The organism is Rhodopseudomonas palustris (assembly GCF_003591005.1).
GTDB classification, from domain to species: Bacteria; Pseudomonadota; Alphaproteobacteria; order Rhizobiales; family Xanthobacteraceae; genus Rhodopseudomonas; species Rhodopseudomonas palustris_K.
This window is the reverse complement of the sequence record NZ_QYYD01000012.1, coordinates 114,846-171,199: the sequence shown is the minus strand read 5'-3', so window position 1 is coordinate 171,199 and position 56,354 is coordinate 114,846. Positions and strand designations below refer to the sequence as shown.

The 56,354-nt window shown below is 65.8% G+C and carries 53 protein-coding genes and 1 tRNA gene (2 of these 54 cut by a window edge); 31 read left to right on the top strand and 23 right to left on the bottom strand.

The window, feature by feature from the left end; all coding sequences use genetic code 11:
* The 7 genes from D4Q52_RS13670 to D4Q52_RS13640 all read left to right on the top strand — a co-directional run.
* Positions 1 to 2,359, top strand: the 3' portion of a protein-coding gene (locus D4Q52_RS13670) for a 2-oxoglutarate dehydrogenase E1 component (RefSeq protein ID WP_119857111.1). Its footprint begins 599 nt before the window's first position; the window shows 2,359 of its 2,958 coding nt (coding positions 600–2,958); the start codon falls outside the window, past its left edge; its stop codon occupies positions 2,357 to 2,359.
* Between the two features lie 102 nt (positions 2,360 to 2,461).
* A complete protein-coding gene (gene odhB / locus D4Q52_RS13665) occupies positions 2,462 to 3,733 on the top strand; it encodes a 2-oxoglutarate dehydrogenase complex dihydrolipoyllysine-residue succinyltransferase (RefSeq protein ID WP_119857110.1) in 1,272 nt (423 codons plus the stop codon).
* A gap of 60 nt (positions 3,734 to 3,793) precedes the next feature.
* Entirely contained in the window at positions 3,794 to 4,195 is a 402-nt protein-coding gene (locus tag D4Q52_RS13660) for an MAPEG family protein (protein WP_119857109.1), read from the top strand.
* A 7-nt stretch (positions 4,196 to 4,202) separates the two neighbouring features.
* Positions 4,203 to 4,949 (top strand): SDR family oxidoreductase, encoded by a 747-nt coding sequence (locus tag D4Q52_RS13655; protein WP_119857108.1) that lies wholly within the window; start codon positions 4,203 to 4,205, stop codon positions 4,947 to 4,949.
* 30 nt (positions 4,950 to 4,979) lie between these two features.
* Complete coding sequence (gene lpdA / locus D4Q52_RS13650) at positions 4,980 to 6,383, top strand: dihydrolipoyl dehydrogenase (protein ID WP_119857107.1); 1,404 nt, start codon at positions 4,980 to 4,982, stop codon at positions 6,381 to 6,383.
* A 51-nt stretch (positions 6,384 to 6,434) separates the two neighbouring features.
* A complete protein-coding gene (locus D4Q52_RS13645) occupies positions 6,435 to 6,974 on the top strand; it encodes a hypothetical protein (RefSeq protein WP_119857106.1) in 540 nt (179 codons plus the stop codon).
* A 162-nt stretch (positions 6,975 to 7,136) separates the two neighbouring features.
* Positions 7,137 to 8,594 carry an SLC13 family permease gene (locus tag D4Q52_RS13640; RefSeq protein WP_182915310.1) on the top strand — a complete coding sequence of 486 codons (1,458 nt, stop codon included), beginning with the start codon at positions 7,137 to 7,139 and terminating at the stop codon, positions 8,592 to 8,594.
* Positions 8,595 to 8,603: 9 nt separating this feature from the next.
* Here the strand turns inward: D4Q52_RS13640 and D4Q52_RS13635 are convergent, their stop codons facing one another.
* Together D4Q52_RS13635 and D4Q52_RS13630 are read right to left on the bottom strand one after the other, a co-directional pair.
* Positions 8,604 to 9,194: a DUF4337 domain-containing protein gene (locus tag D4Q52_RS13635; RefSeq protein ID WP_119857105.1), complete on the bottom strand. Its 591-nt coding sequence runs from the start codon at positions 9,192 to 9,194 to the stop codon at positions 8,604 to 8,606.
* 145 nt (positions 9,195 to 9,339) lie between these two features.
* A complete protein-coding gene (locus D4Q52_RS13630; RefSeq protein ID WP_119857104.1) occupies positions 9,340 to 10,311 on the bottom strand; it encodes a tyrosine recombinase XerC in 972 nt (323 codons plus the stop codon).
* A gap of 188 nt (positions 10,312 to 10,499) precedes the next feature.
* Between D4Q52_RS13630 and D4Q52_RS13625 the strand changes: the two genes are divergently transcribed.
* The gene (locus tag D4Q52_RS13625; RefSeq protein ID WP_119857103.1) at positions 10,500 to 12,707 is read left to right on the top strand and encodes a primosomal protein N'; all 2,208 of its coding nucleotides are present in this window, start codon (positions 10,500 to 10,502) and stop codon (positions 12,705 to 12,707) included.
* A gap of 243 nt (positions 12,708 to 12,950) precedes the next feature.
* Here D4Q52_RS13625 and D4Q52_RS13620 read toward each other — a convergent pair whose 3' ends face one another.
* Positions 12,951 to 13,451, bottom strand: a complete 501-nt coding sequence (locus D4Q52_RS13620; protein WP_119857102.1) for a septal ring lytic transglycosylase RlpA family protein — start codon at positions 13,449 to 13,451, stop codon at positions 12,951 to 12,953.
* A gap of 577 nt (positions 13,452 to 14,028) precedes the next feature.
* On the opposite strand from D4Q52_RS13620, the gene D4Q52_RS13615 reads away from it, so the two are divergent.
* The 5 genes from D4Q52_RS13615 to D4Q52_RS13595 all read left to right on the top strand — a co-directional run bounded on the left by D4Q52_RS13615 (position 14,029) and on the right by D4Q52_RS13595 (position 19,150).
* Positions 14,029 to 14,589: a F0F1 ATP synthase subunit delta gene (locus D4Q52_RS13615; RefSeq protein ID WP_119857101.1), complete on the top strand. Its 561-nt coding sequence runs from the start codon at positions 14,029 to 14,031 to the stop codon at positions 14,587 to 14,589.
* Positions 14,589 to 16,121 (top strand): F0F1 ATP synthase subunit alpha, encoded by a 1,533-nt coding sequence (gene atpA / locus D4Q52_RS13610; protein ID WP_119857100.1) that lies wholly within the window; start codon positions 14,589 to 14,591, stop codon positions 16,119 to 16,121. Before D4Q52_RS13615 ends, atpA begins: the two co-directional genes overlap by 1 nt.
* Before the next feature lie 140 nt (positions 16,122 to 16,261).
* A complete protein-coding gene (locus tag D4Q52_RS13605; protein WP_119857099.1) occupies positions 16,262 to 17,137 on the top strand; it encodes a F0F1 ATP synthase subunit gamma in 876 nt (291 codons plus the stop codon).
* A gap of 63 nt (positions 17,138 to 17,200) precedes the next feature.
* On the top strand, positions 17,201 to 18,631 hold the full coding sequence (atpD, locus tag D4Q52_RS13600; protein ID WP_119857098.1) for a F0F1 ATP synthase subunit beta: 1,431 nt from the start codon (positions 17,201 to 17,203) through the stop codon (positions 18,629 to 18,631).
* A gap of 111 nt (positions 18,632 to 18,742) precedes the next feature.
* Positions 18,743 to 19,150, top strand: coding sequence for a F0F1 ATP synthase subunit epsilon (locus tag D4Q52_RS13595; RefSeq protein WP_119857097.1), 408 nt, complete (start codon positions 18,743 to 18,745; stop codon positions 19,148 to 19,150).
* A 271-nt stretch (positions 19,151 to 19,421) separates the two neighbouring features.
* Here the strand turns inward: D4Q52_RS13595 and D4Q52_RS13590 are convergent, their stop codons facing one another.
* Complete coding sequence (locus D4Q52_RS13590) at positions 19,422 to 19,937, bottom strand: RNA pyrophosphohydrolase (RefSeq protein WP_119857096.1); 516 nt, start codon at positions 19,935 to 19,937, stop codon at positions 19,422 to 19,424.
* On the bottom strand, positions 19,934 to 20,881 hold the full coding sequence (locus tag D4Q52_RS13585) for a UDP-glucuronic acid decarboxylase family protein (protein ID WP_119857095.1): 948 nt from the start codon (positions 20,879 to 20,881) through the stop codon (positions 19,934 to 19,936). The genes D4Q52_RS13590 and D4Q52_RS13585 overlap by 4 nt, the downstream gene beginning before the upstream one ends.
* A gap of 242 nt (positions 20,882 to 21,123) precedes the next feature.
* On the opposite strand from D4Q52_RS13585, the gene D4Q52_RS13580 reads away from it, so the two are divergent.
* Complete coding sequence (locus tag D4Q52_RS13580) at positions 21,124 to 22,233, top strand: glycosyltransferase (RefSeq protein ID WP_234831192.1); 1,110 nt, start codon at positions 21,124 to 21,126, stop codon at positions 22,231 to 22,233.
* 190 nt (positions 22,234 to 22,423) lie between these two features.
* Here the strand turns inward: D4Q52_RS13580 and D4Q52_RS13575 are convergent, their stop codons facing one another.
* From D4Q52_RS13575 to D4Q52_RS13540, 8 genes are all read right to left on the bottom strand, one after another.
* Positions 22,424 to 22,927: an RNA pyrophosphohydrolase gene (locus D4Q52_RS13575; protein ID WP_119857094.1), complete on the bottom strand. Its 504-nt coding sequence runs from the start codon at positions 22,925 to 22,927 to the stop codon at positions 22,424 to 22,426.
* 167 nt (positions 22,928 to 23,094) lie between these two features.
* Positions 23,095 to 24,348, bottom strand: a complete 1,254-nt coding sequence (locus D4Q52_RS13570) for a divergent polysaccharide deacetylase family protein (protein ID WP_119857093.1) — start codon at positions 24,346 to 24,348, stop codon at positions 23,095 to 23,097.
* Positions 24,349 to 24,499: 151 nt separating this feature from the next.
* Entirely contained in the window at positions 24,500 to 25,873 is a 1,374-nt protein-coding gene (locus D4Q52_RS13565) for a S41 family peptidase (protein WP_119857092.1), read from the bottom strand.
* Entirely contained in the window at positions 25,870 to 27,237 is a 1,368-nt protein-coding gene (locus tag D4Q52_RS13560) for a murein hydrolase activator EnvC family protein (RefSeq protein ID WP_119857091.1), read from the bottom strand. Before D4Q52_RS13560 ends, D4Q52_RS13565 begins: the two co-directional genes overlap by 4 nt.
* 19 nt (positions 27,238 to 27,256) lie before the next feature.
* Positions 27,257 to 27,739 (bottom strand): 23S rRNA (pseudouridine(1915)-N(3))-methyltransferase RlmH, encoded by a 483-nt coding sequence (rlmH, locus tag D4Q52_RS13555; RefSeq protein WP_119857090.1) that lies wholly within the window; start codon positions 27,737 to 27,739, stop codon positions 27,257 to 27,259.
* 113 nt (positions 27,740 to 27,852) lie between these two features.
* The gene (gene rsfS / locus D4Q52_RS26765; protein WP_425328486.1) at positions 27,853 to 28,230 is read right to left on the bottom strand and encodes a ribosome silencing factor; all 378 of its coding nucleotides are present in this window, start codon (positions 28,228 to 28,230) and stop codon (positions 27,853 to 27,855) included.
* 221 nt (positions 28,231 to 28,451) lie between these two features.
* Positions 28,452 to 29,081: a nicotinate-nucleotide adenylyltransferase gene (locus tag D4Q52_RS13545; RefSeq protein ID WP_119857089.1), complete on the bottom strand. Its 630-nt coding sequence runs from the start codon at positions 29,079 to 29,081 to the stop codon at positions 28,452 to 28,454.
* Positions 29,082 to 29,112: 31 nt separating this feature from the next.
* A complete protein-coding gene (locus D4Q52_RS13540) occupies positions 29,113 to 30,405 on the bottom strand; it encodes a glutamate-5-semialdehyde dehydrogenase (protein ID WP_119857088.1) in 1,293 nt (430 codons plus the stop codon).
* Positions 30,406 to 30,524: 119 nt separating this feature from the next.
* Between D4Q52_RS13540 and D4Q52_RS13535 the strand changes: the two genes are divergently transcribed.
* Together D4Q52_RS13535 and D4Q52_RS13530 are read left to right on the top strand one after the other, a co-directional pair.
* A complete protein-coding gene (locus tag D4Q52_RS13535) occupies positions 30,525 to 30,815 on the top strand; it encodes a type II toxin-antitoxin system ParD family antitoxin (protein ID WP_119857087.1) in 291 nt (96 codons plus the stop codon).
* On the top strand, positions 30,799 to 31,104 hold the full coding sequence (locus tag D4Q52_RS13530; protein WP_182915309.1) for a type II toxin-antitoxin system RelE/ParE family toxin: 306 nt from the start codon (positions 30,799 to 30,801) through the stop codon (positions 31,102 to 31,104). The genes D4Q52_RS13535 and D4Q52_RS13530 overlap by 17 nt, the downstream gene beginning before the upstream one ends.
* On the opposite strand, the gene proB is transcribed toward D4Q52_RS13530, so the two are convergent.
* A complete protein-coding gene (gene proB / locus D4Q52_RS13525; protein ID WP_119857085.1) occupies positions 31,101 to 32,231 on the bottom strand; it encodes a glutamate 5-kinase in 1,131 nt (376 codons plus the stop codon). The genes D4Q52_RS13530 and proB overlap by 4 nt on opposite strands.
* Before the next feature lie 167 nt (positions 32,232 to 32,398).
* Between proB and D4Q52_RS13520 the strand changes: the two genes are divergently transcribed.
* Genes D4Q52_RS13520 through D4Q52_RS13510 form a run of 3 tightly spaced genes read left to right on the top strand, consistent with a single transcriptional unit; the run spans position 32,399 to position 34,827 of the window.
* Positions 32,399 to 33,508 (top strand): acyl-CoA dehydrogenase family protein, encoded by a 1,110-nt coding sequence (locus tag D4Q52_RS13520; protein WP_119857084.1) that lies wholly within the window; start codon positions 32,399 to 32,401, stop codon positions 33,506 to 33,508.
* Complete coding sequence (locus D4Q52_RS13515) at positions 33,509 to 34,249, top strand: PIG-L deacetylase family protein (RefSeq protein WP_119857083.1); 741 nt, start codon at positions 33,509 to 33,511, stop codon at positions 34,247 to 34,249.
* Complete coding sequence (locus tag D4Q52_RS13510) at positions 34,246 to 34,827, top strand: class I SAM-dependent methyltransferase (RefSeq protein WP_119857082.1); 582 nt, start codon at positions 34,246 to 34,248, stop codon at positions 34,825 to 34,827. Before D4Q52_RS13515 ends, D4Q52_RS13510 begins: the two co-directional genes overlap by 4 nt.
* Here the strand turns inward: D4Q52_RS13510 and D4Q52_RS13505 are convergent.
* Positions 34,760 to 35,935 carry a glycosyltransferase gene (locus D4Q52_RS13505; protein WP_119857081.1) on the bottom strand — a complete coding sequence of 392 codons (1,176 nt, stop codon included), beginning with the start codon at positions 35,933 to 35,935 and terminating at the stop codon, positions 34,760 to 34,762. The genes D4Q52_RS13510 and D4Q52_RS13505 overlap by 68 nt on opposite strands.
* Positions 35,936 to 36,149: 214 nt before the next feature.
* Positions 36,150 to 37,214, bottom strand: coding sequence for a GTPase ObgE (gene obgE / locus D4Q52_RS13500; protein WP_119857080.1), 1,065 nt, complete (start codon positions 37,212 to 37,214; stop codon positions 36,150 to 36,152).
* Between the two features lie 157 nt (positions 37,215 to 37,371).
* Between obgE and D4Q52_RS13495 the strand changes: the two genes are divergently transcribed.
* The gene (locus D4Q52_RS13495; protein WP_119857079.1) at positions 37,372 to 38,289 is read left to right on the top strand and encodes a DMT family transporter; all 918 of its coding nucleotides are present in this window, start codon (positions 37,372 to 37,374) and stop codon (positions 38,287 to 38,289) included.
* A 103-nt stretch (positions 38,290 to 38,392) separates the two neighbouring features.
* Here D4Q52_RS13495 and D4Q52_RS13490 read toward each other — a convergent pair whose 3' ends face one another.
* The 3 genes from D4Q52_RS13490 to rplU all read right to left on the bottom strand — a co-directional run bounded on the left by D4Q52_RS13490 (position 38,393) and on the right by rplU (position 39,862).
* Positions 38,393 to 38,989: a GNAT family N-acetyltransferase gene (locus D4Q52_RS13490; protein WP_119857127.1), complete on the bottom strand. Its 597-nt coding sequence runs from the start codon at positions 38,987 to 38,989 to the stop codon at positions 38,393 to 38,395.
* A 129-nt stretch (positions 38,990 to 39,118) separates the two neighbouring features.
* Positions 39,119 to 39,388 carry a 50S ribosomal protein L27 gene (rpmA, locus tag D4Q52_RS13485; protein WP_011439148.1) on the bottom strand — a complete coding sequence of 90 codons (270 nt, stop codon included), beginning with the start codon at positions 39,386 to 39,388 and terminating at the stop codon, positions 39,119 to 39,121.
* 87 nt (positions 39,389 to 39,475) lie between these two features.
* Positions 39,476 to 39,862: a 50S ribosomal protein L21 gene (gene rplU, locus D4Q52_RS13480; protein WP_119857126.1), complete on the bottom strand. Its 387-nt coding sequence runs from the start codon at positions 39,860 to 39,862 to the stop codon at positions 39,476 to 39,478.
* Positions 39,863 to 40,192: 330 nt separating this feature from the next.
* Between rplU and D4Q52_RS13475 the strand changes: the two genes are divergently transcribed.
* On the top strand, positions 40,193 to 41,326 hold the full coding sequence (locus tag D4Q52_RS13475) for an ROK family protein (RefSeq protein ID WP_119857078.1): 1,134 nt from the start codon (positions 40,193 to 40,195) through the stop codon (positions 41,324 to 41,326).
* Positions 41,327 to 41,521: 195 nt separating this feature from the next.
* Positions 41,522 to 41,611, top strand: a tRNA-Ser gene (locus D4Q52_RS13470).
* A gap of 389 nt (positions 41,612 to 42,000) precedes the next feature.
* Here D4Q52_RS13470 and D4Q52_RS13465 read toward each other — a convergent pair.
* The 3 genes from D4Q52_RS13465 to D4Q52_RS13460 all read right to left on the bottom strand — a co-directional run bounded on the left by D4Q52_RS13465 (position 42,001) and on the right by D4Q52_RS13460 (position 43,136).
* Positions 42,001 to 42,429 (bottom strand): hypothetical protein, encoded by a 429-nt coding sequence (locus D4Q52_RS13465; protein WP_147407794.1) that lies wholly within the window; start codon positions 42,427 to 42,429, stop codon positions 42,001 to 42,003.
* A gap of 5 nt (positions 42,430 to 42,434) precedes the next feature.
* Positions 42,435 to 42,785, bottom strand: coding sequence for a hypothetical protein (locus D4Q52_RS26245; protein ID WP_147407793.1), 351 nt, complete (start codon positions 42,783 to 42,785; stop codon positions 42,435 to 42,437).
* A 96-nt stretch (positions 42,786 to 42,881) separates the two neighbouring features.
* A complete protein-coding gene (locus D4Q52_RS13460) occupies positions 42,882 to 43,136 on the bottom strand; it encodes a hypothetical protein (RefSeq protein WP_119857076.1) in 255 nt (84 codons plus the stop codon).
* 491 nt (positions 43,137 to 43,627) lie between these two features.
* Between D4Q52_RS13460 and D4Q52_RS26760 the strand changes: the two genes are divergently transcribed.
* The 9 genes from D4Q52_RS26760 to D4Q52_RS13410 all read left to right on the top strand — a co-directional run bounded on the left by D4Q52_RS26760 (position 43,628) and on the right by D4Q52_RS13410 (position 55,691).
* Positions 43,628 to 43,756, top strand: coding sequence for a site-specific DNA-methyltransferase (locus D4Q52_RS26760; RefSeq protein ID WP_234831191.1), 129 nt, complete (start codon positions 43,628 to 43,630; stop codon positions 43,754 to 43,756).
* A gap of 118 nt (positions 43,757 to 43,874) precedes the next feature.
* Entirely contained in the window at positions 43,875 to 44,513 is a 639-nt protein-coding gene (locus D4Q52_RS13450) for a hypothetical protein (protein ID WP_119857075.1), read from the top strand.
* A gap of 395 nt (positions 44,514 to 44,908) precedes the next feature.
* The gene (locus D4Q52_RS13440; RefSeq protein WP_119857073.1) at positions 44,909 to 45,409 is read left to right on the top strand and encodes a 2Fe-2S iron-sulfur cluster-binding protein; all 501 of its coding nucleotides are present in this window, start codon (positions 44,909 to 44,911) and stop codon (positions 45,407 to 45,409) included.
* Complete coding sequence (locus D4Q52_RS13435; protein ID WP_119857072.1) at positions 45,406 to 46,386, top strand: FAD binding domain-containing protein; 981 nt, start codon at positions 45,406 to 45,408, stop codon at positions 46,384 to 46,386. Before D4Q52_RS13440 ends, D4Q52_RS13435 begins: the two co-directional genes overlap by 4 nt.
* On the top strand, positions 46,383 to 48,587 hold the full coding sequence (locus D4Q52_RS13430; RefSeq protein WP_119857071.1) for a xanthine dehydrogenase family protein molybdopterin-binding subunit: 2,205 nt from the start codon (positions 46,383 to 46,385) through the stop codon (positions 48,585 to 48,587). Before D4Q52_RS13435 ends, D4Q52_RS13430 begins: the two co-directional genes overlap by 4 nt.
* A gap of 284 nt (positions 48,588 to 48,871) precedes the next feature.
* Positions 48,872 to 49,939 carry a phosphotransferase family protein gene (locus D4Q52_RS13425; protein WP_119857070.1) on the top strand — a complete coding sequence of 356 codons (1,068 nt, stop codon included), beginning with the start codon at positions 48,872 to 48,874 and terminating at the stop codon, positions 49,937 to 49,939.
* 79 nt (positions 49,940 to 50,018) lie between these two features.
* Positions 50,019 to 50,801, top strand: coding sequence for an SDR family NAD(P)-dependent oxidoreductase (locus D4Q52_RS13420; RefSeq protein ID WP_119857069.1), 783 nt, complete (start codon positions 50,019 to 50,021; stop codon positions 50,799 to 50,801).
* A 220-nt stretch (positions 50,802 to 51,021) separates the two neighbouring features.
* Entirely contained in the window at positions 51,022 to 52,242 is a 1,221-nt protein-coding gene (locus tag D4Q52_RS13415) for a metallophosphoesterase family protein (protein ID WP_119857068.1), read from the top strand.
* Positions 52,239 to 55,691 (top strand): YhaN family protein, encoded by a 3,453-nt coding sequence (locus D4Q52_RS13410; RefSeq protein ID WP_119857067.1) that lies wholly within the window; start codon positions 52,239 to 52,241, stop codon positions 55,689 to 55,691. Before D4Q52_RS13415 ends, D4Q52_RS13410 begins: the two co-directional genes overlap by 4 nt.
* Before the next feature lie 74 nt (positions 55,692 to 55,765).
* Here D4Q52_RS13410 and D4Q52_RS13405 read toward each other — a convergent pair whose 3' ends face one another.
* Positions 55,766 to 56,354, bottom strand: the final stretch of a protein-coding gene (locus D4Q52_RS13405) for an MFS transporter (protein WP_119857125.1). It continues 734 nt past the right edge of the window; the window shows 589 of its 1,323 coding nt (coding positions 735–1,323); its start codon lies off the right edge, out of view; it ends in the stop codon at positions 55,766 to 55,768.

Here is a 56,354-nt window from a genome sequence, read left to right as displayed (position 1 = left end):
CGAGTTTCTGCATATCTCGAACGGCGCCCAGAAGGCCTGGCTGCAGGAGCGGATCGAAGGTCCGGACAAGGAGATCAGCTTCACCCGCGAGGGCCGCCGCGCGATCCTGATGAAGCTGATCGAGGCCGAAGGCTTCGAGAAGTTCTGCGATCTGAAATTCACCGGCACCAAGCGGTTCGGTCTCGACGGCGGCGAAGCGCTGATCCCGGCGCTAGAGCAGATCATCAAGCGCGGCGGCAATCTCGGCGTGCGCGAGATCGTGCTCGGCATGCCGCATCGCGGCCGTCTCAACGTGCTGACCCAGGTGATGGGCAAGCCGCACCGCGCGCTGTTCCATGAGTTCAAGGGCGGCTCGGCCAATCCCGATGAGGTCGAAGGCTCGGGCGACGTCAAGTATCACCTCGGCGCCTCGTCGGACCGCGAGTTCGACCACAACAAGGTGCATCTGTCGCTGACCGCCAACCCGTCGCATCTCGAGATCGTTGATCCGGTGGTGCTCGGCAAGGTCCGCGCCAAGCAGGACCAGCACGGCGACCTGCCGGAGGAGCGGGTTTCGGTGCTGCCGCTGCTGATGCACGGTGACGCCGCCTTCGCGGGCCAGGGCGTGGTGGCCGAATGCTTTGCGCTGTCCGACCTGAAGGGCTACCGCACCGGCGGTTCGATCCACTTCATCGTCAACAACCAGATCGGCTTCACCACCTATCCGCGCTACTCGCGGTCGTCGCCCTATCCGTCGGATGTGGCGAAGATGATCGACGCGCCGATCTTCCACGTGAACGGCGACGATCCGGAAGCGGTGGTGTTCGCCGCCAAGATCGCGGTCGAGTACCGGCAGAAGTTCCACAAGCCGGTCGTGATCGACATGTTCTGCTATCGGCGGCACGGCCACAACGAGGGCGACGAGCCGTCGTTCACCCAGCCGTCGATGTATCGCAAGATCGCCGGCCATCCGACCACGCTCGAGCTGTACTCGAAGCGCCTGATCGCCGACGGCGTGATCACCGATGGCGAGGTCGAGAAGGCTAAGGCCGACTGGCGCGCCCGGCTCGACGCCGAGCTGGAAGCCGGCTCGTCCTATCGGCCCAACAAGGCCGACTGGCTCGACGGCAAGTGGGCCGGCTTCAAGTCCGCCGATCAGGAAGAGGATCCGCGCCGCGGCATCACCGGTGTCGATCTGAAGACGCTGAAGGAGATCGGCGCCAAGATCACCAAGGTTCCGGAAGGCTTCCGGCTGCACCGCACCGTGATGCGGTTTTTGGAGAACCGCGCCAAGGCGATCGATTCCGGCACCGGCATCGACTGGGCGACCGGCGAGGCGCTGGCGTTCTGCTCCTTGCTGCAGGATGGTCAGCGGGTTCGACTGTCCGGGCAGGACAGCGAACGCGGCACCTTCTCGCAGCGCCATTCGGTGCTGATCGATCAGGAAGACGAGACCCGCTACACGCCGTTCAATCACCTCGGCCCGGAGCAGGGCCACTACGAGGTGATCAACTCGCTGCTGTCCGAAGAGGCGGTGCTCGGCTTCGAATACGGCTACTCGCTGGCCGAGCCGAACACGCTGACGCTGTGGGAAGCCCAGTTCGGCGACTTCGCCAACGGCGCGCAGGTGCTGTTCGACCAGTTCATCTCGTCGGGCGAGCGCAAATGGCTGCGCATGTCCGGCCTGGTCTGCCTGTTGCCGCACGGCTACGAAGGCCAGGGTCCCGAGCACTCCTCGGCCCGGCTCGAACGCTTCCTGCAGATGTGCGCCGAAGACAACATGCAGGTGGTGTATCCGACCACCCCGGCCAACTACTTCCACGCGCTGCGCCGCCAGCTCAAGCGCGAGATCCGCAAGCCGCTGATCGTGATGACGCCGAAGTCGCTGCTCCGCCACAAGCGCGCGGTGTCGCGGCTCGACGAACTCGGCCCGGGCACCAGCTTCCACCGCGTGCTGCTCGACGATGCCCAGACCACGCCGGACGAGAAGACCAAACTCGTGCCGGACGCCAAGATCCGCCGTGTCGTGATCTGTTCGGGCAAGGTTTATTACGACCTGTACGAAGAGCGCGAGAAGCGGGGCATCGACGACATCTATCTGCTGCGGATCGAGCAGCTCTATCCGGTGCCGCTGAAGACGCTGGTGCATGAAATGTCGCGGTTCAAGGACGCCGAACTGGTGTGGTGTCAGGAAGAGCCGCGCAACATGGGCGGGTGGCACTTCATCGAGCCGTATCTGGAGTGGGTGCAGAACCAGGCCGGCGCCACCAACCGCCGTCCGCGCTATGTCGGCCGTGCGGCTTCGGCCGCCACCGCGACCGGCCTGATGTCGAAGCATGTCGCCCAGCTCAAGGCGTTTCTCGACGAGGCGCTGCGCTGAGCGGCGCGAAGGCCGCCTGTGAGGCGGCCTTCATAACTCCCGATTATGATTTCATGGGCTGGCGCCGGCACGAACCGCCGCGCCGCAAAAGGAAAACACACGATGACTGAAATTCGCGTTCCGACACTCGGCGAATCGGTGACCGAAGCGACGATCGGCCGCTGGTTCAAGAAGCCGGGCGACTCGGTAGCGGTCGACGAACCGTTGGTCGAACTCGAAACCGACAAGGTCACGATCGAAGTACCGGCGCCGTCGGCGGGTACGCTGGGCGAGATCGTCGCCAAGGACGGCGAAACCGTCGCGGTCGGTGCGCTGCTCGGCCAGATCACCGAAGGTGGCGGCGGCGCCAAGCCGGCCGCTGCGGCGCCCGCCAAGGCTGCGGCCCCGGCGGCTGCTTCAGCTCCGGCGGCTGCTCCGGCTCCCGCTCCCGCCAAGGAAACTGCCAAAGAAACTGCCAAGGCTCCGCCGTCCGATGCGCCGCAAGCGCCGTCGGTGCGCCGGCTGTCCGCCGAGAGCGGGGTCGATGCCTCGACCGTTCCGGGCTCCGGCAAGGACGGACGCGTCACCAAGGGCGACATGCTGGCAGCGATCGAAAAGGCGGCATCGGCGCCGACCCCGGTCAGCCAGCCGGCCGCCGCCGTGCAGGTCCGTGCGCCGTCGCCGGCCGACGACGCCGCGCGCGAAGAGCGCGTCAAGATGACCCGTCTGCGCCAGACGATCGCGCGCCGGCTCAAGGAAGTTCAGAACACCGCCGCGATGCTGACGACCTTCAACGAGGTCGACATGACCAACGTCATGGCGCTCCGCGCGCAGTACAAGGACGTGTTCGAGAAGAAGCACGGCGCCAAGCTCGGCTTCATGGGCTTCTTCACCAAGGCCTGCGTGCAGGCGCTGAAGGACATCCCGGCCGTCAACGCCGAGATCGACGGCACCGACCTGATCTACAAGAACTACTATCACATCGGCGTCGCCGTCGGCACCGACAAGGGCCTGGTCGTGCCGGTGGTGCGCGACTGCGATACCAAGTCGATCGCCGAAATCGAGAAGAGCATCGTCGACTACGGCAAGCGCGCCCGTGACGGCCAGCTCAAGATCGACGAGATGCAGGGCGGTACCTTCACCATCACCAATGGCGGCATCTACGGCTCGTTGATGTCGACCCCGATCCTGAACGCGCCGCAGTCCGGCATCCTCGGCATGCACAAGATCCAGGAGCGGCCGGTGGTGGTCGGCGGCAAGATCGAGATCCGCCCGATGATGTATCTGGCGCTGAGCTACGATCACCGCGTCATCGACGGCAAGGAAGCGGTGACCTTCCTGGTCCGCGTCAAGGAGAGCCTGGAAGATCCGGCGCGGCTGGTGCTGGATCTTTAACATCGCCGCGCATCCGGGCGGTGCGCTTTCGACGCGCCGCCGATGAGTTTGGGGGAAACGATGCAGCCGATGCCGACCGAGATCATGGTGCTGGGCTGGAGCGTGGTGCTGCTGATCGTGCAGATGTTCCTCGCCTCTATCCCGACCACGATGGAGCTCGGCGGCGACTACCAGGCCGGCCCGCGCGACGAGCCCCGGACCCCAAAAGGGCGGTTCGCCGGCCGCGCGTCGCGCGCCTTCCGCAATCTGCTCGAAACCTATCCGGCTTTTGTGGGTGTCGCTTTGGCGCTGGCGATCACCGGCAAGACCGGTGGCTACGCGGCGACCGCTTCGGTGGTCTGGCTGGTTGCCCGTGCCTTGTACGCGCCGCTGTACCTCGTCGAGATTCCGTTCGCCCGCAGCATCGTGTGGTTCGTAGCGCTGCTGGCGCTGATCGCCATGCTGATCCGTCTGCTGAGTTGAGGTGCGCATGACCGATCGCGTCGTCATCATCACCGGCGGCAGCCGCGGCATCGGCCGGGCCACCGCGCTCGGCTGCGCCAGACGCGGCTTCAAGGTCGTGGTCGGCTACGCCAGCAACACGGCCGCTGCTGACGAGGTGGTGGCCGAAATCGAGGCCAGCAACGGCAAGGCGATGGCGGTGAAATGCGACGTCGGCCACGAGGCCGACATTCTCGCGCTGTTCGCCGCCGCGGACAAATTCGGCCCACTCGGCGCGCTGGTCAACAATGCCGGTATCGTCGGTCCGACCGCACGCGTCGACGAGATGTCGGCCGAGCGCATCCAGCGCATCATGGCAGTGAACGTCACCGGCAGCATCCTGTGCGCCCGCGAGGCGGTGAAGCGGATGTCGACCCGCCACGGCGGGCAGGGCGGCGTCATCGTCAATCTGTCGTCTGTTGCCGCCAAGCTCGGCTCGCCGAATACTTATGTCGACTATGCCGCGTCGAAAGGCGCCGTCGATTCCTTCACGGTCGGGCTCGGCCATGAGGTCGCCAGCGAAGGCATTCGCGTTGCAGCGATCCGGCCAGGGCTGATCGACACCGAGATCCACGCGTCCGGCGGCGATCCGGACCGCGCGCATCGGCTCAGCGGCAACGTTCCGATGCAACGCGTCGGCCGTGCCGACGAAATCGCCAACGCCGTCGTCTGGCTGCTGTCGGACGAGGCCTCCTACGTCACCAGCGCCATCTTCGATGTCTCGGGCGGACGCTAGCCGTCCCGGCGCCAACTACAGGATTACGCAATGGCTTCCTACGATCTCGTCGTCATCGGCACCGGCCCCGGCGGTTACGTATGCGCAATCCGCGCCGCTCAGCTCGGCCTCAAGGTCGCGGTGGTCGAGAAGAACGCCACGCTCGGCGGCACCTGCCTCAACGTCGGCTGCATGCCGTCGAAAGCGCTGCTGCATGCGTCCGAGCTGTTCGAGGAGGCCGGACATTCCTTCGCCAAGATGGGCATCTCGGTGCCGGCGCCGAAACTCGATCTGCCGGCCATGATGGATTTCAAGCAGCAGGGCATCGACGGCAACGTCAAGGGCGTCGAGTACCTGATGAAGAAGAACAAGATCGACGTCTTGGCCGGCAAGGGCAAGATCCTCGGCAGCGGCAAGCTCGAAGTCACCGGCGCCGACGACAAGGCGCAAACGGTCGAGGCCAAGTCGATCGTGATCGCCACCGGCTCGGCGGTGGCCCAGCTCAAGGGCATCGAGATCGATGAGAAACGCATTGTGTCGTCGACCGGCGCGCTGGCGCTCGACAAGGTGCCGGGCAAGCTGATCGTGGTCGGGGCCGGCGTGATCGGCCTTGAACTCGGCTCGGTGTGGCGCCGGCTCGGCGCGCAGGTCACCGTGGTGGAATTCCTGGACCGCATCCTGCCCGGCATGGACGGCGAGGTCTGCAAGCAGTTTCAGCGCATCCTCGAGAAGCAGGGCTTTGCCTTCAAGCTCGCCGCCAAGGTCACCGGCGTCGACAGCTCCGGCAATCAGCTCAAGGTCAGCGTCGAAGCTTCGGCCGGCGGCAATCCGGAAACGCTGGAAGCCGACGTCGTGCTGGTCGCGATCGGCCGCGTGCCCTACACCGAAGGCCTCGGGCTGAAGGAAGCCGGCGTCGCGCTGGACGAGCGCGGCCGGGTGCAGATCGACGATCACTTCGCCACCACCGTCAAGGGCGTCTACGCCATCGGCGACGTGGTGAAGGGACCAATGCTGGCCCACAAGGCCGAGGACGAAGGCGTCGCGGTCGCCGAGATCATCGCCGGCAAGGCCGGCCACGTGAATTACGACGTCATTCCGGGCGTGGTCTACACCACTCCCGAAGTGTCATCCGTCGGCAAGACCGAGGAAGACCTCAAGCAGGCCGGCGTCGCTTACAGCGTCGGCAAATTCCCGTTCACCGCCAATGGCCGATCCAAGGTCAACCAGACCACCGACGGCTTTGTGAAGATCCTTGCCGACGCCAAGACCGACCGCGTGCTCGGCGTCCACATCGTCGGCCGCGAGGCCGGCGAGATGATCCACGAGGCGGCGGTGCTGATGGAGTTCGGCGGCTCGGCCGAGGATCTGGCGCGCACCTGCCACGCCCACCCGACGCGCTCCGAAGCCGTCAAGGAAGCCGCGCTTGCGGTCGGAAAACGCGCCATCCATATGTGAGTCTCGCCTGTCACCTGCCCGGCGCCAAGTCGGGCAGGGAGCGTGAGGGACATGAAACGCCGTCTGCTGCAGCCGCTCTGGTTCATCCTCGCCGTTTTGTTTCTGGTCGAGGCATGGCTGTGGGAGCATCTCGAGCCGTGGGTGGCGCGGATCGTCGCCGCAATCCCGCTGCGCGCCATCAAGGCGTGGACGGCCGAGCGTGTCGCGCATCTGTCGCCGCCACTGGCGCTGATCGTGTTCGCGGTGCCGTTGATCCCGCTCTACCCGTTCAAGCTGTTCGCGCTGTGGCTGATCGCCACCCAGCATTTCGTCGCCGGCATTCTGGCGTTCGCACTGGCGCAGTTCGTCGGCCTCGGCCTGATCGCCTTCATCTTCGACATTACCAAGCCGAAGCTGATGCAGATGCCGTGGTTCGTGCGGGTCTATGAGCTCGTACTTCGGGTCAAGGCCAAGGCGCACGAGGTGGTGGCGCCGGTGATGGCGCGCATCCGCGCGCAGCTGCGCGCCTTCGTCGGTGAGGGTAACGGGCCGTTCAAGCGCCTGCTGCGCAAGGCATTGCAGGTCCGCAAGCGGATCCGCGCCGCGCGCTGAGTTGACCTGAGACGATCGGGCGCAGCCCCTGGAGCGGTTTCGGTCGCTCGCCGGTTTTCGGACCTGCAACCCTGTCCGACCGATGCGGTTGTGCTTCGATGATGATGCTGGCCCCTGCATGTGGAGCGGACATGCTTTCTGCAGCGCCAGGTGGAGTACGCCATGAGCCATGATGGGGCGGTCGAGTCGCGGAACTACGTCGCGATGGCGGTCGGCGTCGCGCTGCTCGCGGTCACGATCGTGGTGCCGCCGCCGGCCGGATTGAAGCCGGAAGCTTGGCTGGTCGCAGGCGTCGCGTTGATGATGGCGACGTGGTGGATCACCGAGGCATTGCCGATCCCGGCGACGGCGCTGCTGCCGCTGGTGCTGTTTCCGCTGCTCGGGGTCGTCCCGATCCGCAATGCCGCGGCGCCCTATGCGGACCCGATCATCTTCCTGTTTCTCGGCGGCTTCATCATCGGTGCCGGTATGCAGCGCTGGAAGCTGCACGAGCGGATCGGCCTCGGCGTCGTGGCGCGCGTCGGCGGCCATGCGGGTGTCTCGCCGGCGCGGCTGTGCGGCGGCTTCCTGCTCGCCACAGCGTTTCTCAGCATGTGGATCAGCAATTCGGCGACCGCGATCATCATGTTGCCGGTCGCGATGTCGGTGTTGGCGCTACTCGACCGCAAGGGATCGATCGAGCCGGAAATCCGCCGCCGGCTCGGACTGTGCCTGATGTTGTCGGTCGCCTACGGCGCCAGCATCGGCGGCCTTGCCACACTGATCGGCACACCGCCGAATGCTCTACTGGCCGCCTATCTGGCGCGCGAGCATCAGATCGTCGTCGGGTTCGCCGGGTGGATGATCATCGGTCTGCCGGTCGCGGTCGTGCTTCTGCTGGTCGCCTGGCTGGTATTGGTCCGGATGTTTCCGATGCCGGCGACGCTCGCCGGAGAGGCCGCGGATCCGATCGATGGCGAGCTGAAACGTCTCGGACCGATGCAGACACCGGAATTCCGGGTCGCGCTGGTGTTCGGCCTCACTGCCGCAGCCTGGATCACCCGGCCGCTGTTTGCCGGCCTGGTGCCAGGCGTCGACGACACGATGATTGCGCTGATCGGAGCACTATTGCTGTTTCTGCTCCCCTCCGGCGACGGTCATGGCAGCCGCCTGCTCGACTGGAGCGGCTTGAAGAACCTGCCGTTCGACGTGCTGATCCTGTTCGGCGGCGGGCTCAGTCTCGCGGCCGCGATCAGTAGCTCCGGCCTTGCCGAGTGGATCGGCCAGACGCTGGGCGGCCTGTCGGCGTGGCCGGTGCTGCTGCTGATCGCCGTGGTCACGGTGGCGATGCTGTTTCTCACCGAACTGACCAGCAACACTGCCAGCGCAGCGACCTTCATTCCGATTGGCGGCGCTATCGCCATCGGCATCGGCCTCGATCCCGCCATGCTGGCGCTGCCGCTGGCGCTGGCGGCGTCATGCGCCTTCATGCTGCCGGTGGCGACGCCGCCGAACGCGATCGTGTTTTCATCGGGACAGATCACGATCGGCGACATGGCGCGGGTCGGCATCTGGATGAATGCCATCTCGGCCGTGGTGATCGTTGCGATCACCTACGCGCTGGCCGGCGTGCTGACCTGAGCGGCGCCGTCAGAACAGATGCACCGCGTGCGGCGCGAACAGGCCGATCGCCGTGAAGGCGAGGCCGCCGAGCGCCAGCAAGCCCGACAACCATGCGAGCGCCACCATGCCGGTGATGATCGTCGCCGAGGCCAGCACGATGCCGATCTGGAAGGCGGCCGACGCCAGTTCGTAGTGATGATAGCGCGCCTGCGCGAGGTCGCGGTCATGTTCGGCGTGTTTGGCGCGGGCGGCGAGCTGCTCCGAGCCTTCGCCGGTCTCCGGCTCGGAGCGGTAGCGCTGCGCGGTCTTCTGCCACTCCTCGATCTGCTTCTGCAGCGCGGCTTTGGCGGCTTCGTCGCCGACCGTGCTCATGCTGAGCCGCGCTTCCTCGGACACCGTCTGGACCACGGTGCGGCGAATGCTCTTGGCTTGGAAGAACGCCCACAGGTTGGAGGCCTCGACGTTCTTGGCGAGCGATTCGGTTTGTGCAGCTTTGCCGAGCGTTTCCGAGAAGGCGAGAAACAGCGCGATCACCGAGATCAGCAGCGCGATCTTCTTGTTCGAGCCGGATGCATGCTCGGCGTGTTCGGCATGCTCCATACTCTCATGCGCGCCCATACTCGTCTCCTGTCATCGATTCGTCATGCCCCGACGCGGGGCTGGTGATCATCAGGTCAGGAACTTGTCAGTGGGAAGGCAAACCGGGTCAAGCCCGTCGATCGGCTGCTAACAACTTCGCCTAAGTATTTTCTGCCAGTGTGCTCTACGCGCGCGGGTGGGCGCTGGCATAGACGTCGAGCAGCCGCTCGGTATCGATGCCGGTATAGACTTGCGTGGTCGACAGCGAGGCATGGCCGAGCAGTTCCTGGATGGCGCGCAAGTCGCCGCCGCGGGTCAGCAGATGCGTCGCAAAGGAATGGCGCAGCGCGTGGGGCGTGGCGCTGTCGGGCAGACCGAGGGCGCCGCGCAGCCGCTCCATCGCCAGCTGAATGATGCGCGGGCTGAGCGGCCCGCCGCGGGCGCCGAGAAACATCGGGCCGTCCGGTGGCAGCGGGTGCGGGCAGGCGGCCGCGTAGTCGGCGATCTGTGCCAGCACGCCCGGCAGCACCGGCACCATCCGGGTTTTGTTGCCCTTGCCGAGCACGATCAGCGTATCGCCCTTGCCGGGTGCCGGCACATCGCGGCGCTTCAGCCCGAGTGCTTCGGAGATACGCAGGCCGGAGCCGTACAGCAGCGCCATCACGGCGGCGTCGCGAACCAGTACCCAGGTCTCGCGATCTTCACCGGCGCGTTCGTCGGCGTCGGCCAGCCGCTTGGCGGCAGCGATCTGGATCGGCTTCGGCAGGCTTTTCTTGATCTTCGGCGCGCGGACCGCGGCGAGCGCGCCGACCCGGCCCTTGCCCTCGCGTTCGAGAAAGCGGCCGAACGAGCGCAGCCCCGCCAGCGCCCGCATCAGCGAGCGGCCGGCGATCGCATCGGCCCGCCGGGCCGCCATGAAGGCGCGGACGTCGGTCGCCTCCAGCCGCGCAAAGCGGCCGAGCGTAACCTCGCCGCCCCAATGACCGGCAAGAAACATCAGGAACTGCCGCAGGTCGCGCGCATAGGCCTCCAGCGTCTTGCCCGACAACCGCCGTTCGGCGCGCAGATGCGCCAGCCACTTCGCCATCTCGGCGGTGAGATCGGTGGCGGCGCAGTCGAGTTCGAGCGGGGGTGGGGCTGGTTGGGGCTTCGGCATCTGATTCTGTTGACCGGAACGGGATTCTCTCCGTCATTGCGAGCGCAGCGAAGCAATCCAAGAAGCCCAGTGCATGGCGCTGGATTGCTTCGTCGCTGCGCTCCTCGCAATGACGGGAGAGGGTGTCGCCAGCATAACTGATTTCCTTTCCCATTGATGAAAGCCGGCTTTGGCGGCACACCGGGGCGATGGACGACTCTCGAACCAGCCCGGCTTTGCCATCGGCGATGCGCGTCGTCGACGTGCAGGTGCCGGTCGCGGTCGATCAGGCCTATTCGTACCGGGTGCCGCGCGGGCTTGAACTGAAGCCAGGCGACGTCGTCGGCGTGCCGCTCGGGCCGCGCGAGGTGCTGGGCGTGGTCTGGGCCGAAAACCCGAATCCCGACCCGCGCCTGCACAACCGCCTCAAGGACGTTTCCGAAAAACTCGACATCCCGCCGCTGCGCGAAGAGCTACGGCGGATGGTCGACTGGGTCGCCAATTACACGCTGTCGCCGCGCGGCCAGGTGCTGCGGATGACGTTGCGGATGGGCGAACTTGGTCCTGAACGCCAGCGCATGGGCGTACGGCTGGTCGGGCCGCCGCCGCAGCGCATGACGCCGGCGCGGCGGCGGCTGATCGAGATTCTGTCCGACGGCCTGCTGCATGGCAAATCCGACGTCGCCAAGGAGGCCGGCGTCAGCCCGGGCGTGATCGACGGGCTGGTCGACGAAGGCACGCTGAGCGTCGAGGCGATGCCGCGCGAGTCGGCGGCGCCGATGCCTGATCCTGATTTTGCGCCGGCCGACTTTTCGCCCGATCAGGCGCAGGCGGCCGAGGCGATGCGCGAATTGGTCAAAGCCGGCGGCGGTTTTCGCGCCGCGCTGCTCGATGGCGTCACCGGCTCCGGCAAGACCGAGGTGTATTTCGAAGCCGTGGCCGAGGTCATCCGGCAGGGCCGGCAGACGCTGATCCTAATGCCCGAGATCGCGCTGACCGGGCAGTTTCTCGACCGCTTCGCGCGGCGCTTCGGCGTCCGGCCGCCAGAGTGGCATTCCGAGCTGACGCCGCGCACCCGCGCTCGCAACTGGGCGGCGATCGCGGCCGGCGAAGCGCGGGTCGTGGTCGGCGCGCGCTCGGCGCTGTTTCTGCCCTACGCCGATCTCGGCCTGATCATCGTCGATGAGGAGCACGATCAGGCCTACAAGCAGGAAGACGGCGCGCATTATCACGCCCGCGACATGGCGGTGGTGCGGGCGTCGATCGCCAAGATCCCGATCGTTTTAGCCTCGGCGACGCCGTCGGTCGAAACCGAGGTCAACGCCCGCAAGGGCCGCTATCAGCGCATCCCGCTGCCGTCGCGGTTCGGTGGCCAGCACATGCCGCAGATCGAGGCGATCGACCTGCGCCGCGCGCCGCCGATGCGTGGCCGCTTCATCTCGCCGGTGCTGGCCGAACAGATCGGCCACGCGATCGAGAAGCGCGAACAGGCGCTGCTGTTTCTCAACCGCCGCGGCTATGCGCCGCTGACGCTGTGCCGCGCCTGCGGTCATCGCTTTGCCTGCACGATCTGTGACGCCTGGCTGGTCGATCATCGCTTCCGGCAGCGGCTGGTGTGCCATCACTGCGGCTTCTCGATGCCGCGGCCGCATCAATGCCCGCATTGCGGAGCCGAGGAGACGCTGGTGGCGGTCGGCCCCGGCGTCGAGCGGCTGCAGGAGGAGGCCGCGAGCCTGTTTCCGCAGGCGCGCACCCTGGTGCTGTCGAGCGACCTGATCACATCGATCGAAACCATGCGCAGCGAACTCCATGAAATCGCCGAGGGCCGCGTCGACATCATCATCGGCACGCAGCTGGTCGCCAAGGGCCACAACTTTCCGCGGCTCAATCTGGTCGGCGTCGTCGACGCCGATCTCGGCCTCAGCAACGGCGACCCGCGCGCCGCCGAGCGCACCTTTCAATTGCTGAATCAGGTGATCGGCCGCGCCGGCCGCGAGCAGGGCCGCGGCGTCGGCTTTCTGCAGACGCATCAGCCGGAGCATCCGGTGATGAAGGCGCTGGTCGCGTGCGATCGCGAGGCCTTCTACGCCAGCGAGATCGACCTGCGCGAGCGCACGCTGTATCCGCCGTTCGGGCGGCTCGCCAGCCTGATCATCTCGGCGGGCGACCGGCCGACCGCCGAAGGTTTTGCCCGCAAGCTCGCGGGCTGCGCGCCGGTCGACGAGCGCGTCCAGGTGCTCGGCCCGGCCGAGGCGCCGCTGGCCGTGATCAAGGGGCGCTATCGCTTCCGTCTGCTGGTGAAATCGGTGCGGTCGTTCGATCTGTCGAACTACTTGCGCTCATGGCTGGCTGAGGGACCGAAGACGAAAGGAAACCTCAAACTCGAGGTCGACGTCGATCCGCAAAGCTTCCTGTAGTCTTTCGGGTACGCGCGAATTTCGAAACCTTCGGGCTGGCGCCGCGTTACTACATGCGAAGCCGGCCTGGCCGTCAGCCTGCTTCGCCGCGCCGCCGTTAGCTCCGGGCCAAAAGAAGCTCCGGGCCAAAAGAAAGGCCCGCCGTCGGTCGACGGCAGGCCGCAGATCTGGCGCGCGACGGATCGCGGCCGTTTGAACTCGATATGTGTTTGTTGTTGAGAGAGAAGCGAACCGCTTTGGCGGTTACATCACTTCCGCAACGACCCGGCCGACCCCGCGGCTGGTCAGGCCGATCGCGCGCGCTGCGCCGCTCGACAGATCGAGCACCCGGCCGCGAATGAACGGCCCGCGATCGTTGATGGTGACGACGACGCTGCGGCCGCCATGAGTAACGCGCAGCTTGGTGCCGAACGGCAGGCTGCGATGCGCGGCAGTCATAGCGCTGGCATTGAAGCGCTGGCCCGATGCGGTGCGGCTGCCGGACTCATTGCCGTAAAACGACGCCATCCCGGAGAAGCTGCGGCCGCCGCTCGGCGAGGCCAGCGACGCGTTGGCGTTACGCCAGTCGTTCTGCGCGTGATGGCGGTGGTGGTGATGATGGCCTTGGTGATGATGGTGGCGCTTCGAGCGCGCCGAGGCCTCGGTGGAAATTGCGCCGCTAATCAGGACGGTCGCAGCGATCAAGGCAACCGCCGTGCGCGGCCGGGTTACGAGTCCCGGCGGACACTTCTTCGCATCAGTCATAAATGTAAGCCCTCAGTATTACCGCAAGTGCGGTAAGTGGAACCCCCGTCCCGTTTTCGATGGTGGAGCGTTCGCTTTGTAATGAGGCAAGATGTTGACGAACGTTCGAATCGTTTCTCGCCTGAAATAATCTTTGAAGCGATGTGCCGGATCAAAAGAGCCGGCTTTGCGTTGCGCGGAAAACTTACTACGGCTTTTGGATACATAGGAATACTAAAGACGTAAGTCTTTGTTAGGGCTACGCGGCGCACCGCCAAGACGAGCGCAAGAATTCGAGCGGCGCCCTGGGGCGGGCCTGCGGAGGGGTCTCTGCTCGGCTCCGGGTGGGCGCGGCGGTTCAAATTCCGTCTTGCGATGCGGCCGCGCAGAAGAAATGCGACAGACCGTCCGGACCCGGTGCGTCATGTTGCGCGCGTGCGCGCGCTATGTTAGCAAAGCCGCGATTTTCAAGGTCGCCGGCTCATCGTGCCGGTCCAAAATCCAAGTCCAGCTTGAATTCCAAGGGCTTAAATCGGGGGCGCCGCGACGTGGCGACGGTTTTTCTCTTGGCAATTTGACAGCACAAAAGAGCGCGTCTGTGGCATCTGAAGATCCATCGGTTTCCGGAGTCTCTGGTCGTTACGCGACCGCCCTGTTTGAACTGGCCCGCGATGAGAAAGTCGTCGATGCGGTCAAGGCCGATCTGGACAAGTTCAGCGCCCTGCTGAAGGACAGCCCGGACCTGCTGCGCCTGGTGCGCAGCCCGGTGTTCGGCGCCGACGTTCAGGGCAAGGCGCTGGGCGCCGTGCTCGACAAGGCCGGCATCACCGGCATCAGCGCCAACTTCCTCAAGCTGCTCGCCGCCAACCGCCGGCTGTTCGCGGTGGCGGACGTGATCCGTGCCTATCGGGCGCTGGTGGCGAAGTTCAAGGGCGAGGCCACGGCCGACGTTACCGTCGCCGAGAACCTCAGCGACAAGAATCTCGACGCGCTGAAGACCGCGCTCAAGTCGGTGACCGGCAAAGACGTCACCCTCAATATCAACGTCGATCCGGCGATCATCGGCGGGCTTGTCGTCAAGCTCGGCAGCCGCATGGTCGACAGTTCGATCCGCACCAAACTCAATTCGATCAAGCACGCGATGAAAGAGGCAGGCTGATGGACATCCGCGCCGCGGAAATTTCCGCGATCCTCAAGGACCAGATCAAGAATTTCGGACAGGAAGCCGAAGTCACCGAAGTCGGGCAGGTGCTGTCCGTCGGTGACGGCATCGCCCGTGTCTATGGTCTGGACAACGTCCTCGCCGGCGAGATGGTCGAGTTCGAGAACGGCACGCGCGGCATGGCGCTGAACCTCGAAACCGACAACGTCGGCATCGTGATCTTCGGCGCCGACCGCGAGATCAAGGAAGGCCAGACCGTCAAGCGTACCCGTTCGATCGTGGACGCGCCGGTCGGCAAGGGCCTGCTCGGCCGCGTCGTCGACGCGCTGGGCAACCCGATCGACGGCAAGGGCCCGATCCAGGCGACCGAGCGCAAGCGCGTCGACGTCAAAGCTCCCGGCATCATTCCGCGCAAGTCGGTGAACGAGCCGATGGCGACCGGCCTCAAGGCGATCGACGCCCTGATCCCGGTCGGCCGTGGCCAGCGCGAGCTGATCATCGGTGACCGCCAGACCGGCAAGACCGCGATCGCGCTCGACACCATCCTGAACCAGAAGCCGCTGAACGTCGAAGGCGCGCCGGAAAGCCAGAAGCTGTACTGCGTCTACGTCGCGGTCGGCCAGAAGCGCTCCACTGTCGCCCAGTTCGTCAAGGTCCTCGAAGAGCAGGGCGCGCTGGAATACTCGATCGTCGTCGCCGCCACCGCGTCGGACCCGGCGCCGATGCAGTACATCGCGCCGTTCACCGGCTGCACGATGGGCGAATACTTCCGCGACAACGGCATGCACGCCGTGATCATCTATGACGATCTGTCGAAGCAGGCCGTCGCCTATCGCCAGATGTCGCTGCTGCTTCGCCGCCCGCCGGGCCGCGAAGCCTATCCGGGCGACGTGTTCTACCTGCACTCCCGCTTGCTCGAGCGCGCCGCCAAGCTCAACGACGACCACGGCGCCGGTTCGCTGACCGCTCTGCCGGTCATCGAAACCCAGGCCAACGACGTGTCGGCCTACATCCCGACCAACGTGATTTCGATCACCGACGGCCAGATCTTCCTGGAAACCGACCTGTTCTTCCAGGGCATCCGTCCGGCCGTGAACGTCGGTCTGTCGGTATCGCGCGTCGGTTCCTCGGCGCAGACCAAGGCGATGAAGAAGGTCGCCGGCAAGATCAAGGGCGAGCTGGCGCAGTACCGCGAAATGGCGGCGTTCGCGCAGTTCGGCTCCGACCTCGACGCCTCGACCCAGCGCCTCCTGAATCGCGGCTCGCGCCTCACCGAGCTCCTGAAGCAGCCGCAGTTCTCGCCGCTCAAGATGGAAGAGCAGGTGGTGGTGATCTGGGCCGGCACCAACGGCTATCTCGACGCGCTGCCGCTGAACAAGGTGCGGTCGTTCGAAGACGGCCTGCTGTCGCTGCTGCGCGGCAAGGAGTCGGCGATCCTGGAATCGATCCGCACCAGCCGCGACCTGTCGGACGACACCGCTGCCAAGCTCAAGGCGGTGGTCGAGAACTACGCCAAGACCTTCGCCTAAGTGCGTGATGGCCGGCCTCGCGCCGGCCATTCGCCTGTGCGGTGAGATTTCGGAATCGTGGGTGCCCGGGACGAGCCCGGGCATGACCAATGTGAGGTTTGCGGTCGGATTGTCGATCTGATCGTCGGGGTGGACTGAGAATGGCTTCACTTAAGGACATGCGCGTCCGCATCGCCTCGACCAAGGCGACGCAGAAGATTACCAAGGCCATGCAGATGGTCGCGGCCTCGAAGCTGCGCCGCGCCCAGACCGCGGCCGAAGCCGCGCGGCCCTACGCCGAGAAGATGGATGCGGTGATCTCGAACATCGCCGGCGCCGCCGCGGGCTCGCCCGGCGCACCGGTGCTGCTCGCCGGCACCGGCAAGGATCAGGTCCATCTGCTGCTGGTGTGCACCGGCGAGCGCGGCCTGTCGGGCGCCTTCAACTCCTCGATCGTCCGCCTGGCGCGCGAGCGCGCGCTGGCGCTGATGAATCAGGGCAAGGAAGTCAAATTCTTCTGCGTCGGCCGCAAGGGCTACGAGCAGCTGCGCCGCACCTTCGACAAGCAGATCATCGAGAACATCGAGCTGCGCTCGGTTCGCCAGCTCGGCTTCGTCAATGCCGAGGACATCGCCCGCAAGGTGATCGCCCGCTTCAACAACGGCGAGTTCGACGTCTGCACGCTGTTCTACTCGCGCTTCAAGTCGGTGATCTCGCAGATTCCGACCGCTCAGCAGCTGATCCCGCTGGTGGTCGAGGCGCCGGCCGCCGGCGCGGTCGCCACCAACTACGAATACGAGCCGGAGGAGGACGAGATCCTCTCCAGCCTGCTGCCGCGCAACCTCGCGGTGCAGATCTTCCGGGCGCTGCTCGAAAACAACGCGTCGTTCTACGGCGCGCAGATGAGCGCGATGGACAACGCCACCCGCAACGCCGGCGACATGATCAGGAAGCAGACCCTGATCTACAACCGCACGCGTCAGGCGATGATCACCAAGGAACTGATCGAGATCATCTCGGGCGCCGAGGCGATCTAATCTTCAAGCTATCATCCGGTCGACGACCGTGATTTCGAATTCGGACTTCAGGGAGAGAGTTTAATGGCTACACCCGCCAATCAGACCGGACGCATTACCCAGGTCATCGGCGCCGTCGTCGACGTGCAGTTCGAAGGCCACCTGCCGGCCATTCTGAACGCGCTCGAGACCAAGAACGGCGACAACCGCCTGGTGCTCGAAGTCGCCCAGCACCTCGGCGAATCCACCGTCCGCACCATCGCGATGGACACCACCGAGGGTCTGGTCCGCGGCCAGGAAGTCACCGACACCGGCGCTCCGATCCGCGTTCCGGTCGGCGTCGGCACGCTCGGCCGCATCATGAACGTCATCGGCGAGCCGGTCGACGAACAGGGCCCGGTCGCCAATGAGGGCCTGCGTCCGATCCACGCCGAGGCGCCGACCTACACCGACCAGTCGACCGAAGCTGAAATTCTCGTCACCGGCATCAAGGTCGTCGACCTCTTGGCGCCCTACGCCAAGGGCGGCAAGATCGGCCTGTTCGGCGGCGCCGGCGTCGGCAAGACCGTGCTGATTCAGGAACTGATCAACAACGTCGCCAAGGCGCACGGTGGTTACTCGGTGTTCGCCGGCGTCGGCGAGCGCACCCGCGAAGGCAACGACCTTTATCACGAGTTCATCGAATCCGGCGTCAACAAGAAGGGCGGCGGCGAAGGCTCCAAGTGCGCCCTGGTGTACGGCCAGATGAACGAGCCGCCCGGCGCCCGCGCCCGCGTCGCGCTGTCGGGACTGACTGTCGCCGAGCACTTCCGCGATCAGGGTCAGGACGTGCTGTTCTTCGTCGACAACATCTTCCGCTTCACCCAGGCGGGTTCGGAAGTGTCGGCGCTGCTCGGCCGTATTCCGTCGGCGGTGGGTTATCAGCCGACGCTCGCGACCGACATGGGCGCGCTGCAGGAGCGCATCACCACCACCAACAAGGGCTCGATCACCTCGGTGCAGGCGATCTACGTGCCGGCCGACGACTTGACCGACCCGGCGCCCGCCACCTCGTTCGCCCACTTGGACGCGACCACCGTGCTCAACCGCGCGATCTCGGAAAAGGGCATCTACCCGGCGGTGGATCCGCTCGACTCGACCTCGCGCATGCTGTCGCCGCTGATCGTCGGCGAAGAGCACTACCAGACCGCCCGTATGGTTCAGCAGGTGCTGCAGAAGTACAAGTCGCTGCAGGACATCATCGCCATTCTGGGCATGGACGAACTGTCGGAAGAGGACAAGCTCGCGGTCGCCCGCGCCCGCAAGATCGAGCGCTTCCTGTCGCAGCCGTTCTTCGTCGCCGAAATCTTCACCGGCTCGCCGGGCAAGTTCGTCGAGCTCGCCGACACCATCAAGGGCTTCCGCGCGATCTGCGAAGGCAAGTACGACCACCTGCCGGAAGCGGCGTTCTACATGGTCGGCGCCATCGAAGAAGCCGTCGAGAAGGGCAAGAAGCTGGCTGCGGAAGCGGCGTAAGCAAAAGACCCGTCATGGCCGGGCTTGACCCGGCCATCCATCAACCAAGATCAATTGCCTGATGGACCCGCGGGTCGCGCCCGCGGGTGACCGCAGAGAGAGTAGCTCCCAATGGCCACCTTCCACTTCGATCTGGTTTCGCCCGAACAAGTCGCCTTCTCGGGCGAGGTCGATCAGGTCGACATCCCGGGCGCCGAGGGTGATTTCGGCGTGCTCGCCGGCCATGCGCCGGTGGTGGCGGTGATCCGTCCCGGCATTCTGACGGTGACGGCCGGCGGCAGTCAGCGCAAGATCGTGGTGCTCGGCGGCATCGCCGAAGTGTCCGAGAAGGGCCTGACCGTGCTGGCCGACGTCGCCACCGCGGCGACCGAGATCGACCTGCAGGGCTTCGCCGAAACCATCACCACCATGGAGCAGCAGCTCCCCGGTAAGGTCGGCGACGAACTCGACAGCGCGATCGCACGGCTCGATCACTACAAGAGCATCCAGCACCAGCTCAACACCACCGCGATGCACTGAGGCAGGCTGGCTGGTTAGTGCCAGTCTTGCTGAGCTGAACTAACTCGTTGCCTGGGGCACCCTCACCCCAACCCTCTCCCGCAAGCGGGAGAGGGAGCTCGCCGTGCTCGGGGCGAGACAGTGCATCCAATTAGCTTGAGACTAAACTATTAGGATTGGCCTGACTGTTGTCAGGTGGGCCGTTGCCTTGCCCCGCGCAAAGCGCGCCCCCTCTCCCGCTTGCGGGAGAGGGTTGGGGTGAGGGCGCCCCGACCGCTGCGCTAGCGGTCTACTAACCAGACGCAAACCGCGCAAAGCTCCGTGCCACCTCGCGGTACACTTTGCGCCGGAACGGCACCACCAGATCGGCGACCCGGTCGAGCCGCTCCCAGCGCCAGGCGTCGAATTCCGGCGGCATGTCGTTGCGCACCGCGAGCGGATCGATGTCGCGCTCGTCGCCGGTGAAGCGCAGCGCGAACCACTTCTGGCGTTGGCCGCGAAACACCGCGAGGCGATGCGCCGGGCCGTCATAAGGCGGGAAGTCGTAAGTCAGCCAGTCGGTCTCACCGAGCATCACGGCGTCGGTCACCCCGGTCTCCTCCCACAGCTCGCGCAGCACAGCGACCTCGGGCGCCTCGCCCTCGTCGATGCCGCCCTGTGGCATCTGCCATTCCAGGCCGGGCAGAACGATCTCCGGGCCGTCGTCGCGAAACCGCCGGCCGATCAGCACGCGGCCCTCCGGGCTGAACAACGCGATCCCGACATTGCGCCGATACGGCAGCGTCTCGGCGGGCGGCCGATCGCTCACGACGCCAGCAGCGACCGGAAGTAACCGATCGTCTCTTTCAACCCGTCGGCTAGCGGCACCTTCGGCTCCCAGCCGAGCTCGCTGCGCGCCAGCGTGATATCGGGCTGGCGCTGCTTCGGATCGTCGGACGGCAGCGGCAGCGCTACGATCCTGGATTTCGAATCCGTCATCTCGATCACTAATTCGGCGAGCTGGCGGATGCTGAACTCGACCGGGTTGCCGAGATTGACCGGGCCGATGAACTCATCGCCGCTCGCCATCAATTTCGCGAAGCCGTCGAGCAGGTCGGTGACGTAGCAGAACGAGCGGGTCTGGCTGCCGTCGCCATAGATAGTGATGTCGTTGCCGGACAGCGCCTGGACGATGAAGTTCGACACCACGCGGCCGTCATTGGGATGCATCCGCGGCCCGTAGGTGTTGAAGATCCGCGCCACCTTGATCTTCACCTTGTGCTGTCGGTGATAGTCGAAGAACAGCGTCTCGGCAGCGCGCTTGCCTTCGTCGTAGCAGGCGCGGATGCCCATCGGGTTGACGTGGCCCCAATAGCTTTCCGGCTGCGGATGCACGGTCGGATCACCGTAGACTTCGCTGGTCGAAGCCTGGAAGATTTTGGCCCGCGTGCGCTTCGCCAGACCCAGCATGTTGATAGCGCCGTGCACGCTGGTCTTCAGCGTCTGCACCGGATCGTGCTGGTAATGCACCGGCGAGGCCGGGCAGGCCAGATTGTAGATGTCGTCGACCTCGACATAGAGCGGGAAGGTAACGTCGTGGCGCATCACCTCGAAGCGCGGCGCACCGACCAGATGCTCGATATTGCGCCGCCAGCCGGTGAAGTAATTGTCGACGCAGAGCACCTCATGGCCTTCGGCGAGCAGCTTGTCGCACAAATGCGAGCCGATGAAGCCGGCGCCGCCGCTGACGAGAATTCGACGAGACAATCGCATTGCGCAGTCCTGGGCTGGAGCCGTGCCCAGGTCGCCTTCGCCCGCGGACGGCGACCGGATCGGCTGAAAATGCCAAAGCCCTCGTGTCGCGACGGCCGTTTTCCGCCGCATTGAATGACAAGAAACCCCATGCTAGGCAAGCGCCGAACCGGCCGCCGACCCCACCCGTGCCGGCCGCGACTGTCGGATCGCGTCGATCCGCGCGAATTGGGGCGAGCGTGCCTGCAGGCGATCCCACCTTCATGAGCGATCTTCCCGCGACGCCCGAGACTCACGATCCCGCCAGGTCCACCACCAAGGACGTCTCGCAGGCGCGGATCCTCGAAATCGGCGGCGGCTATTTCAAGCTGCAATATCCCGAGCGGACCACCTGCCTGTGGACCTGGACCAAGCTCACCGACGATTTCGGCAAGCTCGACGGCTTCTCGACGCCGGATCGGATCTGGCGCGAACTGCGCGCCGCACGCGATGGCGCCTACGACGTCGTCGTGGTCAACAGCCTGCGCTATTCGCCCTGGCATCCGCGCTATTGGGCGCGCGGCATCTTCTACACGCCGACCCATCCGTGGGCGGCGCTGACCCGGCAATTCGGCCCCAGCATGCTGCGCTGGCTCGACGTGCCGGTGCCGCTGGTCGCGGTCGAGATGGACGACTCGTTCCAGATTTCCAAGAGCAGCGTGTTCCTGCTCGACAAGGCCAAGGCCTATTTCAAGCGCGAACTGCCGGCCGACAACTGGCAGGTGCTGGCCGGCACTGTGCATCCGCATCTGCCGACGCTGCGCTATCGGCGCAGCGCGAAGTGGCGGAGCCGCATCGGCAAGCTGCGGCCGATCTCATTGCCGCAATATCGCTTCGAACCGCGCTGGCGAGACGCGCCGTTTCCCGAGAAGACCCACGATCTGTTCTTCTCCGGCGCCGTCGAGGGCAATTCGACGGTGCGGGCCGCCGGCCTCGCGGAGCTCGAGCGGCTGCGGGCGCTGGGCGTGACGATCGATCAGCCGACCGAGCGGCTGCCCTACGATGCCTTCATGGAGCGGATGTCGCATTCCTGGCTGGCGTGGTCGCCGGAAGGCATGGGCTGGGACTGCTACCGCCACTACGAAGCCCCGCTGGTTCAAGCGGTGCCGGTGATGAACAATCCGACGATCGAACGCTACGCACCGCTGCTCGCGGGCCAGCATGGCGTGTACTACGACATCGAGCCCGGCGGCCTGGAGCGAGCGGTGCTGGCCGCGCTCGCCGACAAGGACAAACTGCGCAGCATGGCGCTGGCTGCGCGCGACCACGTGCTGGCGCACCACACGGTGAAGGCCCATTGCGACCACATCCTGCGGGTGGCGCTGGGGGCCTGAGTAGCTGCTGGCGGCGTTGTTCAATCCGTGCGCGTCAGGTGTCAGGGACAGGAACCCGACCTATCCCCGTCATTGCGAGCGTAGCGAAGCAATCCAGCTCTATGCACTGCGCTCTGGATTGCTTCGCTGCGCTCGCAATGACGGTTGAGATGGCGATGCCGAACGCTGGCCGCCGCTGAACTGGCGGGCTCTACACCGCCGCCGCGAGCTGCGAGAATTCCTTCACCACGCGCTCATAGACCGGGCGTTTGAAGGGCACGATCAGGTCGGGCAGGTTCTGCATCGGCTCCCAGCGCCAGCTGGTGAATTCCGACTTGTGGCCGGGCGGCGCGACGACGTCGATTTCGGAGTCCGGCCCGGTGAAGCGGATCGCGAACCATTTCTGGCGCTGGCCGCGGTAGCGGCCTTTCCAGGCGCGGCCGGCGACGGTGCGGGGAATGTCATAGATCAGCCAATCGGGCACTTCGCCGATCTTCTCGACCGAGCGCACGTTGGTTTCTTCATAGAGCTCGCGCTTGGCGGCTTCCCAGGTGTCCTCGCCGGGATCGACGCCGCCTTGCGGCATTTGCCAGACATGGGTGTCGTCGACATGCTCGATGCCGCCGGCGCGGCGTCCGATGAAAACCAGCCCCGCTCGGTTGATCAGCATCATGCCGACGCATGTTCGGTAGGGCAGGTCCTCGTAGCGCGCCATTCGATCAGTGCCTCCGTCCGCTTGTCGCGGACCTCAAACGTTTCGGGCGTGGCGATGCTTCACCAGCCCCTTCGGATCACCAACGCCGCCGCTGGTCAACGGTCCCCGGATCCACATCGCCCGAGCCTGCCGGTTCGGGCGGCCATTCTCGCTATCGGGATCATGCCCTAGGTGGATTTTGATTTCAGCATCGCGGTTGTCAATGGCACCAGAACCACGCCCCGGCTCTCCAAGCTCTTGCTCCAGCTAACAATTCGTTCAATCGAAACAGGCAGCGCCGAGGCCGTGCCGATGGCGTTGCCGCGCTCCTTGGCGAGGACTTCCAGCCGCGCCAGCGCCTTGTCGATTTCGGCCGCCGTCGGCACCGTGTCGACGGTCAGGTCGGCGCGTCCGAACGGCATCGCCAGCGATTTGGCGAGACCGGCGGCGACGCTGCGCGGCGCAGTGCCGTCGTCCAGATAGCCGAGCCCGCGCCTGGCGGCGTCGCGGATGATCGGCTGCATCGCCGCCTCGGTCGCCACGAAGCGGGCGCCCATGAAGTTCGTCACGCCGACATAGCCCTGGAAGCGGCTGAGGTGCCAGTTCAGGCGGTCGATGTTCTGCTCGGGCGCCGATGAACTCAGCAGCGTCTGCGGGCCTGGATCGTTGTCCGGATAGTCGAACGGCTCCATCGGCAGCTGCAGCAACACCTCGTGCTGCTTGGCCCGCGCATCTTCGACCAGCTTGCCGGGTTCGGAGCCGTAGGGCGTGAACGCCAGCGCCACGGCGCGCGGCAGCTTCATCACGGCCTCGTTCGTCCGCGCGGCGCCGACACCGAGGCCGGTGACGACGATCGCGACGGTCGGCATCTTGTCGGCCTTGGCGCGATCCGCATCGGTCGCCATCGCATAGGCCGAGAACGGCTTCAGCGTGCCGGCCGCGACCGGGATCATGCCGTAGCGGGATTGTTCGAGTAGCCGTGGATTGATGCCGTTGCTGGTGGTCGGGGCCGCGCCGGCGGCAGCGTCCTTGTCGTCGGTCGAGACCACGACGTTCTGACGGCTGCCGCTCGAGCCGTCGATGATGGTGATGGTCTTCTGCCCTGGCCCCGCGGCGTCCCTGGCCTCGGCCTGGTCGGATTTCTTGTCGCCCGATTTGGCGGCGGCTGATTCTGCGGCCGCTTTGTCGGCGGCGCCCTTGTCGACCTGAGCCTTCTCGCCCGGCGCCGCGGCGTCCGTCGGCGAGGCCGGCGCTTTCAACGTGATCCGGGCGATCGGCTCGCCGCCGAGCGGATCGTCGTTGAACAGTGCGAAGCCCAAAAATGTGAGCAGAAACAGGCCCAGCACGGTCGCGATCGCCTGGGTGGCGGTGAAGGGCAGGCGGAAGCGGCGCAGCCGCCCGCGCTTCTGTCCCAGCGGTGTGCTCAGTTCGTCCGCCGCCACAGCCAACCGTCTCCCGAATCACCCACCTTCACGTTACCACGTCGCGTGCTGCGGGCGGCAACTGCGCCCCGCAACCGATTGCCCGAACAGAGCGCAGCAAAAAGGGCGGCCCGAGAGCCGCCCTTTAGAGAAGCCTGGATAATGCCGGCGATCAGTTCGCCGCTTTGTTGCCCGCCGGCTTGTCGATCGCCGCCTTCTCGCCCGGAGCCGGTGCGGTCGGAGCGTTCGAGGTGGCCTTGATGCCGTGCAGCAAGTCGGCGGCGGTCTTCAGCGCCTTGTCGTCCTTGGCCTCCGGCGGCACGTAGGACTGCGAGCCGGTCTTCTCGTCGCCGTCCTGGCCCTTGAGGTGGCCGCGCAGCGAAGCTTCGCCCTTGGTATCGGTGCGGGCCTTGAGCTCCTCCGGCACGTCCTGCAGCACCTCGATGTCCGGAGTGATGCCCTTGGCCTGGATCGACTTGCCCGACGGCGTGTAGTAGCGCGCCGTGGTCAGCCGCAGTGCGCCATTGCCGCTGCCGAGCGGGATGATGGTCTGCACCGAACCCTTGCCGAACGACCGGGTACCGACCAGCGTGGCGCGCTTGTGGTCCTGCAGCGCGCCGGCGACGATTTCGGACGCCGAGGCCGAACCGCCATTGACCAGCACGATCACAGGTTTGCCTTTGGTCAGATCGCCCGCATGGGCGGAGCGGCGCTGGGTCTCTTCGGCATTGCGGCCACGGGTCGAGACGATCTCGCCGCGATCCAGGAAGGTGTCGGAGACCGTCACGGCCTCTTCCAGCAGGCCGCCCGGATTGTTGCGCAGATCGAGGATGAAGCCCTTCAGCTTGTCGGCGCCGATCTGGTTGGTCAGGTTGGCGATCTCCTTCTTGAGCCCCTCGGTGGTCTGCTCGTTGAAGGTGGTGATGCGGATGTAGGCGATGTCGTCGGATTCGACGCGGGCGCGCACCGAGCGAACCCGGATGTTGTCGCGCACCAGCGTGACTTCGATCGGGTTGTCCTGGCCCTTGCGCATGATCTTGAGCCTGATCTTGGTGTTGACCGGGCCGCGCATCTTCTCGACCGCCTGGTTCAGGGTCAGGCCCTGCACGGCTTCGTCGTCCAGATTGGTGATGATGTCGTTGGCCATGATGCCGGCCTTCGAGGCCGGGGTATCATCGATCGGCGACACCACCTTGATCAGGCCGTCTTCCATGGTGACTTCGATGCCGAGACCGCCGAACTCACCGCGGGTCTGCACCTGCATGTCACGGAAGCTCTTGGCGTCCATGTAGCTCGAATGCGGATCGAGGCCGGTGAGCATGCCGCTGATCGCGGATTCGATCAGCTTGCCGTCGTCCGGCTTTTCGACGTAGTCGCTGCGCACGCGCTCGAACACGTCACCGAACAGATTGAGCTGACGATACGTATCGGACGTCGCGGCACGCGCCGTCGAGCCCATCAGCATCGACCGCGGCTGGGTGACGAAAAGCGTCAGCGCAGCGCCCGTGACCGCGCTGAGGAGGATTACCGAAGTCTTGCGCATCATCCGCGAACCTTTTCGCCTTCGTTTGCGGCCCACCATGGGCCTGGATCAATGGGAGTGCCGTCCTTACGGAACTCGATATAGAGCACGGGCTGACTGACATTCGCCGCCAGGATCGAAGCGACCTGCGACGTCGTCCCCATGGTCGCCACCGGCTCTCCCGTGAGCACGAATTGGCCGATGTTGACCGAAATCCGCTCCATCCCGGCGATCAGAACATGATATCCGCCACCGGCATTGAGGATCAAGAGTTGTCCATAAGAGCGAAACGGTCCGGCATACACAACCCAGCCGTCACACGGGGTTGTGACCTGAGCGCCCGCCCGCGTCGACAGTGAAATCCCGCGCTCGACGCCGCCGACCCCGTCAGGGCGGCCAAACTCCCGGATCTTGGTACCGTTGACCGGCAGGCCCAGCATGCCTTTGGCTGAGGCGAACGCGATCGCCGGGCTCAGCCGGCCAGGGTCCTTCAGCGCCGCCAGGTTCGCCATCGGGGTGCCCTTCTGGCTGGCCGCAGCGGCCGCCTTGGCGGCGCTCTTGAGATCCTGCTCCATCTTGGCGATCAGCCCGGTGAGGCTATCGACCTGGCGCGACAGCGTCAGCGCCCGGGAGCGTTCGGTCTCGATGTCCTTTTCGACGTTGCTTTGCTTGCGCTGCCGTTCGTCGACCAGCGCCGCCAGCCGGGTCTGGTCGGCCGTCATGGCGCCGCGGTCGGCGGCGAGCTGGTCGCGCTCGGCCGCGATGGTCCTGCGCAACGTGACCAGTTCGCCGAGGTCGGTGGCGAGCCGTTCGGCGCGGTCGCGCAGATCGGGCACCACGGCGCCAAGCAGAATGGCGGTGCGCAGCGATTGCAGCGCGTCCTCGGGCCGAACCAAAAGTGCCGGCGGCGCGCGCCGCCCGGCGCGCTGCAGCGCGGCGAGCACTTCACCGATCTCGCCGCGGCGCTGCTCGAGCGAGCTGCGGATCTGGCCCTCGCGAGCGTCCAGCGGCACCAGCCGGGCTTCGGCGTCGTTGATCTTGGCTTCGACGGCGCGAACCTTGGCGGCGATGTCGATCAGCTGCTGGTTGAGCTTGGTCCGGTCTTCACCGATCGCCGCGAGGTCGGCTTTGAGCTTGTCCTGCAGCTCGGCAGCCCGCTTCTGCTCGGCGCGCGCGGCCTCCAGCTCCTGCGCGCGCTGGCGGATCAGGTCCGCGGTCGCCGCAGCCGCCGGCGCTGGCTTGGCCGCGGGCGGTGTCTGCGCTTCGGCGCGATCGATCCAGATGCCGGAGATCAGGCTGGCCGACACCAGCGCAACCGACGGCCACACGATGCCGGAGGAGCTCCTCGCGGCCGTCGCCAACCTCTGGTGCGCAAAGTCGTGATGCATCTGGTCGCTGCGGCGCTCGCTAGGCACGATGGTAAGGATGTCCCGCCAATATCGTCGCTGCCCGGTAGATCTGCTCTAGCAGCATCACACGGACCATTTGGTGCGGCCACGTCGCGGCGCCAAACGACAGGCACAGCTTTGCCTTGCGCCGCAATTCGGGCGAAAGTCCGTCCGCACCGCCGATCACAAAAATAGTACCGGGCACCGAGGCGTCGCGCCAGCGCCCGAGCTGCGCTGCGAAGCTGGCGCTGTCGAGGCTTTGGCCTCGTTCGTCGAGCGCCACCAGCACGCTGCCTTCGGCTATCAACGCCGAGATGGCGGCGGCCTCCTCGGCCATCCGGGACGCCGCATCACGCGCGCGGCTTTCGCCGAGCTCATGGACGTCGAGCCCGCGAAAGCCGAGCTTGCGGCCGATATCGTCGAAGCGGGTTTTGTAGCGGTCGGCAAGGTCGCGTTCGGGACCTTGTTTGAGTTTGCCGACGGCAATCACGGTGAGGCGCATGGTGGCGGACGCAGACTCTCTCACCTTCCGCACCGCGCCGACCTATGGCGGCACCCGGCCGGCAACAGCCAAATACAAGGACGCGGACACAGCGAGTGCGCGTCCGCCAGACGCTACAGCGTCTTTGCCGGCTGCGGGCCCTGGGTCCACAATCGCTCGAGATTATAGAACTCGCGGACTTCCGGCCGAAACACGTGTACCACCACGTCGCCGCAATCCATCAGCACCCAATCGCAGTTGGTTAGGCCCTCAACATGGATTTTGGCGATGCCGGCTTCTTTCAGTGCTTTGGCGACGTTCTCGGCGATCGCACCGACATGACGGTTGGCTCGTCCGCTGGTGACGACCATGTAGTCGAACATCGCCGATTTGCCGCGAATGTCGATAGCGATCGTTTCTTCCGCCTTCATGTCGTCGAGGCGGGAGAGGATCAGCTTGAGCGTCTCCTCGGCCGACAGCTGCGTCCTGGAGAGCGCGTTCTGCGCCGGCACTTCGGCCGTCGCAGCAGTGACTCGCGAAGTAACAGCCTTCGACGTGGCCTTCGCCTTCACTGCTTTCGTCGCAACTGCCTTCGGCAGTGACGACTGGGACAATACAGATGTGGTCAGGGACCTTTCCTTTCACTGTATCGCAGGCGCCGAATCCCGGCGTCTGAACACTATACTAGGCATGTGGGGATGATGGTTTCAACAATCCAGACGACACAGTCACTTCATTTCTTCCAACTTCCGTCGGGGTTCCGCAGCGCCGTCGAGGACAGTGGCGACTTCAGCCCTGTCAGGAAGACCCACGACGGCGGGCGCTGATCGGCCAGGGTCGCGGCCGCGCTGCTCGGCAAGCGATATTGACGCAGCGCCTGGGCGGCTGGAGCGGCCAGCGCCCGAAACGTCGCCGGCGGCCGGTCTACCACCGCAATCGGCAACGACTCGGCGATCGAACGCCAGCGCTGCCAGCGATGGAACTGCGCCAGATTGTCGGCGCCCATGATCCAGACGAACCGCGCGCCCGGGCAATGCTGATGCAAATAGGCGACGGTATCCGCGGTAAAGCGGGTACCGATCGCCGCCTCCAGGCCGCTGATCTGGATACGCGGATCGTCGGCTACCGCGTGGGCTGCCGCCAGCCGGGAGTCGAGTTCGCACAGCGCCGACACATCCTTCAGGGGATTGCCCGGCGACACCAGCCACCAGATCCGATCCAGCTTCAGCCGAGTCAGCGCAAACCGGCTGATCGCCCGGTGGGCTTCGTGCGGCGGATTGAAGGAACCGCCGAGCAGGCCGATCCGCATGCCCCGGCTGTAGGCCGGAACAGCACGACGGGCCGCGACGGGATCTGGCGTCAAATCACACGTCCACGCAGGATGAGGGAATGTCTCACGGCCGCGTTTGCCCGGTGCCGTGCACCCGATATTTGAACGTGGTGAGCTGCTCGGCGCCGACCGGCCCGCGGGCGTGGAATTTGCCCGTCGCGATGCCGATCTCGGCGCCGAAGCCGAACTCGCCGCCATCGGCGAACTGGGTCGAGGCGTTGTGCAGCACAATGGCGGAATCGACCTCGTCGAGAAACTTCGCCGCCGCCTGCGGGTCGCCCGCGACGATCGCATCGGTATGGTGCGAGCCATGCTGATGAATATGCCCGATCGCGGCATCGACGCCGTCGACCAGCTTGGCGGCAATCACGGCGTCGAGATATTCGGTATCCCAATCCTGTTCGGCGGCTGGTGTGACGCGGGCATCGACGCGCTGCACGGCGTCATCGCCGCGCACTTCGCAGCCGGAGTCGATCAGCATGGTGATCAGCGGGGCGAGATGCGTCGCAGCCGCGGCGCGGTCGATCAGCAGCGTCTCGGCGGCACCGCAGACGCCGGTGCGGCGCATCTTGGCGTTGAGCACGATCGACTTAGCCATGTCGAGATCCGCGCTGCGATCGACATAAACGTGGTTGACGCCTTCCAGATGCGCGAACACCGGCACGCGCGCCTCGCTCTCGACGCGCGCCACCAGGCTTTTGCCGCCGCGCGGCACGATGACGTCGACGCTGCCGTCGAGTCCGGACAGCAGCAGGCCCACGGCGGCACGGTCTCGGGTGGGCACCAGCGTGATCGCGGCCTCGGGGAGCCCGGCTTCGCGCAGCCCCTGCACCAGGCAGTCATGAATGGCGCGGCCGGAGCGGAAACTCTCCGAACCACCGCGCAGGATCACGGCATTGCCGGACTTCAGGCACAGCACGCCGGCGTCGGCAGTGACGTTGGGGCGGCTCTCGTAGATCACCGCGACGACGCCGAGCGGCACGCGCACGCGCTCGATGGTCATGCCGTTGGGCCGCTGCCAGCTCTCGGTCACGGTCCCGATCGGATCGGCGATGCCGCGCACCACCGCGATGCCTTCGGCCATCGCCTCGACGCGTGCGGGTGTCAGCGTCAGCCGGTCGAGGAAGGCCGAATTGGCGCCAGACGCCTTGGCGTCGGCGACATCCTCGGCATTGGCGGCGAGGATCTTGTCGGCTTCGGCGCGGATCGCCCGCTCCATCGCTTCTAGCGCGCGGTTCTTCTGCTCCGGCGGCGCCAGCGCCAGCACCCGGGCGGCGGCGCGGGCGCGGCGTCCGAGATCGGTCATCAGCGTCGACAATTCGGCGCTGCCGTTGATGGCTTTGAGCGAGGCGGTCATGACAGAAACCTGAGAAATCTGTTGTGCGTCATGTAAATAGGCGGAAATCGCCGGTACGCCAAGCTGGTTGCGGGCAAACCGGGCGCTGACTATCCTTTGGGTGTTGTCAGGAGGTGCAGATGGCCGACACGTTCAAGCTGGACGAGCACTCCGCGGCTTTCGTCGAGAGTCTGGTCGAAAGCGGCCGCTATGAGACCGCCGATGACGTGGTGCGCGACAGCCTGCGCCAGATGCAGGCGCGCGAAGCCAAGCTCGAGGCGCTGCGGGCGGAGATCCAGAAGGGGCTGGACAGCGGGCCGGGCCGCGAGGTCGATGGCAAGACTTTGGCGGAAGAAGTCAAAGCGCGCGGACGAGCCAGGCTCGCCGCTGCCAAAAAGCTTGCGACTGCCAAAAATGAGTCAAAAGTTTAAACTACGCGAAGAGGCCGACGCTGATCTCGATGCGATCTGGGAGTACATCGCCGTCGATGATGTCACAGCCGCAAATGCCGTACTGAACCGTATCACCGATACGCTCGATTGGCTGGCCGAAACACCGATGGCCGGCCGGGCCCGGCCGGAATTGGGCGCTGGCTTGCGAAGCTTTGCAGTAAGGGGCTATTCGATCTTCTATACGCCCGGAGGCGGCAATTCGATCGACGTCCTACGAATCATGCATGGACGTCAAAATATCGAGCCAGACGATTTCAAAGACCACTAACCTGGCGCCGTGCCGACCACCAGATCATCGCGGTGGATCATCTCGGCGCGGCCGGTGATGCCGAGGATCTGCATCACGTCGGATGACGACCGGCCCTTGATCTTGTCGGCGTCGTCGGCATCGTAAGCAACGAGGCCGCGGCCGATTTCGTGTGTGTCCGGCCCGCGCACGATCACCGCGTCGCCGCGCGCGAATTGGCCGTCGACCCGGATCACGCCGGCCGGCAGCAGGCTCCTGCCAGCGCGCAGCGCCACCACCGCGCCGGCGTCGATCGTCAACGTGCCCTTCGGCTCCAGCGAGCCGGCGATCCAGCGTTTTCGCGCGGTGACGGGATTGGCCGGCGTCAGAAACCAGGTGCATGGCCCGCCGTCGGCGATCGCCTTCAGCGGGTGGTCGATTTTGCCCGAGGCGATCAGCATGTGTGTGCCGGCTGACGTCGCGATCTTGCCGGCCTCGATCTTGGTCCGCATGCCGCCGCGCGACAGCTCCGAGCCGGCCGCGCCGGCCATGCCTTCGATCTCCGCGGTGATCGACTCGACCACGGGAATCAGCTTCGCGTCCGGATTGCTGCCGGGCGGCGCGGTGTAGAGCCCGTCGATGTCGGACAGCAGGATCAGCAGGTCGGCGCTGGCCATGGTGGCGACGCGCGCGGCGAGGCGATCGTTGTCGCCATAACGAATCTCGTTGGTGGCGACGGTGTCGTTCTCGTTGATCACTGGGACCGCGCGCCATTCCAGCAGCTTGCCGATGGTCGAGCGGGCGTTGAGATAGCGGCGTCGTTCTTCGGTGTCCTGAAAGGTGACGAGGATCTGGCCGGCGCCGATGTCGTGGGCGCCGAGCACTTCGGACCAGGTGCGCGCCAATGCGATTTGGCCGACCGCGGCAGCCGCCTGGCTCTCTTCCAGCTTGAGCGGCCCACGCGGCAGCTTGAGCCGGCTGCGGCCCAGCGCGATGGAGCCGGAGGACACGATCATGACGTCGCGGCCGCCGCGATGCAGGTCGGCGATATCGGCCGCAAGTGCCGTCAGCCAGCCCGCCCGAACCTCTCCGGCGTTCGAGTCGATCAGCAGCGACGAGCCGACCTTGACGACGATGCGGCGGAAATCATGAAGCTTCGGGCTGGCCATCGAACACGGATCTGGGATTGGCGCGTGACCGCGCCGAGGGATGCGACGCGTCGTTTTGCAGCACGTCACCGGCCGGCGCAAGCCGGCGCAGGCGGCTCGCGGAACTTCGTGCGCGTGCTGGTGTTCCCATTTCGACGAAGTGTCTGATCCAGTTGTGAGTAACCGCGATTTTAGCACCGACCGACATTCAGCTTCTGCTCGCCCGCACCGAGTCGTTTGCCGCGCAGGCGTTCGAATGCGCTTCGGCGGCGGACGCCGATGCGGCGATCGACGAGACCCTGTGGGCCGAATTTCACCGCTCCGGACTGGCGATGGCGGCTTTTCCAACGTCGCTCGGCGGCCTTGGGCTGATCGAGTCCAATAGCCAGAGCGACTTGTGCACGGTCCTGCGACTGCTCGGCGCTGGCGACCTCTCGACCGCGCGGCTGATCGAGGGCCACATCAACGCGATCGCGTTGGTCTGCCGCTACGGCACCGCGGCGCAGCAGGCGTCGCTCGCGGCCGACGTGCGAAGCGGCGCCTTGGCGGCGGTGTGGGGCGCCGAAGATGCGGCCGGCTTGAAAATCGTAAGGCAGGGCAACCATGACGAGCTGCGCGGCCGCAAGATCCTCGCCTCGGGCGCCGGCTTCGTGACGCAGCCGATCGTCACCGCCAAGTCGGGCGACGATCAGTACATGTTTCTTCTACGGATCGCCCCGGATCATCCTGTCGACCTCAGCGGCTGGACCGCGCAAGGCATGCGTTCGACCGCGACAGGCGCGATCGACCTCACCGGCATGCGCGTCGGGCCCGATGAGCAAGTCGGAGCCGCCGGAGACTTCATGCGTCAGCCGTATCTCTCCGGCGGCGCGTGGCGTTTCTGCGCAGCGCATCTGGGTGCGATGGAGCGGTTGGTCGACCTGTTTCGGCATCATTTGGTGGCGCGCGGCCGCGGCGAGGATCCGTATCAGTTGCAGCGTATCGCCGCCTGCGTCGCCGCGGCGCGTACCGCGCGGTTCTGGGTCGAGGAGGCGGCGCGCCGGTTCGGCAGCGAGGCCGATGCAGAAACCATCGTGGCCTTCGCCAATATGACCCGGATGGTCACCGAGCGCTCCGCGCTCGACATCATGGAGAACGTGCAGCGCGGCGTCGGTCTGCTGGCGTTCATCCGGCCCGACCCGATCGAACGAATCTGCCGCGACCTGGCGACTTACTTGCGCCAGCCCGTGCCGGATCTGGCGATGAGCAATGCCGCACGCGCGTGGCTGAATTCGTCGCTGCCTGTAGGAGAATTCTGATTGCGCGCCGCGGACTATTTCGACGCGATCCGCCGATTGCCGATCGGCGCGCTGAGCGACATCACCGCGGGCGAGCCCTGCGTGGTGCTGTCGCCGCATCCCGATGATGAATCGCTCGGCGCCGGCGGTTTGATTGCAGCGGCTTGCGACGCCGGCCAGCGCGTCGAGGTCGTCTTGATCACCGACGGCGGCGCTTCGCATCCGAATTCGCCCAGCTATCCGCGGCAACGCCTGATCGAACTGCGTCGCGCCGAACTCGAACAAGCCGCCGCACTGCTCGGGCTGCCGCCTGATCACGTCCACCGCCTCGGCTTGCCCGACACCCAGGCGCCGACAGAGGGCCCGCCGTTCGATGCCGCCGTCAATGCGATCGCGGCGGTCTGCGCGCGTGCCGCGGCGAAATCGCTGCTGGTCACCTGGGACGGCGATCCGCATTGCGACCACCAGGCGACAGCGCGCATCGCCGAGGCGGTGTGCCGCCGGCACCCGGAGATCACGCTGTGGGCGTTTCCGATCTGGGGCTGGCATCTCGATCCCGCCGAGCCGCTGCACCGGCCGGCGCCTGAGGGACTGCGGCTCGACATTTCGGCACAGCAGGCCCGCAAGCGCGCGGCGATCGACGCCCACGCCTCGCAGATGACCGATCTGATCGGTGACGATCCGGATGGCTTTCGCTTCACCGAACAGACGCTGGCGCCCTTCGTCGGCCGTTATGAGCACTATCTGAGGGTCCCGCGATGAGCCGCCGGACCGAGACGATCGCGGCGGATTACTTCGAGCAGAAATATCGTGCGGACATCGATCCGTGGCGGTTTCGCAGCAGCGACTACGAACGCGAGAAATATCAGTCGACCATTGCGGCACTCGGCCGCTCGCGGTTCGCATCGGCCCTGGAAGTCGGTTGCTCGATCGGTGTGTTGACGGCCCAGCTCGCGCCGCGCTGTGACCAGCTGCTCGCGATCGATGCGTCACCGACCGCAATCGAGGCTGCGCGCCAGCAAGCGGTGCCCGACAACGTGACGTTTGAAGTCGCAACTTTGCCGCAGCAGTTTCCAGTCGGGCGGTTCGATCTGATCGTGCTGTCGGAAGTGTTGTACTACTTCGCGGCGCCGGATCTGGCGCGCGTGGCGCAGCAGTGCAATGAAGCGCTGCGGCCGGATGGCGAGATCATTTTGTGCCACTGGCTCGGCGAAACTGACTATCCGCTCACCGGGCTCGAGGCGAGCAATCAGTTCTTCGAGGCGGTGGCAGCTAGGCTGCCGGTTCGAGCCATTTTGAAGGACGACGTGTACCGGTTGGAGCGGCTGTCGGCGCACTGACCCGAAGCCGAAGCTGGCGCAGAATCATCTGAGCAATTGCGATCTGGCGCGGCAGATCGGACGGTCGCAGCGGGGCGCCGCGCTGCAGGGCGGGGCTGTCACGACAGATTCGCTGCCAGGCTTCCTCGAACACGAGCCCGGGCTGCGACAGCAGCCGCACGATGTCCCTCGACCCTTGCCAGCCACGCGGCAATTCGCGGTGCGCCGGCTCTGCTGCCAGCAGGCGGCGCAGGTGGCCGCGATAGATCGATCGCCGCGTCGCCTGCAGCGCAGGCTCGAGATCGTCGTCGCACGGCGCGTCGGTCTGCTGATGCCGCAGCCGCATCGTATCCGCCGCGCCGCCCTGGGCGCGGCCGTCGAGCCGGCACGAGGTCAGCACCGAGACTGCCATCGAGTGGCGGACTTTGAAGCCGGCGCGCTCCAGCGCAGCGGTCAGCGCAGAGTCTTCCCCGACCCGACGCGGCGGCAGACCGCCGATCGCCTGATAGGAAGCCAGCGTCAGCGCCAGGCTCGCGCCGGATGATACCCGGTGGTTCGGCCACGGATCGTGCGGGCGCGGATCGCAGCGCGCGTCAATCTCGGCGAGCAGACGCAAATACGTATCTTCCAGCCGGCCGCGGGCCAGGAATGCGCTGCCGAGTCCAACGATTTCGAGCGGCTCGGCATCAATATAGCCGGCGACGCAATCGACGCCGCGCTGCATCTCCCGCATCGTCGCGGCAAACCAGGTCGGCGACACGCAGCTGTCGGCGTCGGTGGTGAGGATCAAGCCGTCGCCGTCGCCGTGCTCGACGAGGCGTGCCGCGGCAAGATCCATCGCCTGCTTGCGGGCGCGGCCGGCGGAGAGCTGATCCGGCGGCAGCTGTGCCTCGATCACCACGACCGGATGCGGCACCAGAGCGGCGAACTCGCGCGCGACGTCCGCGGTGGCGTCGGTGGAATTATTGGCGAAGACCAGGATTTCGAATGCGCCGGCGCGGACCGGAGCGCCGGCTTCGTCGCGCTGCGTGGCCAGTGCGGCCAGGCAGCGGCGGATGCGCTGTGACTCGTTATGTGCGGGAATGGCGACAATCGCACGGCCGGCACTGAGATTGCGGTCGGCCTTCATCGCCCCACCTACGAATACCTTCTTGTCTCCGACCTGTGTTTCAAGGCCGTCGATCTACATTGATCCTGGAGAAAAGTGGTAGTTCGGGATTCGGTTCCGCCGCGCAAATAGGCGGCGATTGATTGACCTGCGCGTCTTAAGTTCGCCTGGCCCGGCACAAGACCGGCGTGACGCGTGCAAACGTCTGTACCGCCCAGCCGAGCAGCGCAGCTACTCAGGCGTCCTGCGGCGCCCAGGGTTTGGCATCCGCCGGATTGTCCGCGGCGCTGCCGATTGCCTTGTCGGAGACCGGGGCTTCGCCGATCACGACGGCGAGTGCGCGCAGTGCTTCCGGTACGCCCTGACCGGTGATGCCGGAGAGCAGCAGCGGCGTCTTCTTGGCGGCGCGCTTCAGCCGGTCCTTCTGCTTCTTTAGCTCGTCCGGCTCGACCGCGTCGATCTTGTTGAGCGCCACGATCTCGATCTTGTCGGCCAGCGTTTCCGCGTAGGCTTCGAGCTCGGCCCGCACCGTCTTGTAGGCCTTGCCGGCGTGCTCGCAGGTGGCGTCGATCAGATGCAGCAGCACGCGGCAGCGCTCGACATGGCCGAGGAAACGATCGCCGAGCCCAGCGCCTTCGTGGGCGCCTTCGATCAGGCCAGGAATGTCAGCGAGTACGAATTCGCGGCCGTCGGCATTCACCACGCCGAGTTGCGGATGCAGCGTGGTGAACGGGTAGTCGGCGATTTTCGGTTTGGCGGCGCTGACCTTGGACAGGAACGTCGACTTGCCGGCGTTCGGCAGTCCGACCAGCCCGGCATCGGCGATCAGCTTCAGGCGCAGCCAGATCCAGCGCTCTTCGCCCGGCAGCCCGGGATTGGCGTGACGCGGTGCGCGGTTGGTCGACGACTTGAAATGCGCGTTGCCGAAGCCGCCATTGCCGCCTTCGGCCAGCACGAAGCGCTCGCCGACCTTGGTGAAGTCGTGGATCAGCGTCTCTTTGTCTTCGTCGAAGATCTGGGTGCCGACCGGGACTTTCAGCACCACGTTCTTGCCGTTGGCGCCGTGGCGGTCGCTGCCCATGCCGTTGACGCCCTTCTGGGCCTTGAAGTGCTGCTGATAGCGATAGTCGATCAGCGTGTTGAGGCCGTCGGCCGCCTCGACGATGACGTCGCCGCCGCGGCCGCCATTGCCGCCGTTGGGGCCACCGAACTCGATGAACTTCTCGCGGCGGAACGCCACGCAGCCGTTCCCGCCGTCGCCGGAGCGGATGTAAACCTTGGCTTCATCGAGGAATTTCATGGCGCTATCCGTATCCCAGGGGGAGGGTGCGGGGCAACTGTTCGATCGCTATTCGCTGTCCGCCGAACCGCCCGCCGCCGGCCTTGCGCCCACACAAAGCGCCGGGCGATAAGCGCGGGCGCCGGCCGCTGCCGGGCGCGAAGGGTGCATGATCGATATGGGGCTGCTCCGCAAATTGTCCACCGGCCCCGATGATCACGGCGCGCACGGCGCCGGCATCGTGTTGATGCTGCTGGCGATGCTGGCGTTCTCGTTCGGCGATGCGCTCGGCAAGAAGGTGGTGGCGACCTATCCGGTCGGCGAGCTGCTGCTGCTGCGCGCGATCGCCGGCCTGATCGTGCTGGCGCCGCTGATCTGGCGGCAGCGCGCGGCGTTCCGGCAACTGGAGCGGCCGGGCCTGCAACTGCTGCGGACGCTGATCGCGGCCTGCGAAGTCGCGGCGTTCTTCATCGCCACAATTTATCTGCCGCTGGTCGACGTCATCACCTTCTATCTGGCGTCGGCACTGTTCGTTTCGGTCGGCGCCGCGCTGTTTCTCGGCGAGCGGATCGACCGGGCGCGGGCGGTGGTGATCGTGATCGGCTTCGGCGGCGTGCTGATCGCGCTGCAGCCGTCGCCGCAGACCATCACCTGGCCGGCACTAATCGCGATCCTGGCCAGCATGCTGTTCGCGGCGCTGCTGCTGATCACGCGATTTTTGCATCGCACGCCCGCGATGGTGCTGGCGTCACAGCAATTCGTCGGCACCGCGCTGCTTGGCGCGCTGCTGATGGCGCCGTCCGGCTGGATGACGCCGGCGCCGGTCGATTGGCTGTGGTTCGGCCTCGCCGGCATCGTCTCGGCGATGGCGCTGCTCTGCGTCAACCGCTCGCTCAGCCTCGCGCCGGCGAGCGTGGTGGTGCCGTATCAGTACACGATGATCATTTTCGCCGCCTCGTTCGGCTGGCTGGTGTTCGGCGACGTGCCGACGCTGCCGACGGTGATCGGCAGCGTGGTGATCATTGGCGCCGGCTTGTATCTGGCGCTGCGCGATCGTGCCGCCGGCATCGCCAAGTCTGCAGAGGCGGAGGTCTGAACGAACGAAGCCAGCGCCGAGAAGCGCGGCGGCCGAGCAGCGTCAGACGACCAAACGGCCGGGACATCCGGCCGTGTCGAAAGATCGTGCAAGCCGTCCGGCGTCAGCGGCTCCGCCGGGTCTTGCCCCAGCTCTTCAGCGACGACCACACGCCGCGCGTCAGGCGAAAGCAGTCGACCGGCGTCGACGAGCCGATCGCTTCCATCCGGTGCAGTTCGACGCCGGTCCACTGGAAGCCGCACTTCTCCAGCACGTTGCGCGACGCCGGATTGATCACCCGCGCGGCGGAGATCATCTGCTTGACCGCGTATTCCTCGAAGGTGAAGTCGATCACCGCCCGCGCCGCCTCGGTGGCGTAGCCGTTGCCCCAGTGCTCGATGCCGAGCCAGTAGCCGAGCTCCGGCGCCTCGCGGTTGCGCCAATCGACGCCAACCATGCCGACCGGCTCGAAATCGGCTTCGATCAGGAAAACCGTCTCGTGGTCCTGGCCCAGCGAGGTGACGAAGCGTGCAGCGTCGTCGCGCGTATAGGGATGCGGCAGCCGGCGGGTCATCTCGGCGACCCGGCGATCATTGGCGAGGCAAGCGATGGCCTTGACGTCCGCGAGAGCCGGCTTGCGCAGCGTCAGCCGCTCGGTCTCGAGGACGCAAGGTCTTGCCTCGCGCAACAAGGGTGTGGGTGTCGGGATTTCCTGCAACATCGCGGGCTCCTGATGCATCAAACAAATTGGACGCAAACGAAAGGGGAGGTCGGTTGTCCCGCCTCCCCTGGAGCCCTTTTGTGCTCCGCCGGTTTGTCAGGACCCGGCGGACACTTGTTTGTCCACCGTCTATTCGGCCGCCTGCGCAATCGGGAGAACCGATACGAAGGTGCGGCCGTTGGCTTTGGCGCGGAATTCGACGCGGCCTTCCACCTTGGCGAACAAGGTGTGGTCCGTGCCCATGCCGACGTTGAGGCCGGGGTGCCAGGTGGTGCCGCGCTGACGCGCGATGATGTTGCCGGGAATCACGTGCTCGCCACCATAGGCCTTGATCCCGAGGCGCTTGCCCGCAGAATCACGACCGTTGCGCGATGAACCGCCTGCTTTTTTGTGAGCCATGGCTCGTCTCCAAAATCCGAATTCTACCTAGACGATTTCCGCGACGGAATCATCCACTGATTTGACACGTCTGCCGCGCGTCGCCGCTTATTCGGCGGCGTCGGCTGCGGGAGCCGCTTCGGCCTTGGCGCGCTTCGGCCGCGGACCGACCGTGGGCTTGGCGTTGTCCGCGAGGATCTCGGTGATGCGGAGCACCGTGATCTCGTCGCGGTAGCCGCGCTTGCGCTTCGAATTCTTGCGGCGGCGCTTCTTGAAGGAGATCACCTTCGGGCCGCGCTTGTGGTCCAGCACCTCGGCCGCGACGGTGGCGCCGGCCACGGTGGGAGCCCCGAGCATCGGCGTGTCACCGCCCAGCACCAGCACTTCGCCGAGCTGCACGATGCTGCCGACTTCGCCTTCGATCTTGCCTACTTCGAGCACATCTTCCGGAACGACGCGGTACTGCCGGCCGCCGGTTTTGATGACTGCGAACATCGTTTTCATCCTTCGTGTTCGATCCCAGCCTCGGTCGAGCCGGGCCGGCTTTTTGGTCAGTCGTTGTGGGTAGCGACCGCGAGAGCCGCCATTTTGATGCGAAAGGCCACGCCCTCTTAGGGGGCTTCGGCACGGGCGCACAAAGCAATTCGGCGCAGGACCTGCCCACGCCGGGTGCTCGACTTATAGCGGCGGGTCCTCGCCCGTCAAGCCGAAAACGGCAAAAACTCGAATCCCGTCAGACACAAGCCGAAGCCGCGATATCCCGAGCGCGGTGCAACCAACCGGTTCCGTCGCCGTTGTCAGGCGGCTTCACACGGGGAAATACGAATGGCTGAGGACACGCTGACCACCACAACCGCCGGCATTGCTGCGCATGGCTCTCCCCGGCTGCCGTCGGTGGACATCGACACCTACAACATCGAGCTCAAGGACGATGAAGGTTTCCTCGGCGACCGCGCCTCCAAGGGCGCATTCCAGCGCATCCTGGACGCTTCGCGCAAACCGCTGAAGAAGAACGGCGACGATCCGCTCGGCAAGAAAGACACCAAGGAAATCAGCAAGAGCACGCTCGACGAGTTGCTGGTCGGCGACGATGTCGCGGCCGCCGCGCTGGTGCACGGCGCGATCGAGGAATTTGCTCAGGAGCTGGCCTATGTGACGCGGCGCTTCCTGAAGACCAAGTCATGGGCCGGCACCGAGTGCATCGTGGTGGGGGGCGGTTTCCGCCAGAGCCGGGTCGGCGAACTGGCGATTGCCCGCTGCGACCTCTTGCTCAAGTCCGAAGGTTTCAACATCGATCTGGTGCCGATCCGGCACCATCCGGACGAAGCCGGCCTGATCGGCTGCCTGCATCTGGCGCCGTCCTGGATCTTCGAAGGCCACGACAGCATCCTGGCGGTCGATATCGGCGGCTCCAACATTCGCTGCGGCGTGGTCGAGACCGGATGGAAGAAGGCCAAGGACCTGTCCAAGGCGTCTGTCTGGAAGTCCGATCTGTGGCGCCACGCCGATGACGAGCCGACCCGCGAGGGCGCCGTCAAGCGCCTGACCAAGATGCTGAAAGACCTGCTCGCCGATGCCGAGAAGGAAGGCTTCAAGCTGGCACCGTTCATCGGCATCTCGTGTCCCGGCGTGATCAACGACGACGGCACCATCGAGAAGGGCGCCCAGAACCTGCCGGGCAACTGGGAGAGCAGCAAATTCCACCTGCCGCGCAGCCTGGTCGAGGGCATCCCGACCATCGGAGATCATGATACCGCGATCCTGATGCACAATGACGGCGTCGCGCAGGGCCTCAGCGAAGTGCCGTTCATGCAGGAATTCACCCGCTGGGGTGTCCTGACCATCGGCACCGGCCTAGGCAACGCCCGGTTCACCAACCGCAAGCCGAAAGACAAGGCCAAGAAGGACAAGTCCAAGGATAAGGACAAGGAAAAGGACCGCAAGGACAAGGACGACTGACGACGGGCTCGGCTTATGATCGTTGGCACGGGGGCGGCAAGGCGCCACCTCCTCGGCTGGCGGCCAACGCGGCAACCGCCGGCCCAGGCCGACAGTTTTATGGCGAAGCCCGATTGCCCCGCTTGTGAATCCGGCGCGGCTCCCTTAAGAACAGCGCCGACCACAACGGGCCGCAAGGCCCGGTCCCGGCGCCGCGGAGAGGTGGCAGAGTGGTTGATTGTACCGCACTCGAAATGCGGCATAGGTGCAAGCCTATCGGGGGTTCGAATCCCCCCCTCTCCGCCACGTTTTCCGGTGCTTCCGGCTTTCAATCTTGACGTGGTTTGACGCGCTATCGGTGGGCCGCGCAGGTTCGCACGCGGAATGTAACCCGCAAGATCAGATGGCACCGGGGCTATGAGGCGGGACAAGCCGGGACGACGCGGGATTTCGTTCGAAGTTGCAATAGCTTAGAGACGATCTGGCGGGTGGCGGCGCTGGTAATCGGTGCGAAAGATCAAATGGCAGTTGTGCCACCGACGTCGTCGGGCGCCATTCCGGAAAACCCAGATAAATCAATGAGGCCAGCGGCGAACTGGGAAATGGCTTCCCGGTTCGAACTCTTAAATTGGTGGCGAACAAAGGGTTAGCCGCGCGACTGAGCGGCGCCTTGAAATCGGAACTGGCAACGCGGCCTAGCCACCGGTGCCGAGCCGTTGAATACCCTTGAGGCAATCTACTGAGAGCGCATCCCATCGGGCGTATTGGCGTTCGTAGCTCGCGGGGCCACCCGTCATATTGCCAGCTTTGCCGGCTGCGATGAAGTCGACCACCGCCTTAGCCGCGGCGCTGCACACGGCCTTATCTTTATCCGGAAGCGGCAATTGCAACGCCGCCTGGAGCTGTTTCCCGGCCGTCGCCTGCTCTGTGTCGATGCGGTTCAGATCAGCTATCCCCGTGATCGCGATCCTCGCGTACTTCGCGGCTCTTTTAAGCTCGATGTACCAGTCTCTGGATTGCTCCCAACCTCCGGCGCAAGCGACTGAGATGGGTATGAGAGATAAGGCCGCACTGACGGCCGCGCAGCAACATCGGGATGCCTTTAAAATCATTGCCGCCACCATTAATCTCACTCTGCCAGGGCTACATCGCCTTCGCGGCAGAGGATGTGTATCCGCGTTGCGCGATCGAGGCTGGGGTCGAAGCGGACGTCATTCGCCGTCATAAATTCGGGCCAACGGAATTCGCGTCCTGATCCTGGGATGTCGACGCGATTCACCTTGAACCGGCTGTTGACGAGAATATTGCAGTTGGTCAGCGGCCCTCCCGTATTATTTCGAACAATCAAGACCTCACGATTTACGGAAACGGTCGCCTTGAGATGACCAGCCTCGTTCGCAGGTCCACAGCCCGCCAGCAGACCAAACGAAGCAGAAATGACTAGAGCCCTGCGCCGACAGGGCCCAGTGACGATCCTCATGGCCTTATCTTGTCCGATCTTGTCCGAAGTGGTGATTGCATCAGTTTGCCTCCGCCGCGAGAAACGAGTCCATGAGGGGCAGTCCGCGGACCAACATCAAGCCGAGGCTTTATCAGTGCCCGGCTCGGCTCGCGCGCTTCGGATTTCTGCACGCAACTGCGTAACGATCAACTTGATCATAGCACCGCGCTCCACAGGATCGGCCGTCGCCGCGGTGATCTCATCGTATTTGCGCGCAGCCATACGACCAAGGTCGATCATCGACAATCCGACACGCTCCTCCTTGTAAAGACGCTGGATTGCATCGACCACCCGCCCGAAAAGCTCCTCGTTCAGCCCCTTGTTCGTCAAGCGACGCCGGATCGGTCCGGCAACCGTCTATCTCGGAGACGCCCTCGAAATCCTTCCGACCCTAGGGCCGGTCGGCGACGTCCTGACCGACCCGCCATATTCGAGCGGCGGCAACGTCCGCGATCGGGCCATGGCCAGCACCGCGAAATATCTGAGCACGGGGCATCCGGCCTATCCCGAGTTTCAGGGAGACACCCGCGACCAGCGCTCCTTCCTGGCCTGGTCGACGCTCTGGATGGGGCGCGCGCGGGCGCTGACGCGCCAAGGGGCGCTACTGGTGTGCTTCTCCGATTGGAGGCAACTCCCGGTCACCAGCGACGCCCTGCAGTGCGCCCGCTGGGTCTGGCAGGGGGATTGTGCCCTGGGACAAGACGGAGGGCTCACGGCCGCAGAAAGGCCGCTACAGGGTGCAGGCCGAGTACGCGCTTTGGGGGACCAACGGCGCTCGGCCGCCGGTCGGGCCGGTCGCGCCCGGCGTCTTCCGGATGTCGGTGCCCAGGATTAAGCACCACGTCGCCGGCAAGCCGGTGGATCTGATGCTCGGCCTGATGGGCGTCATGGAAGGCCTGATCCTCGACCCGTTCATGGGTTCAGGCACGGTGGGCGTCGCCTGCATGTAGCGGGGGATGCCTTATGTGGGGATTGAGGTCGACGCCACTTATTTCGACATCGCCTGTGGCAGGTTGGAAGAAGCTTTGATTCTTTATTCCAGAGAAAAGGTAGCTGGAGAGTGAGCCGATGCAGCCACTTTTAGCATTGCCGTACGAAGTGCAGATTGTCCTATTGGCAGGGTATTTCGGCTACAAGGTCACCACTATCGGACGAAACGTATCACACCGAACCGAAGACTTTCTTCTCCAGGTTCTAGCGTTCGGGTCGATAGGTCGGATTGCGGCTGCTGGGTTCATCCAGTTGATCGCCTACTGTCGTGACACTCCGGTACCATTGCCCGAGAACATCCAGCTGGTTATCATTGCGGTGATCGCCCTCGTAGTCACGATGCTCGTGGCATTGGCTTGGCGCGGCGGTCTGCAGTCTAAATGGATCGGCTTCATGCAGATGATCCATCTTTACCGCGACGATCATCAAGGCTCCGTTTTATCTTCAATTGTCCAAGAAAAGGCGGTTTGGCCCAGCGTGCTGGTCCATTTCGACGATGGACGGATCTACGAATCTGATTTCCACCAGCTTTCGGAGAGGCCATTAGCCCATATCTGCCTGAACGATGATGGGATCGCGATGTACGTGACCAAAGTTCATCGGGAGGACGGCACCGAGGTTGATGTCGTCCACACCACTGATGAATATGGCTCTTCGATCAACTATTTCCCTCGCTCGAATATCGAGAGGATCGAGATTGCCTGGGAGAAAGGGTGATCAGCGTGTCGGCTTCGGCGGGGTGGCGGTTGACCCGCCGTTTCCGCTGGATGTGGCCGGCTTCGCTGATGCCCCTCCCTTCGGCGGTGATGCCGTGAGCGGCACCGCACTCCTTACCAAAGGCTTGGCACTGTCGCCCACTAACCTGTGGGACAGGTTACCGGGGCGGCAGCTGTTACCGCCAGCGTTCGACTTGCTCATGAATTTTCCTTCGCGCAATGATGGCTCGGGGGTGACCGAGCCTCTTCGGAGGTTGGACGATTCACTTCGGCTTGCGACGGAAATTGATGCCATCTGATCTTGCGCGCGCCGCCATTCGTTTGCGCGCTACACGCAATCACTTTAGAACCATTATGCCGGCGCGGCGTTGAGCGGGGGTCCTATGGAGTTCCACCATGCCGCTGACGATCAACGGAACCGAGCACAGTTTCTCAGGTGATCCGCGCACCACGCTGCTCGATTTCCTTCGCCGTGACTGCGGACTCACCGGCACCAAGAAGGGCTGCGATCACGGGCAGTGCGGCGCCTGCACGGTGCTGATCAACGGGCAGCGGATCAATTCGTGTCTGACGCTCGCGGTGATGCACGATGGAGACAGCGTCACCACCATCGAGGGGCTGGGCACGCCGGACGACATGCATCCGCTGCAATCGGCGTTCGTGCGACATGACGGTTATCAATGCGGCTACTGCACCCCCGGCCAAATTTGTTCGGCCGCCGGCATGTTGCAGGAAGCCGCGATGGGATGGCCGAGCTTCGTCACCGACGATCTGTCGGCTGAGGTCAGCCTGACCGCGGACGAGATCCGCGAACGCATGAGCGGCAATCTGTGTCGCTGCGGCGCCTATTCGAACATTGTCGACGCCATCACCGAGGTGAAGGAGGCGGGACGATGAGGCCGTTCGAATACACCCAGGCTCACGGGCTCGAACGCGCCGCGCTGCTGCTGCGCGATGGCGGGCGCGCGATTGCCGGCGGCACCAATCTGCTCGATTTGATGAAGCTCGAGATCGAAACCCCGAGCGAACTGGTCGATATCAATCGGCTACCGCTCGGCGGCATCGAGGCCGAGGGCGATGGCTTGCGGATCGGCGCGCTGGTCAGCAACAGCGTCTGCGCCGCGGACGAGCGCGTGCGCCGCGACTACCCGGTGCTGTCGCGCGCGATCCTGGCAGGCGCGACGTTTCAGCTGCGCAACAAGGCGACCACCGGCGGCAATCTGTGTCAGCGCACGCGCTGCAACTACTTCTACAATATCGAGACGCCGTGCAACAAACGCCAGCCGGGGAGCGGCTGTTCGGCGATCGGCGGGTTCAACCGGATCCACGCGGTTCTCGGCGCCAGCGATCAATGCATCGCCACCTATCCGGGCGACATGGCGGTGGCGCTGGCGGCGCTGAACGCGGTCGTCGAAATCGCCAAGCCGGACGGCCGCAAGCGCAGCGTGCCGGTCCGCGGCTTCCATCGGCTGCCGGGCGACACACCCGATAAAGACAATGTGCTCGAGCCGGGCGAAGTGATCACCGCGGTGCTGCTGCCGCCGCCGCGGGGCGGCCGCCAGATCTATCGCAAGGTGCGTGACCGCTCGTCTTATGCCTTCGCGCTGGTGTCCATCGCCGCGGTGGTCCGGATGGAGGGCGACAAGATCGCGGACGCCTCGCTGGCGTTCGGCAGCCTGGCGCACAAGCCGTGGCACGATCCGCGGATCGACGATCTGGTGCGCGGCAAGCTGCCGTCCGACGCGCTGATCGATCAAGCCGCCGATTTGCTGCTCGAAGGCGCCACCGGTTACGGCGCCAATGATTTCAAAATTCCGCTTGCCCGGCGAACCCTCAAGGCGGTGCTGCGCGAAGCCACGGGAGCTGCCGCATGACTCGCATGCTGACGATGGACAAGCCGGACGATCGCAACCGGCTCGATGCGATGGTGCAGGGCGTGATCGGCAAGCCGCTGGATCGCCCGGACGGCCCGGCCAAGACCACCGGCACCGCCAAATACGCGGCCGAATACACGATCGATGGCTGCGTCGAGGGCGTGCTGGTCACCGCGGCCATCGCCAAGGGCGAGGTCACGGCGATCGACGAGGGCTCGGTGCTGTCGCTGCCGGGTGTCATCGCGGTGATCAGCGACGACCGCATGATCGCCCGGCCCGCGCAGGGCGGCGCCGGCAAGTCGCCGATCCGCAATGTGCGTCAGGTAGCTTATCGCGGTCAGCCGATCGCATTGGTCGTGGCTGAGACGTTCGAACAGGCCCGCCATGCAGCCAAGCATCTGCGGGTCGCGTATCGCGAGGACGATGACGGCCTGCTCGATCCGCACGACAGCGACGCGCCGGTCGAGGTATTCGGCGAGCCGGTGCGACAGGGCGATCTCGAGCACGCGATGAGCACCGCCGCGCACGCGGTTGATGTCACCTACACCACAGAGGGCCACAACAGCGCGCCGATGGAGCCGCACGCCAGCATCGCGCAGTGGGACGGCGCGACCCTGACGCTGCATTCCAGCCTGCAGATGCTGCGCTACAACATCAAGGAGCTCGCCGACGCGATCGGGCTGTCGCCCGACAAGGTTCGGCTGCTGTCGCCTTATGTGGGCGGCGGATTCGGCTCGAAGCTTGGTATCAGCCCCGAGGGCGTCGCGGCGGCGGTGGCGGCGATGACGCTGAAGCGGCCGGTGCGCGTCGTGATGCTGCGCCAGCAGGTCTTCCAATGCGTGATGCGCCGCTCAGAGACGACGCAGCGGCTGCGGCTTGCCGCCGATGCCGATGGCCGGCTGATGGGCTTCGGCCACGAGGCGCGCGTGTCCAATCTGCCGGAGGAGGAGTTCGCCGAGCCGGTGACCCAGGCCAGCGAATTTCTCTATCCCGGCAAGGATCGCAGCCTTCGCGTCGATCTGACGCGGATCAATCTGATGACGGCGGGCTCGGTGCGTGCGCCCGGCGAGGCGGTCGGCATGCAGGCGCTTGAATCCGCGATGGATGAACTCGCCAACGCCATCGGCATCGATCCGGTCGAGCTGCGGCTGCGCAACATCCCGGATCGCCATCCGAGCGAGGATATTCCGTATAGTTCGCGCAAGCTCACGGAGTGCCTGAAAGCCGGCGCGAAGCGCTTCGGCTGGAACGGCGCCGATCGTCGGCCGTGCATGCGGCGCGAGGGGGAGTGGTGGATCGGGACCGGCATGGCGAGCGCCGCACGTGTCCACAATCTCAATGAAGCGCAGGCGCGGGTGACGCTGCGCCCGGACGGCACCGCCGAAGTTGCCTCCGACATGACCGACATCGGCACCGGCACCTATACGGTGCTCGGCCAGATCGCCGGCGAGATGCTCGGGCTCGATCCGCGCGACGTCGAGGTGCGGCTCGGTGATACGCAGTTTCCGCCGGGCTCGGGTTCGGGCGGCAGCTGGGGCGCGCCGTCGACCGGGTCGGCCGTGTTCGAGGCTTGCGAAGCGATCCGCATGCAGATCGCCGAGCGGCTCGGCTGCGCCGAGGATCAGCTCAAGCTTAAAGACGGATTCGCCGAAACCGGAAACCGGCGCATCGCCTTCACGGAGTTGCTCGCCGGCGAAGCCTTGGAGCAGGTCGGCCACTTCAAGAGCGGCAAGGTGAGCGAATCCTTCGCCACCGCGATGTATGGGGCGTTCTTCGTCGAAGTCGCCGTCAATGCCTATACGGGCGAAACCCGCCTTCGCCGTTTCGGCGGCACCTTCGGGTGCGGCCGTGTGCTCAACGCCAAGACGGCCACCTCGCAATGCATGGGCGGCATGGTCTGGGGCATCGGCAGCGCGCTCGGCGAGGACTTAGTGTTCGACAAGCGCTTCGGCCACATCGTCAATCCGGACTTCGGCGAGTATCACATCCCGGTCAATCTCGACGTGCCGCATCTCGATGTCGAACTACTCGACGAGCGCGATCCGGCGGCGAGTCCGCTGCAGGCCAAGGGTGTCGGCGAGCTGGGAATCTGCGGTGCGGCGGGCGCGATCTGCAACGCGATCTATCACGCCTGCGGCGTTCGCGTGCGCAGCTTTCCGATGACGCCGGACAAGATCCTCCCGGGCCTTCCGGACGTGTGATCTGTCGCTGCCGATCGCAGGTGTGTGCGTTGCATCACGCGTCCTCTCGCCACGTCTTGGCGGCGTCGGTATGCCCTGATCCCGTCTTGCGGAAATCCACGATTGCGTAGTGCCGACTCGCAGCGCCGCCCGGCCGAGCAGCCGATGCGTTCAGGCGGCTCGTCAGTTGACAAGCCACCTGGCGAGCCGCAAGACGCAGGCAGCGGGTAGCGCCGACTGGCTCGGACGAATGCGTCGACTCCAGTCAAACTGCGCCTTCGCGATCAATCGAGGAGCAAGGCGGCATGAAGACCACCGAACCGATTGCAGGCTACGACATCCCGGCCGTGGAGGCCTGGATCCGCACCAACGTCCCGGTGCTGGAGCCGCCGCTGCAGTGGACGCGGCTGCAAGGCGGTCACTCCAATCTGACCTATCTGATTGAAGACGCCGGTGGCCGCAAGGCAGTGATCCGCCGGCCGCCGCTCGGCGAGCTGCTGCCCAAGGCGCACGACATGCAGCGCGAATGGGCGCTGATCAGCGCGCTCGGTCCAACCGCGGTGCCGGTCCCGGCCGCGCTCGGCTTCTGCGACGATACAGAAGTGACCGGTGCGCGGTTCTACATCATGGGCCACGTCGACGGCCGGCCGCTCTACAGCGCCGACGATACGCGCCGCCTGGTGCCGGAATCGCAGCGCGAAAAGCTGGCGCATTCGTTCATCGACGTGCTGGCCGATCTGCATGAGGTCGACCCGGACACGGTCGGTCTCGGCGATCTCGGCAAGAAGGACAGCTACGTCGGCCGCCAGCTCAAGACCTGGTATCAGTCCTGGACGGCGTCGATCGAGCCGGCGAAATTCGACGATCCGCGCGCCCACAGTCTGCGCGAATTCCTGCTCGCGCAGCTACCGGATCAAGGTCCGGCGCGGATCGTGCACGGCGACTACGGCCTGCACAACACGCTGACCGGGCCGGACCACAGCATCGTCGCGGTGGTCGACTGGGAGATCTCCACACTGGGCGATCCCCTCGCCGACCTCGCTTACGCGCTGAACCAGTTTCCCGATCCCAGCGACCGCGATCGAGAATGGGGCGAAGCGCCGACTGCGGTACCGGGCTTTCCGACCCGCACCATGCTGGCAGATCGCTATGCGTCGCGCACCGGGCGGGATTTGTCGAAGCTCGATTACTACGTCGGCTTCAACCGCTGGAAGAGCGCCGCGATCGTTCACGGCGTCTATGCGCGCTACATGGCGGGGCAGAAGAGCGCCGAGGGCGTCGATCTGGATAATCTGCGGCGCCGCATCGGCGAGCAACTCGATCTCGCCGATCAGGCTATCGGGCGGCTGAAGCAGCACGGCCTATCAGCGTAGTCCGAGCGACCTCGTCCGCAGACGAAGCGCTGTGCCTTCGTCTGCCTCTGATAAGAAAATCAACAAGGGAGAAACACTGATGAAACTCGATTCCTCCGTTGCGGCGGTCGTCACCGGCGGCGCGTCCGGCCTTGGCGCGGCGACAGCGCGGGCACTGGCGGCGCAAGGCGTCAAGGTCGCGATCTTCGACTTCAACGACGAGAAGGGCGAAGCGGTCGCCAAGGAGATCGGCGGCGTATTCTGCAAGGTCGACGTCACCTCCGACGAGCAGGTCGATGCGGCTTTCGCCAAGGCGCGCGCGGCGCATCAGCAGGAGCGCATCCTGGTCAATTGCGCCGGCACCGGCAATGCGGTGAAGACCGCCGGCCGCGACAAGAAGACCGGCGAGCCGACGCATTTCCCGATCGACGCGTTCAACCGCATCATCCAGATCAATCTGGTCGGCACGTTCCGCTGCATCGCCAAGTCGGCCAAGGGCATGCTGTCGCTGCCGGCGCTGGACGACGGCGAGCGCGGCGCGATCGTCAACACCGCGTCGGTGGCGGCCGAAGACGGCCAGATGGGGCAGGCGGCCTATTCGGCTTCGAAGGCCGGCGTCGTCGGCATGACGCTGCCGATCGCGCGCGATCTGATGAGCGAAGGCATCCGCGTCAACACCATCCTGCCCGGCATCTTCAACACGCCGCTGCTGCAGGGCGCGCCGGAGAACGTCAAGGCGGCGCTGAGCGCCTCGGTGCCGTTCCCGAAGCGGCTCGGCATGCCGGACGAGTATGCCCAGCTGGCGCTTCTGATGATCACCAACGGCTACTTCAACGGCGAAGACGTCCGCCTCGACGGCGCCATCCGGATGGCGCCGCGCTGAGCGGCTGCGTCTCGACAAGCGCATAGGCGGATCGGGCGCTCCCATCGGGCCCGATCCGCAGCCGTTGCAAGCGGGGGCCGGGCAGGCACCGATCGACGCGAGATCGCAGGCTTGATCGCAAGCGCAGATTGAATTCTAAGGATGTCGGGCGTGCCGGGAATCGATCGCCAGCTGGTTGCTGTGCGTCCCGGTCGGCCCCCAATCCTCAGATGATCTCGCCATGCGCTTCACCTTCATTCATGCTGCTGATCTGCACATCGACAGTCCGCTGGCAGGGCTGCGCGCCAAGAACGAGGATGTGGCGCAGCGCTTTGCCGAAGCGGGACGCAAGGCCGTGCAGGCGCTGGTCGACGAAGCGATTGCCAGCAACGCCGCCTTCCTGATCATCGCCGGCGACATTTTCGACGGCGACTGGAAGGACGTCACCACCGGGCTGTTCTTCGTCGGCGCCATCGGGGCGCTGCATCGCGCCGGGATTCCGGTGTTCATCACCAGGGGAAATCACGACGCCGATAGCCTGATGTCACGCGATCTGCCTTATCCCGAGAGCGTCAAGGTGTTTCCGACCAAAGCCACGACGGTCGAACTCGACCGCTTCCGCGTGGCGCTGCACGGCCGCAGCTTTGCGGATCGCGTCAACGCGGATTTCGTCGCGAGCTATCCGGCGCGCCGCGACGGCTGGCTGAATATCGGTGTGCTGCATACCTCGCTCGACGGCACGCGCGGCCACGAGGGCTACGCGCCGTGCAGCGTCGATGACCTCAAGCGCTTCGGCTACGATTACTGGGCGCTCGGCCATGTCCACGCCGCCGAGATCATTCACCGCGACCCGTGGATCGTGTTTCCGGGCAATCTTCAAGGCCGCAGCGTTCGCGAGACCGGCGCTAAAGGCGCGATGCGCGTCACCGTCGAGGACGGCCGCATCGTCGACGTCACGCCGCTGGCGCTGGATAGCGCGCGTTGGGCGCATCTGACGATCGATATCACCGGCGTCGCGGACGAGACGCAAGTGTCGTCCGTGGTGAACGAGCGGCTTGCCGAACTGCATGCGCAGAGTGACGGCCGTGCGCTCGCGGTGCGCGTCACGCTGACCGGCGCGACGCCGCTGCACAACAGGCTGCTGGTCCGCCGCGAGGCGCTGCAGGACGATCTGCGCGCCGCCGCGCTGCATCTCGCCGCCGATTGCTGGATCGAGCAGCTCAAGCTCAAGACGACGCTGCCGGCGCAGACTGTCGTGCGGCCTGAAGGGGACGACATCGACGTTGCCGCCTTGCTCGCCGAAGGCGCTCAGGATCCCGGCTTTGCGGCCGCGCTGGCAGAGTTAGCCGAGACCATCAAGGCCAAATTGCCACGCGACGTGCAGGACGAATTCGCCGCGTCCGAACTGCTCGGCACGCTGTCCGACGATGCCCGGACGTTGCTGGCCGGAGAGCTGTCGTGAGAATCGAACAGCTGGCGCTGGAGCGCTACGGCATCTTCACCGACCGGATCGTGCCGTTCGCCCCGCAGGCGTCACTGCACATCGTGCTCGGCGCCAACGAGGCCGGCAAGACCTCGGCGCTGACGGCGATCGGCGATCTGCTGTTCGGCTTCGCCCCGCGCACCGACTACGACTTCAAGCACGACAGCAAGCTGCTGCGGCTCGGCGGCAGCTTTCGCCATTCCGATGGCCGCTTGATCACCGCGCGCCGGCGCAAGGGCAACAAGAACACGCTGCTCGATGCCGCCGATCAGCCGCTGCCGGACGATCATCTGGCGGCGCTGCTCGGCGACGTCACGCGCAGCAGTTTCAACCGCGAATTCGGCATGACCGCGCAGGCGCTGCGCGCCGGCGGCGACGAATTGCTCGGCGCCGGCGGGCGTTTGGCCGAGACATTGGCGGCGAGTTCGGCCGGCATGGCCGAGCTGTCGCGCATCAAGGACCGGCTGCAGCAGCAGGCCGACGACCTGTTCACGCCGCGCAAATCCGCCAGCAAGCCGTTCTACCTGGCGGCCGAGCGCCGTGACGCGGCCGACAAGGAGCTACGCGACGCCATCGTCACCAAAGACATGCTGCGGCAATTGCAGGGCGCGGTCGAGCAGGCCGCCGCCGAGCTGGAAAAGCTGAAGGCGGAGCACGCCGCCTGCGGCAGCACACTGGCGCGCTGGCAGCGCACGCTACGCGTTCGGTCGCCGCTGGCTCGCCTCGACCGGATTGAGGCCGAGCTGGCAGAGCTCGCAGATCTGCCGCAGGTGACCGAAGAAAACCTCACGGAATGGCGCACGGCGCTCGACAGCAAGACCGCGCGCGAGGCCGAGATCGCGGCGCTCGACGCCGCCGCGGCTGCGGATGCGGCCGAGATCGCGACGATCCATGTCGACGAGGCGCTGCTCGCCGAAGCCGGCACGATCGAGGCGTTGCGCGAGCGGCTCGGCGCGGTGCGCAAGGCGGCGTCCGACCTGCCGCGGCGGCGCCACGACCGCGCCAGCGCCGAGGCCACGCTGGACGACTGCGCCCGCAAGCTCGGCCTTCCGTCGCATGTCGAGCTGCTCACCGCGCTGCCGACCGATCCGGCGCTCGCCGAGGCACGCGACCGGCTCGAGAGGATGCGAAGCGCCACGAAGGAGTTGGCCGAGATCGAAGGCCGGCGCGAGCGGGCAAAGCGCGAACGCGACGCCCAAGCTGCGACCGGCGACGATCCGCATCTCGTCGATCTCGAACCACTACGCCAGCGCTTCGAGGCGCTCGGCGACATCCCGGCGCAGGAGGAGCGGCTGCGCCGCGACCGCGCCGCGCTGGCGGTGGAGCTGGAGGCGATCGGTTATGCGGTCGCTGCGCTCGATCCAGCGCCAGGCGCGCTGGAGCGAGTACGCGCGCTGCCGGTGCCCGACCGCGCGACAATCACCAAATTCGCCGCCGCTTTCGAGCTCAGCGAAACCGAGCTGAAGCGGCTTGATGCGGAGATAGCGAAACTCGACGATGCGATCGCCGCCTCCGACGCCGAGCTGGCGCGGCTGTCGAGCGCCGGCGCGGTGCCGACCAAGGACGATTTGATCGCAGCCCGACGGCTGCGCGACGATCGCCTGGGGGCGCTCTACGATGGTCTCGACGGCGATCGCGACGAACGCCGGCAGCGGTTCGACGGCGTCGCCGAGGCCTCGCGAGCGATCGACGGCATTACCGATTCACTGCTGACCGACACCGAACGCGCCACCCGGCACCAGGACGCGCAGCGGCGGATCGCAGAGACCCGCAGCGAACGCGAGCGCATCACCACGAAGCGGGCGAGCCTGCAGCAGGGACTGGCGGACATCGCGCAACGCTGGGCGAAAGTCTGGACCGCATCGGGGCTGCAACCGGTGGCCGCGCCCGACATGCTGCGCTGGCGCGACCGGCTCGACGACATCATCGGCCGACTGGACAAATGCGATCTGCAGCGGGCGGCGATTGACGCCCAGACGATGGCGCTGAGCGACGGCAAAGCGGCGATCATCGGCTTTCTCGACAGCGTCGGCCGCCCGGCCGATCCGAAGGCGCCCGCAGGCGTGCTGTATCGCGAAGCCAAGGGACGGTTCGACCAGCTGGTCACGGCGTGGAGCGACGCGAAGGCGCGTCAGGTCGCCAGGGAGCGGCTCGATCGCGATCTCGCCGAAGCCGATGCAGCGCGCGAGAGCTGCGAGCGCACCCTTGGGGATCTGCGGCAGCATTGGCCGCAGACGATGCAGGCGATCGGGCTTCCAGGCGAGGCATCGCCGGCGCAAGCCGAGGCTGCGCTCGCGGTGTGGAGTTCGGTCGGGGTGCCGCGCGCCAATCTCGATCGTGAGAGCCGCAGCGTCGATACCATCACGGCGGATCTGCAAGAGTTCGACAGCGATGTTGCCGACCTGGCGGCGCGTGTCGCGCCGGATCTGAGCAGCCTTGCGGCGCAGGAGGCGGTGCCGCGCCTCGCCGAGCGGCTCGACGAGGCCCGCCGCGGCAGCGAGGCGTGCCGGCGTCTACATGACAACGCCGCGAAGCGCGCGATCCGCCGCGGTGCCCTGGTCGCGCAGCTTTCAGCAAGCACCGACGCGCTGCAGCGTGCCAGCGACATCCTCAGCGCCGAACTCACGGCGGTGCCGGAGTTGCTGTCGCGGTTCGCCGACCGGCTGCAGTTGCAGTCCGAGCAAGCCGAGCTGCGTCGGCATCTGTTGGAAATCGCCGATGGTCAGGACGAGACCGCGCTGCGCCAGGAGCGCGAGGGCATCGATCTCGACCGGCTGCAGGCCGACATCGCCAGCGCGACCGAACTCCAATCGCAGCTGGTCAAGGATATCGGCGACGCCACCGTGGCCCATCATCAGCGCCAGCGTGAAGTCGACGCGCTGACCAAGGGACGCGACGCTGCCGGCGCGGCGAGCCGGCGCCGCGAGGCGGGCGCCGAGCTGCTGTCGGTTGCTGAAGACTGGCTGCTCAAGTCGGCGGCGGCGATGCTGGCCCGCCGCGTTGTCGAACTGCACCGCGCCAAGGTGCAGGACCCGATGGTGGCGCGCGCCGGTGAGCTGTTCGCGCTGGCGACGGCGGAGGCATTCGCCGGGTTGGGGATCGATTACGGCGATGAGGACGAGCCGACGCTGGTGGCGCGCCGCGCGTCGGGCGAACGCGTACCGCTGTCAGGACTGAGCGAGGGCACGCGCGATCAGCTGTTCTTGGCGCTGCGGCTTGCGCTGCTTGAACGCCGCGCGTCGGAAACGTTGCCGTTCATCGGTGACGATCTGCTCGCCAGCTTCGACGAGCGCCGCACCCTGGCGACGCTGCGCCTGCTGGCCGAAGCCGGCCGGCAGCGCCAGATGATCCTGTTCACCCATCACCGCCACGTCGCCGAACTCGCCGCGGCGCTGCCGGACCATCAGGTCGACCTGATCGAACTCTAAAGATGTGGCATGAAAAAAGCGGCCCGCGCTGCCGCGGACCGCTTTGATCATGAACTCGCGACGGAGCGTTGCGCCTAGCGATACTCTTCCGATTCGCGCAGGCCGCTGATCCACAGCGCCAGCACGGTGACCACGGCGCCCGACAGCAGATAGGCACCCGAGGCGAGCAGGCCGAAATCGGTGGCGAGCAGCAGCGCGGCGAGCGGCGCGAAGCCGGCGCCGAACAGCCACGCCAAGTCGGCGGTCAGCGCCGAGGCGGTGTAGCGATAGGCCATGCGGAAGCTCGAGGCGATCGCGCCGGACGATTGGCCGAACGACAGGCCGAGCAGCACGAAGCCGAGCATCATGTAGACCGACTCGCCGACCGCGCCGGCGTCGAGCAGTTGCGGCGCGAAGCCGCTGAACACTGCGATCGCCACCGCCGAGCCGATCAGCAGCGGCTTGCGGCCGATGCGGTCCGCCAGATAGCCCGACGCGATGATCGCCAGCACGCAGACCGCGGCGCCGATCGCTTCGATGATCAGGAAGCGCACCGGGCTTTCGCGGGTGAACAGGAACACCCAGGACAGCGGGAACACCGTCACCATGTGGAACAGTGCGAAGCTGGCCAGCGGCGCGAAGGCGCCGATCACGATATTGCGGCCTTCGTGACGGATCGTGTTG

Bases quoted from the DNA above. Each gene is read 5' to 3' on its own strand.
- D4Q52_RS13540 (WP_119857088.1), bottom strand. From the start codon at position 30,405: ATGACCGCCTCGCTCAAAGCCATCAACGGCAGCGCCGAATTGTCGACG.
- D4Q52_RS13640 (WP_182915310.1), top strand. From the start codon at position 7,137: ATGAGCCATGATGGGGCGGTCGAGTCGCGGAACTACGTCGCGATGGCG.
- D4Q52_RS13475 (WP_119857078.1), top strand. From the start codon at position 40,193: ATGGCTGAGGACACGCTGACCACCACAACCGCCGGCATTGCTGCGCAT.
- D4Q52_RS26245 (WP_147407793.1), bottom strand. From the start codon at position 42,785: ATGAGGATCGTCACTGGGCCCTGTCGGCGCAGGGCTCTAGTCATTTCT.
- D4Q52_RS13595 (WP_119857097.1), top strand. From the start codon at position 18,743: ATGGCCACCTTCCACTTCGATCTGGTTTCGCCCGAACAAGTCGCCTTC.
- D4Q52_RS13430 (WP_119857071.1), top strand. From the start codon at position 46,383: ATGACTCGCATGCTGACGATGGACAAGCCGGACGATCGCAACCGGCTC.
- obgE (WP_119857080.1), bottom strand. From the start codon at position 37,214: ATGAAATTCCTCGATGAAGCCAAGGTTTACATCCGCTCCGGCGACGGC.
- rpmA (WP_011439148.1), bottom strand. From the start codon at position 39,388: ATGGCTCACAAAAAAGCAGGCGGTTCATCGCGCAACGGTCGTGATTCT.
- D4Q52_RS13560 (WP_119857091.1), bottom strand. From the start codon at position 27,237: ATGCATCACGACTTTGCGCACCAGAGGTTGGCGACGGCCGCGAGGAGC.
- D4Q52_RS13635 (WP_119857105.1), bottom strand. From the start codon at position 9,194: ATGGGCGCGCATGAGAGTATGGAGCATGCCGAACACGCCGAGCATGCA.
- D4Q52_RS13495 (WP_119857079.1), top strand. From the start codon at position 37,372: ATGGGGCTGCTCCGCAAATTGTCCACCGGCCCCGATGATCACGGCGCG.
- D4Q52_RS13415 (WP_119857068.1), top strand. From the start codon at position 51,022: ATGCGCTTCACCTTCATTCATGCTGCTGATCTGCACATCGACAGTCCG.
- D4Q52_RS13425 (WP_119857070.1), top strand. From the start codon at position 48,872: ATGAAGACCACCGAACCGATTGCAGGCTACGACATCCCGGCCGTGGAG.
- D4Q52_RS13510 (WP_119857082.1), top strand. From the start codon at position 34,246: ATGAGCCGCCGGACCGAGACGATCGCGGCGGATTACTTCGAGCAGAAA.
- D4Q52_RS13565 (WP_119857092.1), bottom strand. From the start codon at position 25,873: ATGATGCGCAAGACTTCGGTAATCCTCCTCAGCGCGGTCACGGGCGCT.
- D4Q52_RS13620 (WP_119857102.1), bottom strand. From the start codon at position 13,451: ATGACTGATGCGAAGAAGTGTCCGCCGGGACTCGTAACCCGGCCGCGC.
- atpA (WP_119857100.1), top strand. From the start codon at position 14,589: ATGGACATCCGCGCCGCGGAAATTTCCGCGATCCTCAAGGACCAGATC.
- proB (WP_119857085.1), bottom strand. From the start codon at position 32,231: ATGGCCAGCCCGAAGCTTCATGATTTCCGCCGCATCGTCGTCAAGGTC.
- D4Q52_RS13630 (WP_119857104.1), bottom strand. From the start codon at position 10,311: ATGCCGAAGCCCCAACCAGCCCCACCCCCGCTCGAACTCGACTGCGCC.
- rlmH (WP_119857090.1), bottom strand. From the start codon at position 27,739: ATGCGCCTCACCGTGATTGCCGTCGGCAAACTCAAACAAGGTCCCGAA.
- D4Q52_RS13575 (WP_119857094.1), bottom strand. From the start codon at position 22,927: ATGGCGCGCTACGAGGACCTGCCCTACCGAACATGCGTCGGCATGATG.
- D4Q52_RS13440 (WP_119857073.1), top strand. From the start codon at position 44,909: ATGCCGCTGACGATCAACGGAACCGAGCACAGTTTCTCAGGTGATCCG.
- rplU (WP_119857126.1), bottom strand. From the start codon at position 39,862: ATGTTCGCAGTCATCAAAACCGGCGGCCGGCAGTACCGCGTCGTTCCG.
- lpdA (WP_119857107.1), top strand. From the start codon at position 4,980: ATGGCTTCCTACGATCTCGTCGTCATCGGCACCGGCCCCGGCGGTTAC.
- D4Q52_RS13655 (WP_119857108.1), top strand. From the start codon at position 4,203: ATGACCGATCGCGTCGTCATCATCACCGGCGGCAGCCGCGGCATCGGC.
- D4Q52_RS13625 (WP_119857103.1), top strand. From the start codon at position 10,500: ATGGACGACTCTCGAACCAGCCCGGCTTTGCCATCGGCGATGCGCGTC.
- odhB (WP_119857110.1), top strand. From the start codon at position 2,462: ATGACTGAAATTCGCGTTCCGACACTCGGCGAATCGGTGACCGAAGCG.
- D4Q52_RS13465 (WP_147407794.1), bottom strand. From the start codon at position 42,429: ATGGTGGCGGCAATGATTTTAAAGGCATCCCGATGTTGCTGCGCGGCC.
- D4Q52_RS13450 (WP_119857075.1), top strand. From the start codon at position 43,875: ATGCAGCCACTTTTAGCATTGCCGTACGAAGTGCAGATTGTCCTATTG.
- D4Q52_RS13645 (WP_119857106.1), top strand. From the start codon at position 6,435: ATGAAACGCCGTCTGCTGCAGCCGCTCTGGTTCATCCTCGCCGTTTTG.
- atpD (WP_119857098.1), top strand. From the start codon at position 17,201: ATGGCTACACCCGCCAATCAGACCGGACGCATTACCCAGGTCATCGGC.
- D4Q52_RS13580 (WP_234831192.1), top strand. From the start codon at position 21,124: ATGAGCGATCTTCCCGCGACGCCCGAGACTCACGATCCCGCCAGGTCC.
- D4Q52_RS13660 (WP_119857109.1), top strand. From the start codon at position 3,794: ATGCAGCCGATGCCGACCGAGATCATGGTGCTGGGCTGGAGCGTGGTG.
- D4Q52_RS13585 (WP_119857095.1), bottom strand. From the start codon at position 20,881: ATGCGATTGTCTCGTCGAATTCTCGTCAGCGGCGGCGCCGGCTTCATC.
- D4Q52_RS13605 (WP_119857099.1), top strand. From the start codon at position 16,262: ATGGCTTCACTTAAGGACATGCGCGTCCGCATCGCCTCGACCAAGGCG.
- D4Q52_RS13505 (WP_119857081.1), bottom strand. From the start codon at position 35,935: ATGAAGGCCGACCGCAATCTCAGTGCCGGCCGTGCGATTGTCGCCATT.
- D4Q52_RS13490 (WP_119857127.1), bottom strand. From the start codon at position 38,989: ATGTTGCAGGAAATCCCGACACCCACACCCTTGTTGCGCGAGGCAAGA.
- D4Q52_RS13530 (WP_182915309.1), top strand. From the start codon at position 30,799: ATGAGTCAAAAGTTTAAACTACGCGAAGAGGCCGACGCTGATCTCGAT.
- D4Q52_RS13535 (WP_119857087.1), top strand. From the start codon at position 30,525: ATGGCCGACACGTTCAAGCTGGACGAGCACTCCGCGGCTTTCGTCGAG.
- D4Q52_RS13435 (WP_119857072.1), top strand. From the start codon at position 45,406: ATGAGGCCGTTCGAATACACCCAGGCTCACGGGCTCGAACGCGCCGCG.
- D4Q52_RS13420 (WP_119857069.1), top strand. From the start codon at position 50,019: ATGAAACTCGATTCCTCCGTTGCGGCGGTCGTCACCGGCGGCGCGTCC.